The organism is Marinobacterium weihaiense (assembly GCF_019061305.1).
GTDB lineage: Bacteria > Pseudomonadota > Gammaproteobacteria > Pseudomonadales > Balneatricaceae > Marinobacterium > Marinobacterium weihaiense.
Genome location: NZ_JAHQZT010000006.1, coordinates 115,343 through 172,778 on the forward strand (window position 1 = coordinate 115,343; position 57,436 = coordinate 172,778).

Sequence of the window (57,436 nt, forward strand, 5' to 3'; positions counted from 1 at the left end):
GTTGAACTCGACTTCACCTTTATCGACGCCGACAAGCGCAATTACCTCAACTACTATGAGCGCGTCAAAGAGATGACACGCCCCGGAGGGCTGATCGTGCTGGACAACGTGCTCTGGTCCGGCAAGGTGGTACAGCCCGAATCGGATATCGACGACATTCTGGTTGAAACCAACCATCGCATCGCCAACGATCCGGATGTGGAAAACGTCTTTCTCACCGTGCGCGACGGCCTGAACGTGGTGCGCAAGCTCGGCTGAGGTTTATCCAGACGGGGAGCACCGGGAGGATTGCAGATGCGCAAGGGACTGATTGCTCTGCTGCTGACACCATTATTGGTACTGGGGCTGGCCTGGCTGGCCCTGCCCTGGGGGGCCGAATACCTGTTGCAGCGGTGGCTGCAGGAGCAGGGGTTCGAGCGCCCGGTGCTGACACTCCGCCACCCCTCATGGCAGCGCCTGCAGATTGACCACTTCAGTGTCCGTCAGAACCGGGACGGACTGCAGATGACACTGAGCGTCGACCATGTCGATATCCGTTTCCAACCGCTGGAGCTGTTGCAAGGCAGCCTGCAGGAACTGCGCGTCCAACAGGCCCGCCTGACCCTGAACGGCACGTCCACGGCCCCGACCGACTCCGGCAGCAGCGACCTTGCGCTGACGCCTCTGGATCCACAACAGCTGTTTCAGTACGCCCCCTCTCGCCGCCTGGTGATTGCTAGCCTGACTGTCAGCCGACAGCAGCCCGACCAGCCGACCTGGTCGGTACAGGGCAATCTCGACCTTGAACCCGAACTGCTGCAAAGCCGTCTGCACCTGACCCGCAACCAGTCGCCATTGGGCTATCTTGACCTGAGCCTGGACCCGGCTCTCAACCTGAGCTTGAGTCTGAGCCACCGAAATCGTTACCTGTTGCGCAGCTCGCATCAGCTGCAGCCCGCCGAGGATCACTGGCAGCTGCAATCCAACCTGCGCCTGAATGCCGATGCTCTGCAGGACTGGCAGACCCTGCTGCCGCCCGCGTGGCAACCGACGCTGGCGCGCCTGTCAGGCCACCTGCTGTTGAGCAACCGCCTTTATCTGCCCGCCATGCTGCCCATGCAGCCACCGGCATTGCTCAATGCACTCAAGGCCCATGCGAGCGTTCAAGGCACTGTTGAAATGGCGGATGGCCCCGGGGTTGAGTCCGTTCGGGCCAGCCTGAGCCTGCAAGCCGACTGGCAGCAAGGCCGTTTCAGTCTGAGAATCGACGACAGCAACCAAGCCCGCATCAGCGGTTTGGGCCGGGACACCGCATCGGGCCTGAAACAGGCCGACCTGGCGCTGAGCCATCCCTGGTCGGTAGAAGGCCACTGGCAACAGCCCGACCAATGGCGGCACGGCCCCCTGCAACTGACACTGGCCAGCCATGGCCTGCGGACACCGGCACCGGCGGCCATCACTCTGGCCCCAGTCAGTCTGACGCTGTCCGCCGGAGAGCTGCTGCGCGACACCTATGCCGTTCAGCTGCAACTGCCCCAAATACAGCTGCGCCCCGATGGCCTGGCACCACTGCAGCTGGCCATGAATACACACCTGAAACTGGCACCGGCAACCGGCAAGGTGCAGATTCAGGCATCCCTGAGCAGCCCCGACCTGCCCCTTAAACCCCGCATCCATGGCTGGCTGACACCGGACTTTAGCGGCCGCTTCGATCTGACGCTGCCGGCAGCCGCGCTTGACCGGCTCTACCCGGCACTGCGGCCCTGGCTGCCCGCCAAACTTGCACCGCTGCAGATCACCGCCGGGCAGCTCGGCATGACCGGACAGCTGCAACTGCAACAGGGCGCTTGGACGCTGAATGCCCGCCCTGATATTCAAGATACCAACCTGGTCTGGGATGAGCACACCCGGGTACACGACCTGAGCCTCGTCCCTCAGCTAACACTGAACCAGGATGGTGCCTTGCGCGTGCAGGGCTCGGCTGCAGTAGAGCATACCGACAGCGGCGTGCGCGTTTTCGGCCCCGAACTGGACTTCGATTTCCGCCGTTCCGCCACCGGACAAACCCGCCTGACCCTGTCTTCGTTCAGTCTGTCGGTGCTGGACGGCATCATTGCGGTACCGGCACTGGACTTTGACCCGCAACATCCGGCCATCAACACCCGTATCGCCGTTTCGGCGCTGGAACTGGAGCGCATGCTGGCCCTGTATCCGCAGCAGGGGCTCTATGGAAGTGGCGTTCTGGGGGGCGCCCTGCCCATTGAGCTGGAAGGCACCCGCCTGCATATCCGTGGAGGCCAGCTGATTAGCCAGGGAGAAGGCGGTGTCATTCGCTATCAGGCCTCGCCCGAGATCGCCCTGATGGGTCAGCAAAACCCGGGCATAGCCTTGGCACTGGGTGCCCTGACAGATTTTCGCTTCGACCTTCTGGACCTGACCCTGGACTACGCCCCCGATGGCACCACACGGGTACAGGCCCGCTTGAAGGGACAGAACCCTCAGTGGCAACAGGGCCGGCCCGTCGATCTGAACCTCAGCATCGAGGAAAACCTGCTCGATCTGCTGCGTACCCTGCGCCTCACCGATCGCGTCACCAACGCCATTGACCGCCGTTTTCGCCGCTGAAGCCTATTGGTTCGCGTTTTGTTAAGCTAAGCTGCGGCCCAATGGAACCCTGAGCCCTGACCCGCGTCTCACTAGCAAGGCCATGTGAATACAAAACCCAGGAAGGACACCCGATGCAACGCCACCCCTTGACTTCATCCCTCTGCGCGCTGGCGCTACTGCTGGCGGTCGGTTGCACGCCGACCGTTCAGGTCGCCGCGCCCTCCGAGCCGATTACCATCAACCTCAATGTCAAAATCAAGCACGAGATCCTGGTCAAGGTCGACAAGGAAATCGATGACATGCTGGATGAAAACAGCGAACTTTTCTGAGGTACCGATATGACTTTCAAACGTTATCGCATGCTGGCTGCAACACTGCTGGCGCTGATTATCAGCCTGCCGGCATATGCAATCTCACTGGACGACGCCAAGGCACGGGGCCTGGTGGGTGAACGTAGTACAGGCTACCTCGGCATTGTGGCACCAACCGCCGGTGCGGATGTCAAGCAACTGGTCCAGCAGATCAATGCCAAGCGCCGCGCGCTGTACCAGAAAAAGGCCGGCAAGGCCGGAGTGGCCTTGGATGTCATGGAACTGCGCACCGGTCAGCGCCTGCAGCAGATGACACCGTCCGGCCAGTACATTCAAGACGCCAACGGCCGTTGGGTTCGCAAGTGAAGTCCCGCCTTCGCATCGCCGCCGGCATCGCACTGGCATTCCTGCCCGCCGCGGTACAGGCCCAGGAAGTCGACAACAGCTGGACCGCCAACCTGTATTTTGAAAACGACCTGTTCGGCGAAACCGATCAGCAGTACACCAATGGTGTGCGTCTGTCGTGGGTCTCACCGGAACTGGACAGCTTCATTGACGACCCGGGCCTGCCCGACTGGCTGCGCCGCAGCAACCGGCTACTGAGCCCATTGGACCCGGAGCCGGTTCGGCTGGGCAATGATGTCAGCCGCCGCCTGATCGTTACCCTGGGCCAGCAGATCTACACCCCGGCCGATCGTGAACGCCGCACCCTGGACCCTGACGACCGTCCCTACGCGGGCTGGCTCTATGCCGGGTTCGGTTACCATACCCAGACCCGAACACGCATGAACTCACTCGAGGTCAATCTGGGCGTCGTCGGACCGGCATCGCTGGCTCAAGAGGCACAAGACTTCATTCATGACCTGCGCGGGTTCAAGAAATTCAACGGCTGGGACAACCAGCTCGAGAACGAACCCGGCCTGCAGCTGGTGTATGAGCACAAGTACCGCTGGCTGCGACAGGATCTGGGTAATTACTGGGAACAGGAAGCGATCCTGCATGGCGGCGGTAGCCTGGGCAACGTGGCGACCTATCTCAACGCCGGGATCGAGTACCGCATCGGCAAGCACCTGCCCCATGACTTCGGCACCTCGGCGCTGCGCCCAGGCGGCGACAACAGTGTTCCCGGACGCGGCGATCCGCGCTTTCGACATGACTGGGGTATCCACGGTTTCGTTTCGCTGGATGGCCGTTACATGGCTCGTGACATCTTCCTCGATGGCAACACCTGGCGCGACAGCCACAGTGTTGATCGCAAGCCCTGGGTTGCCGATGCCGCCTTTGGCATTGCCGCCACCTGGGAACGCTGGAAACTGTCCTATGCACGGGTCTACCGGACACCCCAATTTGAAAAGCAGACCGGCAGTCACAACTTCGGCTCCTTGGCGATGTCATATACGTTCTAGGGTTTTGTCCGAAAACGGCTGACGTAACCGATTCCGCTTGTTAGTATTTTATTTTTATACTGCGACGATAGTTGACCCACAATGACTCACGAACCGCTTAGCCTGCTGTTGGTCGATGACAGCCGTATTGCCCGCTTGAGCCTCAAGCGCCAGCTCGAGTCTCTTGGCCTGAGCCTTGAACTGCACGAAGCCGACTCGGCTGACAGTGCCGAAGAACAGCTCCAGCAACATCCGGTTCAAGTGGCATTGATCGACTTCAATATGCCCGGACGCGATGGTCTGGAACTGGCTGAAAGCCTGAAGCAGCAGTATCCACAGCTGCGCATGGCTCTGGTAACTGCCAATATTCAGGATGCGCTGGCCAAGCGAGCCCGGGAACTGGGCATGACTTTCCTGCCCAAGCCGACAACGGCCGAGCAATTACGTGCCTTCATCCAACAGGACCTCTGAATGGATCTTTTCAACGCTGATGAACACGACCTGATTGTCGAGTTGATGAACCTGGGGGTTGGCCGCGCCGCTAGCGCCCTGTCGCAGCTGGTCAGTGACGAGGTTTTGCTGTCGGTGCCCCGGCTTGAGTTTATCTCAGTGCCCGAGGCTCAACGTGCCTTCCATGACGACCTTCCGCCCTTCTTGGCTGGAGTGATGCAGAATTTCGAGGGTTTCATCAACGGCCGCGCCGCCCTGCTGTTCCCTGAGGCACGCAGCCTCGAGCTAGTCAACGCCATGATAGGTGAAGACTTGTCAGCCGACGAAATTTCCGAGCTTGAGCATGAAACCCTGGCCGAGCTGGGCAACATTCTGCTCAACCACTGCCTGGCCACGCTGGCCAACCAGCTCAAGCAGCAGGTACAAACCGATATTCCGCTGGCTTTCAACATCAGCGCCGACGAGCTTCCTGGCACGCTTAATCTGTACCAGGGTGATACCGAAAACACACTGGTCATGCTGGTGCAGATCGACTTCAGTCTGCGCAACAGCGCCTTGCGCGGCTACCTGGCCTTCATCATAGACCTGCACTCGGCCGACACCTTCGTGACCGCATTGAGAGCTTACCTTGCCGAACTCCTCTGAACTGTCAGGCGCCTGCCTGTCTGACATTCTTGACAATCTGGACTGTACCGACCTGCTACACAGCCTGGACGGCGGCGTGTTGCTGCTGGATGCCCGGTGCCGCATCATCTTCTGCAACCGCTGGTTCATACGTCATACCGGATTTAAGGAAGCCGCGCTGCTGGGGCGGACGCTGGCCGAACTGTACCCCAACCAGCTGCCGCTACCCTTGCAGGATGCAATCGAAACCGCCTGCCATCAGCGCATGGGACGCATCCTGTCCTATCAGCTGCACAAACGACTGCTGCCGCTGCAACGCCGTTCACCCAGCGGTGAACTGCGCCCGCTGCACCAGTCCATCCTGATCAAGCCGCTGAGCCAAAGCGACCTGACGCTGATCCAATGCCTGGACATCACCAATGCCGTCAAGCGCGAGCAGCACCTGCGCGCTGGCGAGCGGATTCTCAAGCTTGAACGCAAGGTACTGGAACTGATTGCCCAAGGTGATGCACTGGACAATGTGCTGAATGAGATCTGCGCGACTGTCGAGCAGCTGATTCCGGATGCCACCACAGCGATCATGCTGCTGGATGAAGAGCAAGAGCTGCTGAGCATCAAGAGTGCCCCCAGCCTGCCGCAGGCCCTACTGGACAGCGAGCGCGGCCTGGACCTCGGCAATTCCGCCACCACCTGTATTCGTGCCGTGCAGATGCGCGCGCTGGCCATTACCCCCGATGTGCATCGGGACGACGGCTGGCAGGACCGCCTGGCCCTGGCCACTCAGCTGAACATCGCTGCCTGCTGGGCACAGCCCATTGTCGCCGCTTTTGACGAAGTCGTGGGCGTATTCTCCTGCTACCCACAACGGGCCGGCTCCCCCAGCGAGCACGAACGCCAACTGCTGCAACGCATGGCTCACCTGGCCGCGATTGCACTGGAACGGCATCGCCGTGTTGAGCGCATTCGCTTCCTCGCCATGCATGATCCGCTGACCGGGTTGCCCAACCGCAGCCTGCTGAACGAGCATCTGGGACGCAACCTGCGCCGTGCCCACCGCGAAGGCAACCAATTTGCATTGATGTTCATCGACCTGGACGGCTTCAAGCAGATCAACGACTTCCACGGCCATGATGCCGGTGATGATCTGCTGTCGGTCCTGGCAGGCCGCATCACCGGCCAGCTGCGCGGCACCGATACCTGTGCCCGTATCGGCGGTGATGAGTTCGTGGTGATGCTGGAAACCGTCCACTCCGCCGATGCTGCGGAGCTGGTGGCCGACAAGCTGCTCACATGCCTGAGCACGCCGGTACAGCGGGGCCAGCAACAACTGAGAGTGTCCGCCTCCATCGGGATCGCCCTGTACCCCGATGACGGTAGCAGCGCCGACGCCCTGCTGACCCGGGCGGATGACGCCATGTATCAAGCCAAGGCCGAAGGCAAGAATCGCTGGTACCGCATCCGTTGATGCGGGACAGCCTTTCAGCGTGGTGCGGCCGTGATCAGCCCCGGTATATCTGCCAGCGCCACCTCACGTTCGACCGCGCCCAGCCGGAAGGCCTCCTTGGGCATGCCGTAGACCACGCAGCTGGCCTCGTTCTGCCCTAATGTCGCCGCGCCTGCCTGACGCATTTCCAATAGCCCGCGAGCACCGTCATCCCCCATTCCGGTCATGATGATCCCCAGTGCGTTGGGCCCCGCAGCACCCGCGACCGAGCGGAAGAGCACATCTACCGACGGCTTGTGCCGACTGACCACCGGGCCGTCTCGCACCTCAACCCGGTACTGAGCGCCGCTGCGCCGCAGCATCATGTGCAGTCCACCCGGCGCAACCAGCACCTGCCCCGGCATGACGCGATCGTTATTCTGCGCCTCGCGCACACTGACCTGGCAGACATGATTCAGCCGTTCGGCAAAAGCACGTGTAAACTGCGCCGGCATGTGCTGTACCACAATGATTCCCGGTGCATCCACCGGCAAGCGTGTCAGTACCTGCTCCAGCGCCTGGGTGCCACCGGTGGATGTACCGATGGCCACCACCCGGTCGGTGGTCTGAAACAGCTTGCCCGCCTGGGTTTTAGGCAACATGGAGTCGGCACTGAGCTTAGGCGACGCCTCGACAGCGACTGTTCGTGCCACGGAGCGACAGGCCGCAGGGCGCGACACCGCCGCCGCCTTGATAGCGGTAATCAGTTCCTGCCGGGACTGCTGTAAGAACTGCTTGAGCCCGGCCTTGGGCTTGGTAATGATCTCGACGGCTCCGGCCGCCATCGCCTGTAGCGTGGTATCGGCACCGCGCTCGGTCAGCGTGGAACAGATCACGACCGGCGTGGGGCGCTCGGCCATGAGTTGCTTGAGAAAGGTGATGCCGTCCATACGTGGCATTTCAATATCCAGAATGATCACGTCCGGCCACTGCTGCTGCATCTTGCGGCGGGCAAAAATGGGGTCGGACGCCGTCCCCATGACATGAATGCCACTGACACCGTCCAGCTGGGATACCAACACTTGGCGAACGACTGCCGAATCATCCACGATCAGCACATTAATCGGCATGTTTCTCCCCTGCCCTGTCCATGTGTTCAATCTTCAAAAAAGGTGACACTGCCGCCTTTCGCCTCAGTCTGCTCCTGCAGCCGGCGGTCGAGGTAGGTTGCCTCCTTGCGAGCAACATCACGGCGCTCGGCTCCCCCCAGCAATTTCACATACACCGCAAAATCACGCCCGTGAAAGCGTAACTGGCGACCATTGAAACCACCCAGATCGGATGCTACCAGTGGAATGCCTTCCTGCTCCAGGAAGTGACGAATAAAGCGCGTGTTCATGTCGCCCACGGCAAACCGGCCACCACTGTGATGCGATAGTACATTGGCGCCCCCGAACGCTTTGGCCTGCAGATGCCGCCGCTCGGCGCCCTGTTTGAGCATGGCATTGATCAGCAACTCCATGGCATGCACACCATAGCGACCGGCGGCTGATTCAAGCGCCGGCCGCGCCCGCGAACTCTGGCTGGCCAACAGAAAGTGGTTCATGCCAAACACGCCCGATACCGGGTCAAACAGACAAGCCGCCACACAGGACCCCAGCAGCGTAGTGATCACCAGTTCAGGATCGCGGCTGACCTGCACTCCGCCGGGCAACAGATTGACACGTTTTGCATCAAGCATCCGCAGCGCCGCACTTACGATAAATGGAGGGTTTGACCATGCGCAGCTCGGGAGAGATACCGTGCAGGGTTTCCGAATGACTGGTCAGAATATGCCCCCCCGGCTTGAGCTGGGCAATGACCCGTTTGACCACCTCATGCTTGGTGGGCTGGTCAAAGTAGATCATCACATTGCGAATGAACACCAGATCAAAGCGACCAATGGCCGGCAGACTGGCGGTCAGATTGATTTGGCGAAACTCGATGCCCCGCTTGAGGCGCCGGTCGATGGCAAAGTTGCCCGCTTGGGCACCAATGCCCTGCAGACAGTAGCGCTTGAGCAGGCGCTCGGGAATGGACCGGTTATCAACCTCGGGGTAGATGCCACGACGTGCCTGCTGCAGCATGCGACTGCTGATATCCGAGCCCAGCACTGACCAGCGGCCGGTCCCCAGCACATCATCCAACACCATGGCCAGGGTGTAGACCTCTTCACCGGACGAGGATGCCGCACACCAGACCCGACAATGTTCGGGATTTTGACGCCGTACCAGGTCCGCCAGAAAGGTGAAGTGGGCCGGCTCACGAAAGAAGTGGGTCTCGTTGGTCGTCAGGTGATCAATCATCACCTGCAGCTCGTCCGGGTGCTCAGTCCCCGTGACCAGCTTGTAGTACTGGCCGAAGCTGTGCAGCCCGTAATACTGGAGGCGACGATTGAGCCGGGTGGCCAGCATCACCTTCTTGCGCTCACTGAGATGAATGCCCGCGTGCGCGTACAACAGGCGGGCAAACTTGCCGAACTCGGCATCGTTGATCGCGGTCATTCAGCCGGCATCCGCTCCGAAGACCGGTCGTCATCGCCCAGGTGCACAGACAGCTCACTGACACTCAGCACCCGTGCCAGGTCCAGCAACACAATGAAACGACCATCCAGCTGCGCCATGTGGCGGATAAACGACTGCCGAATGCCGGCGCCGAACTCGGGGGCGGGCTGAAACTGGTCCGCTTGTATCTCGACGATTTCATTGACCTCCTGGGCCAGCATCCCCATCACCTGCCACTCGCCCTCGACCTCAATCTGCACCACCAAAATCACGGTACGCCGGTCCAGCTCGGTTGGAGTCTCGTGAAAGCGCTGCGCCAGGTCGATGACCGGCGCCACGTTGCCGCGCAGGTTCATCACCCCGCGCACGGCCGCCAACGCCATGGGCACACGCGTCATCTGTGTGACTTCGATGATCTCCTTGATATCGAGAATATTCACGGCGTACCGTTCGCCCAGCACCTGAAAAGTCAGGTACTGGTCGCTGCCGGTGGCCTCGGCGACCACCTGTTCCGTGTTAGCCATCGCCACCACCTCAGTAACGCTTGAACTCGCCGTCGCTGTAGTCGTCTTCATCGGCGGCACTGTCCTGCTGCGCCCGGTAACCGGACTGAGGCTTGTGCGCCGGTGCGCGGGAGCGCTTCTGCGAGCCACCATCCAGCTGGAAGAAGGCCACCGCATCCAGCAGAGCCTCCGCCTGGCTGCTCAGCTCTTCAGCCGTTGCCGCCAGCTCTTCAGAAGACGACGCATTCTGCTGCGTGACGCTGTCCAGCTGCGACATCGCACTGTTGATCTGGTCGATACCGGCGGCCTGCTCCTCGGAAGATGCCGTAATTTCCTGGACCAGGTCAGCGGTTTTCTGAATGCTCGGCACCATCTGCTGCAGCAGCTTGCCGGCATCTTCAGCGATGGACACGCTGTTGGTAGCCAGCTCATTGATTTCCTGGGCTGTCACACGGCTGTTCTCGGCCAGCTTACGCACTTCGGCAGCGACCACAGTGAACCCCTTGCCGTGCTCACCGGCACGGGCGGCTTCAATCGCAGCGTTCAGAGACAGCAGGTTGGTCTTGTAGGCGATGTCCTCAATCAGGCCGATCTTGTTGGCAATCTCCTTCATGGCCACCACTGTGCGCTGCACGGCTTCACCACCACGCTCGGCTTCACCGGAGGCCTGGGTGGCCATCTGGTCGGTAACACGGGCATTTTCGGTGTTTTGCTGAACCGATGCATGCAGCTGCTCGACGGAGGATGTAGTCTCCTCGACACTGGCGGCCTGCTCGGTGGCCGCCTGGCTGATGGACTGCGCCGAGGCGTTCAGCTCGTTGGAGGCACTGGCCAGGCTGTCGGCCCCACCGCGCACCTGCTCAATGGTGTTGGTCAGGTTGTCCACCATGTGGATCATGGCCCGGTACACGCCGGTTGCCTGATCACGATTCTTGAACTCGATCTGCAGGTCACCTTCGGCAATACGACTGGCGATGACTTCCATGTCGGCCGGCTCACCACCCAGCGGGCGCTTGATAATCCGTACCAGGAACCAGGACAGGAAGATGCCCACGACCACGGCGATTACGGAGATCCAGATGACCAACTGCACGGTACGGCTATTCTCGGCATCCAGACGCTGCCCCAGGGTACCCTGGTCAGCAATCACCGACAGCTTCACCTCTTCAGTGGCGTTGGCAATCACCGGGCCGATGCGGTGCATTTCATCCAGTGCGGTATCACGCTGCCGTGACGCCAGGTCCATACCATCCAGTGCCTCGGCATAAGCCTCCATGGCCACGCGGAAGTCGCGCAGCTCGGCACGCTGACGCGAATCCAGCGGCTGTCGTTCCAGGTCGCTCAGGTGCGAAGCAACGTTTTCGTCCAGCTCGCGGTGAGCACGCTCGGCTTCTACACGTTCACCGGTATTAATGAACTTGAGGGCCGATAGACGCGCCAGCAGCAGCGACTCCTGCACGCGACCGCCCAGGTAGACGGCGCGGGTATTGCCTTGCTGTTCAGCCTGCTCGATGAACTCGGTCATCAGCTGACGCATTTTCAAACCCTGTACATTGAACACCTCATCCAGCAGCTGGCCGCGCTTCTTCACGCTGCGCTCAACATCCTCGAAGGCTTCTTCGTAAGCATCGATTTCCTGCGCAATCAGGGTGATCTTGGCCGCGCGCTCAGGCTTCTGAATCTCGCGTCTGGCGTCTTCCGTCAGCTCCTTAAGCAGCGCAAAGCGTTCATCAAAGGTTTCCAGGGACTCTTCGGAAAAGTCTACCAGGTAACGATTGGCTTCCATCTCCACCATCAACATGTTGGCTTGCACCCGACCGGCCAAGTTGGCATCGCGGGCCAGATCACGGTACTCGCCAAAGCCGCCAACGGCACTGCTCAGCCCCAGATAGGCAGTGATGGAGACGATCAGCAGCAGCACCAGCACGGCGGCATAGCCAATGCTGATCTGCATGCTCAGTTTCAGTTTATTGAACATAGTCTTGCCCTGTTTCCTGAGGTTGTCTCAATGATTGGAGTGTGCCGCCTGAGGCACGCTGTCTGAAAGTTGCTCGGCGATGGCGCCGGCCTGCTCAATTTCGTGCTGCTCCAGTATTCGTGATACATCCAGCAGAATGATGAACAGCTGATCCACCTGTGCCATGGCCTGAATGAACCGAGTATCAGCCTGATCACCGAAAGAGGGCGGCGGCTTCACATGATCGTCCGTGATATCGATGATTTCACGCACTTCATCGACCAGAAGCCCCAGTATCTGCTGTACGTCATTCCGCTCGATGCTCACCAGCACCACACAGCTGCGCTTGGTCAAATCACTGAGGCCATTGCCCAGCTTGGCAGTCAAATCGATGACCGGCACGACACCGCCCCGCAGGTTGATGACGCCGCGAATGAAATCGGGGGTCTTGGGGACCCGCGTCAGCGCGCTGATCTCGATGATTTCGTTGACCTGCATGATGTCGACCGCAAACAGTTCATCCCCCGATACAAAGGTCAGAAACTGACCGCCATGAAGCGCATGTTGCACGGTTTTGTCTGTCATCCATTTTCCCCCGTCAGTGCAGCTGCATCTGTGCCGTGGCGGCTTGGATCAGCCCCTGCACGTCCAGAATCAACGCCACTTCACCGCTGCCCAGCACGGTTGAGCCACTGATGCCCCTGAAACCGCTGAAAATGCGCCCCAACGGCTTGATCACCGTTTGCAACTCGCCATGTAGGGTGTCCACCACAAAACCGGCCTTATGATGACCGATGCGCACGATCACCAGGCTTTCACGGCGGTGATCGTCATGGCAGTGCGGTATCTGCAGAAATTCCGCCAGACTCAGATAAGGCATCACCTCGCCGCGCAGGTTGACGTAGCGGCGATCTTCATCCACTTGCCAGGCCGTCGCTTCCATCTCCACACACTCTTCTACCATGGACAGCGGAATGATATAGCGCTCGCCCCGGGCGCTTACCATGAAGCCGTCGATAATCGCCAGCGTCAGTGGCAAATGAATGGTCACGGTGGTTCCTGTACCCGGTTCGCTGTCGATATCAATGATGCCGCGCAGCGCATCGATGTTGCGTCGCACCACATCCATGCCGACACCGCGGCCGGACAGGTTGCTGGCCTTGTCCTTGGTGCTCAGCCCCGGGGCAAAGATCAACTGGTAGATTTCCTTGTCCGTCAGTACCTGGTCCGGTTTCACCAGGCCGATGGCTTCGGCCTTGGCCCGAATCCGAGTGGCGTCCAGGCCCGCTCCGTCATCCCGAATCTGGATGACGATATGGCCCGAATCATGATAGGCGTTCAAGCTGAGGGTACCCTTGGCTGGCTTGCCTGCACGCAAGCGCTCCTGAGGCATCTCGATGCCATGGTCGAGCGAATTGCGCACCAGGTGCGTGAGCGGGTCGGTGATCTTTTCGACCACCGTTTTGTCCAGTTCTGTGTCCCCGCCGGTAATCACTAGCTCAATCTCTTTCTCCATATCCCGGCTAACATCTCGCACCACACGGCGAAAGCGGGAAAAGGTATCACCGATCTGCACCATGCGAAGCTGCAGTGCATTGTCCCGAATCTCTTCAACCAGATGTTCGCTAGCAGCCACCAGCTCGCTCAGCTCGCCCAGTCCCTGCTCTTCCACGCGCAGCTTGACCGCGGCATTGGAGATAACCAGCTCACCGACCAGATTGATCAAGCGCCCCAGTTTGGCCGAATCCACACGAATCAGGCTGGCTTCATGACTGGCCTTCTGCTTGGCCTTTTGCTGCTTGTCCAGCGCCTTATCGACCAGCTCGCGGCTGACTGCCTTCTGCTCGACCAGAATATGACCCACCGGCAGCACCGGTGCTTCGGCTTCTGCCGTCGCCTGCTCAGTTTGCTGCTGCAGAGACCCCGTCAGTTCATGTTCGGTAATGGCCCCAACTGCCAGCAGCATTTCGCCCAGGCGCTGGGTATGATCGTCCGGCAGTTCGTCCATCATCTGCTCAAAGGCACATTCGATCTCGGCCGGCGGCAGTATGCGAATGTCACAGTCGTCCTCGGCAAACTCGAACACTGCCTGGATCTCTTGCTTGCTGGCATCACTGTGGAAGATGATGTCAAAGCCCAGGTAGCAGGATTCGGGATCGAACGCGTCGCTGCCCGGCAGCTGGTCATGGTGCAGGATCAGATCAACCACGTCCCCCAGGTTGCCCAGGTAGCGGATGAATGACACCGGGTCGATTCCGTTACGCAGCGCATCGGGGTGGAACTTCAAGGTTATCAGCCAATGAGGCGGGCCGACCGGCTCCTGCTCCACCACGCCTTCCTGCGCTGCGTCAGCTGCTACAGCCGGCGCCTGCACCTGGCCTGTCAACTGCTCCAGCAGCGTATAGCCATCGGCCAACAGCGTCGCTTCAATCTCGCCGACACCGGTTATCTGCTCGACCAATGCTGCCGTGTGATCCTTACACTGCAGCAGCAGCCCGGCAAGCTCGTCATCCAACGCCCGGCCGCCGCTGCGCACCTGGTCCAGCACGGTTTCGACCGGGTGGGTGAAGTCAACGACAGGGTCAAATCCAAAAATACCGGCCGCGCCCTTGATAGTATGCATGGCACGAAACAGGCTGTTGATCTGCTCTTCGTCACCCGGCTCATCTTCCAGGGCCAGCAGCGCGTCTTCCATTTGCGTCAGCAGTTCTTCCGATTCCTGGATGAACGTCTGGGTCAGGTCATCCATCGGTTTCTGCCTCCTCGGCCGGCATCAGTACACTGCGCAGGCGCAACAGTTGCAGCAGGTCTTCCACACAGGGCGCCGGTGCCGTCAGCACGAAGCGATTATGCAACCGATCCGACGCCTGCTTGAGTGCCAGCAGCAGTTGAATGCCGGCGCTATCCATCTCGCTGACGGCGGACAGATTCATGTCGACGGCCTTGACCTGCGCCAGCAGCGGCTGCAGCTGCTCCCACTGCAAGGCGGCCGTGTAGATCGTCATTTCGTCCTGCACGTCGACAAACGCCGTGCCCTGCTCCTGCCTGATCTCAAGTCCCATACTCGCCTCGCCCCCCGTCATCATCAAGCTTACATGATCAATTTGGCGACCGCATCCAGCATCTGCGGCGGCTGGAACGGCTTCACGACCCATGCCTTGGCCCCGGCCGCCTTGCCTTCAGCCATTTTGTCCTTGCCGGCCTCGGTGGTCAGCATGATCACCGGGGTGAACTTGTAGCGCGGGTTCTGCTTGAGTTCCTTGACGAAGGTGATGCCATCCATGTTGGGCATGTTCACATCGCTGATCACCAGGTGAATCTTGTCCCCGGTCAGTTTGGCCAGGGCGTCACGGCCGTCACAGGCTTCGATCACCTTGTATCCGGCCCCTTTCAGGGCGATTGCAACCACTTGGCGAATGGAGGCTGAGTCGTCCACTACCATGATTGTTTTATCCATCTGTGTTCTACCTGGTCAACGGGGTTCAAAAAAAGCTGATGGAGCCGGCATCCGCCGTCTCTTCATTATCGGAATTCTGCTGTGTCGGCGCATGCTGGCGATGCTGCTCAACCGTGGTATAGCGGGTTTTCATGTCCTGCAGCAGCGCCTCAATGTTCATGGACAGTTCGCGCTCGCCACTGCGGTAACGGGACTCATCGGCTTCCAGCATATCGGTCAACTGTGACATGCTGCCGGACACCTGTTCCAGAATCTGGCTGACACGGTCCTGGAACTGCAGCTCTACCAGCACCTGTTCGATCTGACCGCTGACTTCCATATTGGTCGCCAACAGTTGTTCGCCTTCCGCAATCAGCTTGTCGGCACGCTCTTCAAGGTGCTGCACCACCTCGTTAATGAACTGCTCGCCCTCGTCCAGCGTCTGATCTTCCTGCTCGCGGGTATCGCCGGCACTGCTGGTAATCGCATGCATGGCCTCCTTGACCATGGCGATCTTCCCGGCGATGTGGCGTCCGGTTTCGCCCGACTGTGTCGACAGTTCACGCACTTCCTGGGCTACAACAGCAAAGCCACGGCCGGCATCTCCGGCACGAGCGGCTTCAATGGCCGCATTCAGCGCCAGCATGTTGGTCTGCTCGGCAATGGACGCAACAGAACCTGCCATCTGGTCAAGGTCGGCCGCGAAGCTTTCGAGCTGGCCAATACGGTCAAAGAGGAGGTCGGTGGTGGCGTCGAAACTCTTCATCTTATCGAACAGCTGCTGCAGGCGCGCCTTGTCCGTAGTCAGCGTATCCAGATGGCCGCTGTCACCCGCACTGTCCGACGAGGCGCGCGTCGCCGCAATCAGCTGTACCAGCTCGGCAAACCGGATGGAAAGCGCATTGATGGCTTCATTGCCCATGTCACGGCAGGAGTCGACATGACGCCCCCAAACCGGCACCACCTGCAGCCAGACCGACAGCAGCCGGTCCAGGTTGGTGTGGCAATGTTCGGCATACACGTGTTCACGTTCCAGGTGTGCCTGAAGCTCTTGATATTGAGCCTGCAATCGCCCCAGGCATCGCCATGCCAACCATGACAAGCCGCTGCCGAGCATCAACACTGGCAACAGTGCCCAATAGGGAACCGACGCCGACACCATGATCAGCAGCACAGCAGATAAAACCGCAACCCCGAGGGGAGACAGGGCAAGCCATTGGTCAGAACGGAGCATTGGTGCTCTCCATGCAGGTAAAGTTTACAGTGTCGGCTATTATTCTAGTGGCTGCAGACAGGCATTCAAACACAACACATGTATCATGTTTACTGACACAAACCAAAAAAGTGTATAAAAGTACCAATAACTCGGCTGTCTAAGCCAGCAGGTTGCCACCAATCGCTGATCCGCATGCCGAATCATCTCTGCTACCATGGCGATAATAACATGAACAACCGAGACCCTTCGCCATGAGTGAACAGACCCTGCCCCCTTTGCATGATCTGGAACAACAGGACGCCTTTATCAGCCGCCATATCGGCCCCTCCGCCGAAGAAACTGCCGCGATGCTGGCCGAGCTGGGTGTCGATAGCCTGAGCGCACTGATCAATGAAACCGTGCCGGGCAGCATTCGTGTCAGCCGGCCGATCCCGCTGGCCGCGCCCAAAACCGAGGCTCAGGCCCTGGCTGAACTGAAAGCCATTGCCCGGCAGAATCAGGTCAAGCGTTCACTCATCGGCATGGGCTACAGCGATACGCTGACACCCAACGTTATCCTGCGCAACGTGCTGGAAAACCCGGGCTGGTACACCGCCTACACGCCCTATCAGCCGGAAGTATCCCAGGGCCGTCTGGAAGCGATCCTCAACTATCAGCAGATGGTGCTCGACCTGACCGGTCTGGATCTCGCTAACGCCTCCCTGCTGGACGAGGCAACCGCCGCGGCCGAAGCCATGACGCTGTGCAAGCGCATGAGCAAGGCGAAGAAGGCCAACGCCTTCCTGGTGGACGAGCAGCTACACCCGCAGACCATTAATGTTATTCAGACCCGCGCCGAGCCACTGGGCTACGATGTCATCGTCGGTGATGTAGAAACGCTGCTGGACCAGCATGAAGCCTTCGGTGTCGTTGTACAGTACCCGGGCACCACTGGTGTACTGCGCGACTTTGGTCCGTTGATCGAGAAAGCCCACGCCCGGAAAGCACTGGTGTGTGCCGCCGCCGATCTGCTCAGCCTGGTGCTGCTCATATCGCCGGGTGAAATGGGGGCCGACGTGGTGTTCGGCTCCGCCCAGCGTTTTGGCGTGCCTATGGGGTATGGCGGCCCGCACGCGGCCTTCTTTGCAACCCGGGACGCTTACAAGCGCTCGGTACCGGGCCGTATTATCGGCGTCTCCGTCGATACCCGCGGCAACCCGGCGCTGCGCATGGCGATGCAGACCCGCGAGCAGCACATCCGCCGTGAAAAAGCGACCTCCAACATCTGTACCGCTCAGGTCCTGCTGGCCAACATGGCCGCCTTCTACGCCATCTACCACGGCCCCGAAGGCCTGAAAACCATCGCCGGTCGCATCCACCGCCTGACCGATCTGCTGGCCGCGGGCCTCAAACAGAAAGGGCTGGAGCTGGCCCAGGATACCTGGTTCGACACCCTCACCATTAAAGCCGGTGCCAACCGTGACGGTCTCTATCAGGCCGCTCAGGACGCCGGCTTCAACCTGCGCAAGCTGGGTGACGACGAACTGGGTATCAGCCTGGACGAACGATCCGACCGTGCCGAGATCGAAGCCCTGTGGACCGCCCTGCTCGGTGCCGATCACGGCCTCGACATTGCGGCACTGGACGCCGAGCTGATCGCTAGCGGCTCTTCCAGCATCCCGGCCGCGCTCAAGCGCACCTCCGACTTTCTGACCCATCCGGTATTCAACGAATATCACAGCGAAACCGAGATGCTGCGCTACCTCAAGCGCCTGGAAAACAAGGACCTGTCACTGGCTCACAGCATGATCGCGCTGGGTTCCTGCACCATGAAGCTCAACGCCACCGCCGAGATGATCCCGGTGACCTGGCCCGAGTTCGGTGCCCTGCATCCCTTCGCGCCGGTTGATCAGGCACAGGGCTACAAGGTGATGATCGACTCGCTGGAAGAGATGCTGAAAGCGATCACCGGCTTCGATGCCATCTGCATGCAACCCAACTCCGGTGCCCAGGGCGAATACGCCGGCCTGCTGGCGATCCGTCACTATCATCAATCTGAAGGTCAGGGCCATCGTAATATTTGCCTGATCCCGACCTCGGCCCATGGCACCAACCCGGCCTCGGCCGCACTGGCGGGGATGAAAGTAGTACTGGTCGGCTGTGATGATCAGGGCAACGTGGATATCGACGACCTGCGCAGCAAGGCAGAAGCCCACGCCGACGATCTGTCCTGCCTGATGATCACCTACCCGTCCACCCATGGCGTGTACGAGGAAGGCATCCGCGAGATCTGCGACATCGTGCACCAACACGGCGGCCAGGTGTACATGGACGGTGCCAACCTCAACGCTCAGGTGGCGCTGACCCGCCCGGCCGATATCGGTGCCGACGTGTCGCACATGAACCTGCACAAGACCTTCTGCATTCCGCACGGCGGCGGCGGCCCCGGCATGGGTCCGATCGGCGTCAAGGCGCACCTGGCTCCGTTCGTCGCCAACCACCCGGTGGTCGGTATCGACGGGCCCAGGGCGGGCAACGGCGCCGTATCGGCGGCGCCCTGGGGCAGCGCCAGCATCCTGCCGATCAGCTGGGTGTACATCGCCCTGATGGGCGGCGAAGGCCTGCGTCAGGCCACCGAACATGCCATCCTCAACGCCAACTATTTGGCGAAGAAACTGGGTGCGCACTACCCGGTGCTTTACTCTGGTCGTAATGGCCGCGTGGCTCACGAGTGCATCATCGATCTGCGCCCGTTGAAAGAAGCCTCCGGTATCTCCGAGGAAGACGTGGCCAAACGCCTGATGGACTTCGGTTTCCACGCCCCGACCATGTCCTTCCCGGTGCCGGGCACGCTGATGATCGAACCGACCGAATCCGAGTCCAAGGCCGAGCTGGACCGCTTCATCGAGGCGATGGTACGGATTCGTGAAGAGATCGCGCTGGTGGAAGCCGGTGAACTGGATGCGGACAACAACCCGTTGAAGAATGCACCGCACACCCAAGCCGACATCATCGACTCGGACTGGAACCGCCCCTACAGCCGGGAGCAGGCCGCCTTCCCGGCCAGCTGGCTGAAACAGTCCAAGCTGTGGCCGACGGTGAACCGTATCGACAACGTATATGGTGACCGCAACCTGATGTGCAGCTGCCTGCCGATCGAGGCGTACGCCGATCATTGAGGCCGGCAACGGGATGGGAGTCCGGCAGGGCTCCCATCATCGTTCAGGTTTCAGCTGTCGCTTTTATACACCCCGAAAGACTCTGTGCCGCCTCAACGCTTGATCACAAAGCAGCCCTGATTGTGCGCCTTCAGGCGCGCGCAGGCCGCACCGGCCGCATCTCGATCTGCAAATCCCATCAGCAGTACCTTATATGCCCCTCGCAACTTGCGAACAGTTACAGGGTGCCCCTCCAGAATGGCATGATGCCGTTGCGCCAAGCTGGCCGCCAGCATCTGTGCACCCTCGCGCTGTGACAGAGATGCCAGCTGAACCCGGAACGGGGCTTCAGGATCGATAACCGGCTCGGGTACCGGCTCTGAGCGACGCACAGAGGCGACCTCATCGGCCTGGACAACAGGCTCCACCGGTGACGACAACTCGGCCACCACGGACCGGTCACGCACGGGTACGGGCTTCTCGGCCGGGGCTTGAGGCTCAGGCTCAGGCTCAGGCTCAGGCTCAGGCTCAGGCTCAGGCTCAGGCTCAGGCTCAGGCTCAGGCTCAGGCTCAGGCTCAGGCTCAGGCTCAGGCAGTATGGTTTGTGCCGGTGTTGCAGATGCAACCACTTCGATCATATCGGATGCGGCCACTGGCGCTGCACTCGGCTCGGTCATTTCCCCCGAGGGCACTCTGGCTTCGGACTCTGCCGTGTCGAGGTCCGGCTGCAAGGGCATCGCATCGACAGGCTCACCTGCGGTGTCCTTCAGGATCGCCAGCGCCTGCACGGCTTGGGCATGACCACTGTTCGCCGCTCGCGTCAGCCACATCCGCGCCTGCCGCTCGTCGGGCTCTGCCTGCTTGAGAAAGAGAATGGCCAAGCGGTAACGGGCCTCCGCATGCCCCTGACGGGCTGCCTTGAGCCACCAATCACGGCTTTCATCACGATGACCTGCAAAGAAGCGCAGCGTGCCCAGACTGAACTGAGCCTCAGCCAGTCCAAGCTCTGCAGCCTGACGGTAGAAATGCTCGGCCTGCCCGGGATCCGGTGCCGCCAATGCACCGGAGCGAAAATGATGGCCCAGCTTCAACATGGCGCTGGCATCACCCTGGTCAGCCTGCTGCTGCCAGTGTGACAGTCGGTCAGCCAGGCGCTGATCGCCTGCCGTGTCTGCCCAGCCAAGAGGCGCCATTAACAGCCCCGCCGCAACGGCGAGGCTCTGTGCCCGTTTATATCCCCTGCCCAAGATCACCTCCATACCGCCAGCTCATGAAGCACGCCATCGCGCCCGGAGGCAACGATATAGCAACTCGGCACACTCAGGCAACGCCGACACCTGGCCTGCATCAAGGTTGGGCCTCACAGGTTGGGCCGCACAGATGAACTTGGAAAGCCTGGCCCGAGGAATCGGGCCAAGCCAGGACAGGTCAGGACAGGTCGGACACTTCCTGTTCGATTAGCCTGCGGATATGCTCCTCGTTGTCGATGAACTGCTCACTGTCTTCACGCAGGGACTTCACCAGGCCATACATCATGGCCAGCAGCACGAAGGTGAATGGCAAGGCACCGGCAATGGAAGCCGCCTGCAGGGACTTCAGCGCCAGATCGCCCCCCAGCAGCAGGATGATCAGGGTCACCGCGCCCAGCGCCATGCCCCAGAGGATGCGCTGCTGCACCGGCGGACGCTGCCCGAAGGCCAGCAATCGCCCCAACACCAGCGTACCGGAGTCCGCCGAGGTGACAAAGAAGATCACCACGACGACCAGCGCTGCCATCTTGGCCAATACGGCCAGGGTGCCCGGTGTCAGCACATCGAAGGAGTTGTACAGCGTACCGGCATAATCCCAGTCGTTGATGGCTGCGTTGTAGATGGTCATGTCCGCGCCATACAGAGATTGATGGATACCGGCAGAACCGATCACGCCAAACCAGACCAGCGCCACCACGGACGGAATCAGCATCACTCCGAGCACGAACTCGCGAATGGTGCGGCCCCGGGAAATGCGCGCAATGAACATGCCCACGAACGCCGACCAGGCCATCCACCAGCCCCAGTAGAAGATGGTCCAGCCACCCTGCCAGGTGCGCTCCTCGCCACTGCGGGCGGTCCACAGCGTCATGGAGATACCCTCGGTCAGGTAATCGCCCAGCGCGGTGATCGAACTGGCCACCAGATAGTTGGTATCGGTCACCAACATGAAGTACGCCAGGATAACCAGGCAGATCCAGGTATTCAGGGTCGACAGGCGCTTGATGCCACGGGCGACGCCACTGGTCGCGGACAGCGTTGCGATCACGGTAATCAACAAGATCGACACCACGGTCACGGTTTGAGTGGCTTTTTCCAGCACACCCAGCGAGACCAGACCAGCGCCGATTTGGTTAACCCCCAGACCCAGCGTTGTCGCAATACCGAAAATGGTGCCGAACACGGCCAGAATATCCACCGTATGGCCGATAGGACCATAGATGCGCTGACCGATCAGCGGATACAGGGCCGACCGAATCGACAGCGGCAAGCCCTTGCGAAACGCGAAGTAGGCCAGTGACAAACCGACTACGGCATACATGGACCAGGCAATCGTACCCCAGTGGAACACCGTCAGCTTAATGCCGCCGGCAGCCGCATCCGCGACCAGGTCATTCGGTACCGGGAACCCGGCATCACCGGGCATCAGCCCCTTGTCCAGCGCCGCCTGCTTAGCTGCAAAGAAGTCCGCAACCGCCGCCTTGACCTCACTGCTGAGGAAGGGGTTGCCACCGCTCCACTGGCTGGCAAAGTGGATCATCGGCTCCGACATGGAGAAAAACAGCATGCCGGCACCGGTGCCACAGCCAAACAGCATGGAAAACCAGGCAAAGTTACTGAACTCGGGGCGGTCCGTGTCACGTCCCAGACGAATCTTGCCCACCCGCGAACACATCAGATAGACACAGACCACAAAGGCCATGAACATGACCAGGATGTAGTACCAGCCCAGAGTGTTTTCGATCCAGGTCTTGATACCAATAAACTGCTCACTGGCGGTCTTGCCCAGCAGTACAGCATAGAGAATGAAGACAACGGTCATCACGATTGCCGTAATGCCCAGTGTCGAGTTGAGGCCTTTGAGAATGCCCCGCTTGGCGATCAGCGTATTGAGCTCTTCCTTGGGAAGCATGGTTTCCTCTGCTATTGAATGAACAAATTTCAATAGCAATGCATTATATATTCATTTTCCATGAAAGTGTGGGAAAGGCGACATTGTCCACCATTTGCAACATCTGACACGCCTGCTGATGACTGAACACCCAATGCTGATCAATCGGCATTCTTATACTAATGCTTGATTGCGTAGCATTACGAAGCAAGTATAAAAAATAATATGCGAGTGCCCCACATCAAGACAGCGCGGCACTGGAGGCAGGCGCCTCAAACGGCCAGCAGACTGGCCATACAAGGAAGAATCAGGCCTCGGGCCACAGGCGAAGCGGTTCCAGTATGACGCTGCTATCGGCATTGCTGACCCAGACCTGGCCATCCTCGATACTGCACTGCAGATGCATGCCACGCTCGGCCAATGCCGTCAGGTCGGCACTCTGGGCCGGTGAAACACGCAGCACTTCCAGGTTGTCGAAACGGTACAGCTGCCCGCGAACACCTTCCCACCAGGGGGTCACCGCCTGCTCGGAACCGTAGGCCAATATCACGACTTGTCGGGCACGATTACAGGCCTTGCGGATACGCTTATCACTGGGCAGTCCAACCTCGACCCACAATTCGATTTCGTCCGCGTAACTCTTGCACCAGAGGTCGGGCTCGTCATCGACACAGAGACCACGGGTAAACTCCAGCCGCTCATCCGCGCGCAGCATGAAGGCCAGCAACCGCATCATCAGGCGCTCTTCCGTTTCCGAAGGATGTTGTGCCAGCGTATGGCTGTAATCGGCGTAGTGGTGCCGATCCATATCGGCCAGCTGGAGGTGTACTTTGTGTACGGTTGCGCTTTGGGCCATTGGCAGGGTCCGTTCTGTTGATCAAGGTTAAAGGCCTGGCATCATCGCACCGGATGCATCATTCCACCAACCCGTATCAATCGCATGGTGACGTTTACTTTCCCGGCCCACACTTCAATACTAGCAACCCCTGCACGTTTTGCCCGACGACCGCCCGCACCCTGCCACCGGCCCGCCTCACGTCATGCATGCGGGGCACAGGGCATGCGGATCGCCATCCGCGTGCCCTCATTGCCGCTGTGTACATCAATATGACCGCCGCATTTGTCCAGCACCTCCTTGACCACAAACAACCCCAGCCCGAGCCCCGGCACGGACTCGCGCTCCGCCGCCCGGAAGTGGCGTTCGAAAATGCGGCTGCGCACATACTCGTTCATGCCGGCGCCATAATCACGCACAGTAAAATACCAGCCCTCAGGATCTACCCCCAGGCTCACATCCACCGGCTGCTCGTCCGGGCTGTACTTGAGTGCATTGTCAATCAGGTTGCGCATCAGCACTTCCAGAATCGACGCCGGCAGTCGCAAGCCGACACGCAGCTCGTCCGCTTCATGCCAGCGAATACGCTGTCGAGCCCTCGCATCAAAGGTCTCGATCACAGCCTGCAGCCGCTCGCCCAGGTCATACTCCTGCACCTCGACATCCGCGCCGGTCAGATCAGCACGGCCGCGCAGCAGACTCATCTGCAGCAACTGATCAATGCGCTGCACACTGTCGCGGATACGGGTGTAACGCTTGACGCGTTCATGGGATGAATCCGGCATCTGCTCCAACATGTCCAGCGATTGCGTGGAATTGTCGATAACGGCCAGCGGCGTACGCACCTCATGCGAGAACATGGCCATGAACATCTCATGCGACAGTCGCTGCTTGCGCTCCAAGGCCACCTCACGAGATGACAGCTCTGCGCGCCGTTGAGCGTCCCGTACCGTGCTTTCGGACTTGCGCACGGAAAACACTAGAATGAAGTGCAAACTCAGCTGAAACGACAGAATCATGATCGGCGCGATATACACCGTGCCCACTGTTACCGGCATTAGACCGATGGTATACAGACCATTCACCACCACGAAAACACCGAATACGAACAAACCACCGGCACGAAACCTCTGCTCGGAATCCATCCGTTTCCAGCTCAGCAACAACGGCACCGACACCAGAATTGGGAAAACCGATACATAGGTATTGATGAAAGCCATGGCTTCGGGGTAACGGCCATAGAACGCAAAGATTATGCCGACCATACTGTGCATGATACCGACGATAAACAGCCCGTTGACCCAGCGCTTGCCCCTGAAGGGAAAATCCAGCAGCCGCCAGAAGAACACGAACGCCAAAAAGCCCGAACACAGCACCCCCAACTGCATGATCAGGTTCTGCTGGTAGGCATCAATGTGCGGAAAAAGATCACGCACAAAACCGTTGCTCAACAGCACCGTTGCCAACATCGAGGCTTCATAGGCAACGAAATAAAAGAAAATGGGACGCCGCAGCCAAATACCGTTTAGCAGGTTGATCACCAGTATGACCACCAATATACCGATCAGAATGCCTTCGCCCAGCACGCGCCCCTCGATCAGTGCCTCATGCCTGCTCCAGGGCAGTATCTGGATCAGCAGAACCGAGGTACTGGTCGTTTCCAGCCTGACCAGCATCTCCATACCGCCCTCCGGCAAGCGGGTGCCGACGACAGCGATACGATGATGCAAGTCGTGCTCCGGGTCGTCCACCAAATCACCGGCCCGCAACCGGTCAAACAGCTGCCCGTCCTGCAGCAGAAAGTACTCAACCTTGTCCAAATAGGCCGGACTGCTGCTGAACGCCCACTTCTCGGCGGAACCGGGCAAGCGCTCGAGGCGCACATGCAGCCAGAAAGCCGATGTGCTGTAGCCCTGTCCCAGTGCAAACGGGATCGGCTTGAACCGCCCTGCACGCTGAGCCGCCAGCGCCTGCTGCCAATCCAGGGTACCCAAGGGGTCTTCCAGCACACTCAACTGTCCCTTATCCAGGGTCAACGCCCCTTGATTCAGCTGGACTGCCGGCGCATCCGCCCAAACCGGCGGCACCGAGGCAAACAGCAATAACAGGGTTGTCAGCAGCCTCCAAGGGCTGGCATACATGCGCAGGGTCAACATCGATTCTCGCTTTCGGTTATTCCAGGCCGGGCATACTATACCCGTGCATATCGGCAAGGCCGAAAACTTTATCTGGACAAGATCAGAACAAGGCTCAACAGCGGACGGCCGGAAAAATTTCCGTGGATAGTGGAAATTTCCGTGTAAGCTTATAACAGCCATACTTTTTCTCGATATCAGCAAGCAACAGGCGCGGCCCCATGAGTGAAGAGATCAGCCAACATATCGACCAGATGATCCGGCATGAAGAAGACGAAACATCCACGCCCCTGCCGGACAGTTTCGACGAACTGGAACCAGAACAGATCGCGCTGCTGCTGGAGTCTCTGCCGCAGGATGCCCGGCGCCATGCCTGGAGCCTGGTGCCCGTCGAACGTCACGCCGATGTACTGGTGGCCATGCGCAGCGAAGCCCGTGAAAGCCTGCTGCGCGAATTTGACAGCGCTGCGCTGGACCAGCTGACCTCCGACCTGGACGCGGAAACCCTGATCGAGCTGGCGGATTCACTGCCGGAAGAGGTGGTGGACATTGCGCTGGCGCGCATGGATGACAGCCAGCGGCATCATTACGAACAGAGCGCCGGGTATGACGAGGACCAGCTGGGCCGCTATGTCGATCATGAGCTGCTGATCCTGCCTCACAACAGCCGGGTCCGTGATGCCCTGCGCCTGCTGCGTCGTGCCATTCCCGAGTACAGCGAGCACCTCTGGCTGGTCGACCGCACCGGCCGCTACACCGGTGCCGTATCCATTCATCACCTGTTCGGCGCTGCGGCACACCAGCCGCTCACCGAACTGCTGGACGCGGAGCTGTCACCCCTTGCCGCCGAGCTGCCACTGAAGGAAGCCTGTGAACAATTCGAAGTAGCCGCAGTGGCGGCCCTGCCGGTCATCAATACCGAGGGCAAACTGCTGGGCCGCATGAGCCAGCGCCTGGCATTTGAAGTGGTACACGAAAACTACGAAGCCCAGCTGATGGCCAGCGCCGGTCTGGACGAAGACGAGGATCTGTTTGCGCCGGTACTGCGCAGCTCTCGACGACGTGCAACCTGGCTGGGCATCAACCTGCTGACCGCGTTTCTGGCGTCCTGGGCCATCGGCCTGTTCGAAGGCACCCTGCAACAGGTGGTGGCGCTGGCGGTGTTGATGCCGGTCGTGGCCTCCATGGGCGGGATCGCCGGCAGCCAAACGCTGACACTGATGATCCGTGGCCTTGCCCTGGGCCAGATCACCACCGCCAACGTGATGCCCCTGCTGAAAAAGGAGCTCAGCGTCGGCGGACTCAACGGGGTGCTCTGGGCCATCGTAATCGGGCTGGTGGCCTCCGTCTGGTTCAGCAGCGCCGCCATCGGGCTGGTGATCGGGCTGGCCATCGTGATCAACATCGCCGCTGCTGCCCTGTCCGGCGTACTGATTCCGGTGCTGCTGGAAAAACTGAAGATCGACCCGGCCCTGTCCGGCTCGGTCATTCTCACCACGGTCACCGACGTGGTCGGCTTTGTCGCCTTTCTGGGACTGGGAACGCTATTGCTGCTCTAGCATTAAAGCTCGCCCAGGCTGAACGTCTCACCGGCGCTGTCGACCACCAGCTCGGTGGTGCGGCCGTGCTGCACCATCCGCCCCAGTTCCACCAGCTGATAGAACAGGTTGCGCCCGATGCGCCCTTCCATGCCGAAGCGAATCATCAGGTAGGGCGAAGGCTCCTTGGTGCGAGGGTCCACCTCCACCCGAAGGGGGTGCTCGGCATCGGCCCTGACCCGATCCCCGGTTGCCGTGGTGAAGATCAGCTCCGGCCCCCGATCACCGATTTCGTGCTCCACGCCGATGACCTGAAAGGGCGCATCTTCAACCTGAATCCCCACCTTTTCCACCGGGGTCTTGAGAAAGTAGCGATCACCCTCCTTCCAGAGAATACGCGAGAACATTTTCACCATGGCCTCGCGGCCAATGGGTGAGCCTTCATAGTACCAGCGCCCGTCACGGGCAATCTTCATGTCGATATCGCCACAGAACTCGGGGTTCCAGCTTGCCAGCGGCGGAATTGTCGCTTCACCTTCCAGTTGTTGACTCACGGCCGCCGGATCAAAGGTTGTACTCATCACACGCTCCTTGGGTGTTGTGGCCTTGAATGTTTTTGCGCAGCCATGAACAGCCCTCACCATAGCTACAGAAGATTTCATCATGTCGCTTCAATAAATGAATATAATTCACTCATAACAAAACACCAACGTAAGGACGATGGATAACATCATGAGCGAATCCCTGCAGCAAAAATTTGCCGACCCTCATCGCAGCGTCTGCTTTGTCGGAACCACTCCGCCCAAGGCCAGCACCGATGACATGCAGATGCAGGAAATCGCTGATCGCCTGCTGGCGCGTCTGGATACCCTGGAATATGACGGCCTGATTGTCTACGACATTCAGGACGAGAGCAGCCGCATCGACACTCCGCGTCCTTTCCCGTACATGGAAACCCGTGATCCGCGCGAATATTCCAAGCTGCTGACCGCCAGCAGCCAGCGCCCGATCATTACCTACAAGAGCGTTGCCCAGCGCGACCGCACCGACTTCGAGCAGTGGTTAAGCGAAGCCTGGGATGACTACGGCATTCGCAACCTGGTGCTGGTGGGCAGTCCTTCGTCCGAAGGCGAGATCAAGTTGTCGCTGAATGACGCCTACGGCGCGCTCCAGTCACATGACAAGCCCTTTCACCTGGGCGGTGTCACCATTGCCGAGCGCCATGCCGTCAAAGGCAACGAGCACCAGCGCCTGATCAGCAAAGTGGAAAGCGGCTGCGAGTTTTTCGTGTCCCAAGCGGTCTACAACTCCCAGGCCACCATCGACCTGCTGACCTCCTATGCGCGCAGCTGCCGCGAACAGAGTATTGTCCCCAAGCGCGTCATCCTGACCTTTACCCCCTGCGGCAGCGCCAAGACTCTTGAGTTCATGCAGTGGCTGGGCATCTCCGTGCCCGAAGCGACACGCTACCGCATTCTGGACGCAGAGACACCGTTGGCCGAGTCCGTGCGCATCTGCCAGAACAACCTGGAGCAGATTCTGGATGCCTGCCTGCCACTGGGCCTGCCGATCGGACTGAACATCGAGAGCCTGACCAACCGCAAGGCCGAAATCGATGCCTCCATTCAACTGTATCAACTGCTGAAGGCAACCCTGGACCTGCGCCTGGCCGAGCGTCGGCTCAACCAAGCCGGCTGAATATAACACCAGGGACAATTCCAATTGATGGGAGCGCCTGCCAATTGACATGCCTCCCCGGCCTCAAGGTTTCGGTTTGCCACCGTTAGGCGGAATAGCCGAGGGCACACTGAGGACGGGGTAAGGAGCCTTTCGCGCGTCGTGGTAAACCAAGCAAACGCTTACTGTTGATTTTTTATTTCCTAGAATAGTTAAGTGAAAAATCGTATGTGCTACACAGACGGGCCAGCAGCTAGTGGATCATCGGCCACTGCCAGCAGGTCCTCCCCTTCAACCTGTTTCATCGTCGTCTCATCCTTGCCGTACTCGACCACAAAATCTTGTTCGTGCACATGGGTATTGCGGACCTTACTATCGACCTCCGCTTCACTGACACCTGGTTTTATCATACTGCGGTCGCGCCGGCTGCGCGGGTCGCTATAGTCCAAAATCGATTTAGTGCCCTGATGCCCCATTATGTATGCAGCCTCTTTCCTGCTGCGTCGCTTTGCCTGTACGTCAGAACGCAGATCCGCGCCCAGCTGATGTCGAAATGAATATAGGGTCGGCCTACCACGTTTGCGCCGCGGAAAAATCTTTGCCGTCATTCGGCTCCAGCGGGCCTGAATCGCTTCTATCAACTGCTTTGGATTTTTTCTGTAACCAGGCTCCGCTCTTATTATATCAATAGCGATCTTAATGGCTTCTCTACTCTTTTGCGAAACACATATATAGCGATCCAGCCCACGATCATCGTCCGACCAAAACTTTGACCCTGGGACAAATATCCTACCGTCATCCATCATATTTATACCATGCATTTCATTAGGCCTACAGCCCAACTCCTGTGCTAGAATAAATGCCGCATATAGCCCCTCTATACCGTGGTCATTTGGGTTATCTAGACGCTTATCGAGCTCAGTTTCAATTTTTTTCATATCAGACTCAGTGACCTTTTTCGGGCGACCGCTGGGTGGGCGATTAGGCAGGTTACGCGGCCACTGGGTGTCCTGTATACGTTTTACAGCATCGCTGTGCCCGAGTGATTTCTGATGCCAAGTCACCGCGGACCTGATCGCCATCCACGAATTTTTGCGATAATCTAACGTTGCAGCGCTCATTGCTTCAGCCAATCCTTTCGGTGTTGGGGGTGTATCGCCCAGGTATCGACCGTAAAACGCGACTGCTGTTCTGGTATACCGTGCTGCCGTTGTCTCATTGACCATGTTATATCACTCCGTTGTATCATGGCTCTCTATTCCACATGACTACCATGTCTTGCTTGGTACTACTGCTACGCTATAGCCTACGCGATCCTTCCTAAAACGCCACTTCTATAGAAGCTGAAACCAATCTCAGAACAAGCATACTTAGTCTGATGGTACATATGCGTCAGACTAAGTAATTCATTTAAGTTCAATGGACTTTGTCTGATGCAAATAAACATGGTTATAAACCGGTCTTCAACGCTATACAGCCTTTTCCCTGAGTTATGAAAAATAGCACAAAGCGCCAAAGACGTATTGGTTACGCCATGAGGGCAATGCAACCCAGAGTTAAGATGAGAAGCCTTTGCACTAACCCGTCAACATAGTGTTAGATAGCGTTTTAAATCAGCTTGAATCAAAATTTCAAATTAAACACGATGAGGCAAAATCGAAAGACTTTAAGTAATACTTTTCAGATGAAATTAGGATTTAGCTATTCTAAAACAGGTTTTTCTAGTTAAAAAACACCATCCTGTATGAAAATTAGCGAAAATCTTAGCTAAAAACACTTCTTTAAATAACAACCCACAAAAACTTTCATAATGCTTGAAAAACTCGAAACACATACTGACTACTGAGAATAACGCATAGTGAATATTATAAATAAATATCAAGATATCTTTCAGTCTCAGATAAAGCGAGCCGAGACCGTTAACCCGCACTTGCTCTATTCATGCGGATAATGACTGCATAATCAATAAGCCAATGATGCACCAAGAATTCCCGAGTTCGACAGTTAGCTTTATAACTTATTGATTCGTATAGATAGCACTGCAAAATGCTCCACTACACGATCAGGTTATCGGTGCCAACGCTGGGGTTTTCGATACTGAGGGCCTTGAAGATATCCAGCTGCTCACGGCTCATACTGGACACACCTGTCACGGTGCTGCCACCGAGGGTGGCCTGGTGATATTGGATACTCCGCAACTGCTCCAGTGCCCGCATGGGTGAGTGTTCAGAGCCTGCTGCCTTTAAGCGCATCCGCATCACGCGGTGCAGAACCAAAGCAATAAAGCAGATCATGGCATGGGCTCTGATCCGCTCTGGCAGCCGGTGGTACACTGGGCCGATTTCGATATCCGATTTCAGCGCCTTGAAGCCTCGCTCGATGTCTGCCAGTGATTTGTAGTGTTTGACCACCTCTGTTGGCGACAAGTCCTGGACGTTAGTGACCAGCAGCAGCTTGCCATCCATCAGTCGCGCACGCTTCAGGGCTTTTTCGTCAATATCGTAGCTGAACAACTCACTTTTCAGGTCAATACGCACGATTTTTGCCAACGAAGATTCACTGACCTCTTTGTATAAACGGGCTGTTGCACCACCATCAGACAGCTTGCGACCGCGTGTGGTCTTGCCTTCATCCTGCCGGATAAGCTTCTCGGTCAGGCGCTGTGCTTCCTCTTCGATCGCGTTGATTCTGGCATCACGGGCCGCGGTTTCATCGGCGGCACGTACGGGATCGTGGGCTACGATCAGGCGCTGCTCCTGCCACTGAGTCTCTGTGATCACTTCCGCGTCGGCGGAGTCAAAAACCGTGCGCTGCAACGGCTCCAGGATCGGTTCGAAGTCACTATAACGACGCCCGGGAACCGCCAGAATAAACTCAACCGGTTGACCGTTCAGCAGCGTCATCTGCTTCAGCTCATCCAGGTTGTCGACCGACAGTAACCCACGGTCTGCAACCACGACAATGCGCTTAACCGGGAAGCGCTCAATGATCGTTTTCAGGGTGGGCTGAAGGGTTTTGACTTCTGCGGTGTTGCCTTCAAACACCTCGTGGTACAGCGGCAGTCCTTCGGCCGTCTGAACCATACCCAGCATGACCTGTCGACGGATGCCACCGTCCTTGGAGCGCCCGTACTGCCTGAGTTCTTCGTCCTGTTCGGTCAGGCCTTCAGCGCGAATGGTCGTCATATCGTAGAAGACGACTGACAGCTCCTGATCGATCAACGGACGCAGCAGTTCAGTGACTTTGTCATTGACGGCATCACGTTGGGTATTGAGCGCATCCATTGCCCGCAACAGATGCTGATGGTCAACTTTTTTGATACTACCAACGCCGGGAACACATACAGTCTCCAGCCAGCGCAGCACGCCCAGCTTGGAGTCGGGCGAGGTCAGGCGATTCATGACCATAATGCGGATCAAGGCTTCGATCTGGATGCTGTGACGCGTGCCGCGGAAGGCCTTGCGCAGCTGTTCAAAGCCGAGAGCATTCCAGAGCTGAGTCAGTGCCCAGACATCACCCAAGGCACGAGATGACTCAAAGCTGACTGCGGGCTTATCCGGCAGCGATCGCCCGGTAATCCGGCACAGACCTTCGACCACGGACTCCAGCTCATCACCGAGCTTGTCGAGACGGCCGAGGGTCGCAATTGTGCGTTGTTTTGGGCGGCCGTTCTCGTCTCGATAGGCTTCAACGAGCTGCACATACTTGCGAGGGCCGGACTTGGTGACTTTGACGTACATGCCATGACTTTATCACCTATTGGATACCTTTAAAACGGAAAAGATATCCACAGGCATGCCACTACAGGGTTTTAGGCTACCAAAAAGCGGAAACCCGCATGAATACTGGGCTGGGGTGTGCAAAACAGACGATTTTCAGTGGATAACTGTCGAACTCGGGAGAATTGGGTGCCGGATTCACCAACCGGCCCTAGTATTAATCAGCTAACCCGTTTGTAGTGGTCATGCCATTTAGGCCACCGCCTTTTGGCATTCAAATAATTATGCTTTGCAAAATATTTTATTGTAGCCCACCATTCTTCTTATGGAGAATCAATTTAATGTAATAGACGATCATGTAATTTGTAACTGGCCGCTTTGCCGAGGTAAAGCATGTATGGGCACCCGCTCGGTTTTTAAACTTATGAAAAAACGCTCCATTGGAGCATTCCCCCAGCAATTTCCTCGTCAATTCAGGCTCTGTTTCATCTATTAACCAGGTGGTAATTTACATCTGATATAGTGCTTGCATGAATACAGACGCACGTAAGCTCAGCACAGAGCAACAAGAACTTCTCAGGCAGAAAGCGATTCGACTCCGCGAGAAGGGCAAAACCTTCCGCCAGATTGGTCAGCTTCTTGACGTCCACCCCGACACCGTTGGGCGCTGGTACAAGCGCTATCAAGCGGGTGGTGCCAAGGCCATCGCGGTTCAAAAGCGCGACCCCAAAAACAAGCCTCGGCGGTTGACCGAAAAGCAGGAGCAACGTGTCATCGAGGCGATGCGTGACCAGATGCCCGACCATCACAAGCTTGGCTTTGCGCTTTGGACACGGCGCGCGATTACTCAGTTGATCAAGCAGTTCTGGGGCATTGATATCCCGGTCCGCACGATGGGCGATTACCTCAAGCGCTGGGGTTTCACGCCCCAGAAGCCATTGAAGAAAGCGCGGGAGCAGAACCCGTCCCGCGTTGAAGCCTGGCTGAAGGAGGAATACCCGCAGATTCAGGCCCGTGCCAAAGCAGAGAACGCCCAGATTTTCTGGGGTGACGAGACGGGTATCAAAAACAATACCCAGCACGGTCGCAGCTATGCCCCGAAGGGGCAGACCCCGGTGCAACCTTTGCCGGCCAAGCGTGTATCGCTCAACATGATCTCGGCGATCACCAACCAGGGCACTGTACGATTCATGCTCTACGAGTCGACCATGACCGCCAAGGTCCTGAAGAAATTTCTGCGCGCGCTGATCGAATCGACGCCTGGTAAGGTCTTTCTGATCCTGGATAACTTGCGGGTACACCACGCCAAGGTCGTGAAACGCTGGCTGGAGCGCAAGACAGTCAAACGCTATCTGGAAGTATTCTTCCTGCCAGCCTACTCCCCGGAGTTGAATCCGGATGAATACCTTAACTGTGACCTGAAAGGCATGGTGCATAGTGGGCCTGCTGCTCGCTCTGTTGACGATCTGAAGAAGCGCACGCGATCATGCATGCTGACGCTTCAACGCCGTCCTGAACGAGTGAAAAAATACTTTGATGCTGAGCATATCGCCTATGCCGCATAAAAGACCTAAATTGCCGCCGGGTTAATAATATCGCCAAAGTAACTGCCTGAACCCTAGGCTTGTATATTTGCAGCCCTGATCCGAGTGGCACAGTACACCAGGGTGAGAGCGTGAACATTTTTTAAGCATGTATCACTTTCTCAAGATAGCCAACGTCCATTGCAGCCAGTCGTTGTTTGCGACGGATGCCGGCTTTCCTAGTCGTTTCCCGGCGCAACTGATTGAGGGCGACATGGCGTAGCGTGGCCAGATTGTTGGCACCGTGGCCCCGACTGATTTTGCAGGCACCCTCACGCAACGCGACATCCAGGACCCAGTGCAGACGATTTTCAATATCCCAGTGACTGCGCACGCTATGGGCGAACGCCTCTTCGCTCAGCACGGCTGAACTGATGTAGTAACGGTATTGCAGCTCTTCCTTGCCTGCCTTGTTGCGGCTGTAGCGCAAGGCCACGCCGACCGTTTTAAGGCCGGGCCAGTGCGGAAGTCCGGCGATCTCACCCGCATCGAGAACATGATGCTCACGGTATTCCTGGCGGCCGTGACCACTCTCAATCTGGCGATGCCTAGGCTCGTCAGCTGAGCCGAAAGCGGAGCGGATAGCCTGGTACAGCGTCTTTTGGTTGCCCTTAACGGCCTGCAGGTAGTCACCCTTTTTGTCGAGTATGGTCTGTGCGATCGTCCGCTGGCAGCCCATCGCGTCCAGCGTCACCAGGCTGTCTTGGAGGTCAAGCAATGACAACAGTTCAGGAATAGCATTGATTTCATTGGATTTTTCCTCGGTCTTCCATTGCCCCATCACCACACCATTGGCCGTCGCGAAAGCACTGACGATATGGATGGTCGATTGCCGATCTCCGGGGCGATAGGAGCTGCGCAGGGTTTTGCCATCCACGGCAATGACCTGCCGCTCCGTGTTGGCTTCGGTGTCTTTCATCCATTGGATTAAGCTGCTTTGCAGCGCCTCGGGCTCAATCCGGCTCAGCACCCGGGCGATGGTGTCATGAATCGGGATACCGTTCTCATAGCCGCCATAGCGCTTCAGCCAGTCGAGCCGAGCATGACCAAAGTCTTCGATTTCCTCCCAGCCTTCACAGCCCGCGATGACGGCGGTGATCGTCATAAAGAGGATATCGAACAGCGGATAGGTGATTTTGGCGGCTTGGCGCGTATCGGTGATGCCAGCCAGGTGTTGGGCAAGAACAGTGAGGCTCATGGTCTGGTTCGCAAAAGCGCCCATCAGACCACATCGGGTCAACCGAAGGAAAGTGTCAGCGCTGATCTGGTTGTTTTTTCACGCTCTCGCCCTGCACAGTACACCTTGTGGCTTACTACGGAATTAATAGGCGATTGTCAGAACCTGCTTCACCAGCGCAGTATTTGGTGACAGAAACACGGCCCAGCTAACAGGTTTACAGAAAAAAGTTCACTGCAGTGATGTATTCCATAGCGTTACGGATTATGAAGAGGGACGCGAGGACGCTTCGGCCAGCAGTTCCTTTTTGGCTTGTGCCAGCTCGCGATATCGATCGGCGTGCCAGATCACGACCTTGCGCTGCATGTCGATCTCGTATTTCAATCGGCCCAGAATATCCATACCCAACAGGCCATCATAGCCGGGGTTGGTCGAGGGCTCGATCACCATCACTTCTGATTTTCCCTGATCCACCGGCCCGAAGCTGATGCCATCAACCGGCAGCAGCCGGGTCGGAATGCGTGCGCCACCCACGACCTGGGCATAGCCGCCTGGCTTGGACAATCCACCAAGACGACTGATGGCCGACTGGTGCACAACGGTACGGCTGGCACCGGTATCCACGATCAAGTTGACAGTTTGCGTGTTACCCAAATGACGCAAGGTTACCGGTATCTTGACACTGTTGCCCCGCACATCCGCACGCTGCTCCAGGCTGGCCATTTCCCGCTCAATGGCGGCCAGCCGGCCCTGGGTACCCTTCTGAGCGGCCAGACGGCTGAGTGTTTGCTGACGACGCTCACGCTCGGCTCGGCTGAGCGTTTCGGATTCCTCCTTGCGTGCCTGGGTTTGTTCGCGAAAACGGGGGGGAATCTGACTTTGGCGGTCCACATAAACCTTCCGTCCACGATCATCCGTGTAGTGATAGATTTCAGCAACGGCAGACGCCACCCACACCGATTGCACGACACACAAGGCACCGGCTGCAAGACACTTCAGTTTCATCCCTGTCCACTCCCTTTATTCTATTGGCAGGCTTATCCTCCGGCGAGCTTGACCTGGTAACCGGCCGCCTCCAGCTCAGCCTTGAGCACCTCGCGGTGATCACCTTGAATCTCGATGATACCGTTCTTCACGGCACCACCGGTGCCACACCGCTGCTTCAGCTTTTTAGCGAGTTGTTTCAACTCTTTCTCGACCAAGGGAATACCACTGACCGTGGTCACACCCTTGCCCTTGCGGCCACTGGTTTCACGGCGAATGCGCACCACCCCATCCAGTGATGCCACGCGCTCGGCTTCAGCCTGATCATCACACCGACAGGCCTCCAGCGCTTCGCCACAGTCCGGACAGTGACGCCCGGTTTCCGTTGAGTACACCAGACCACCCAACTGATCACGTAAACTTGCCATACTGCTACAACTCTTTTCCTGCGTTAAATCATGATTGCGGATGATAGCAGCTCACGCCCGCTGCTGCGCAGCACCAGAATCACAGTCCGACGCCTGCGATCTGCCGGGCCAGATAAGAGGCATAGTTATCGGTCATGCCAGAGATGAAATCCAGCACCCGGCGGTAACCGTGATAGAGGCCATCTTTCGGATCAGGCGCATGAATCCCCATCAGCCGCAACACCCGTGATGCACGATACCCCACCCCCTCGCGCCCCTTGCGATGCTGCTCATACACCGCATCAATGAAAGCCTCCAGCAGCACCCCCAGCGTGGTATAGGCGCCGACTTCCAACTCAGCCTTGCGGGTATCCGGAAACACCCGCTCTCGCGCCACCCGCTTGGCGGTCAGAATACCATCTCTGACCATTGGGTCACCGGCCAGGAGCAACTCGCCCTGCCAGGTGCCCGCCAGGATCTCGTCATGAGCCGCCATGAAAGCACCAACGGCCGCATTGACCATGTTCTCCATCGCCTTGCCGCGCAAGGCCGAAATTTTGCGCCGTGCCGAGGCTTCGGTGGCAAAGATGGCATCATCAAATTCAAGATCGCCGCAGAGCTGCAACAGAATGGACTTCACGTCCTCGAAACCGAGAATATGCAGCTCGATGGCATCTTCCAGGTCGAGGATGGCATAACAGATGTCGTCTGCCGCTTCCAGAAGATACGCCAACGGGTGACGACACCAACGGCCGATCCCAGCCGCTTTCAGCCCCAGATCGCGCCCCAGGGCGTTGAGAATATCCTGTTCGGTCAAAAAGGCGCTGAACTTGCCGCCCGTGCCGGCGTACTCCACCCCCCAGGGGTACTTGAGCAGCGCCCCCAGCGTGGGGAAGGTCAGCCGCAGGCCGCCATCGAACAGGTGATTTTCAATCCGGGTGACCACACGAAAGCCCTGGGCGTTGCCTTCAAAAACCTGCAGGTCCAAACGCTCCAGATCGGACAGCTCGGCCAGTGCCGGGCAGCTGGCATGGCGCGCGAACCAATCCCGCATGGCGTACTCGCCCGCATGCCCAAAAGGGGGGTTGCCGATATCATGCGCCAGACAGGCCGACTGCACGATCATGCCCAGGTCATGGGGGGTGACCCAGGGCGGCAACTGGTCGGCCACCAGCTCACCCACCCGAATCCCCAGGCTACGCCCCACGCTGCCCACCTCCATGGAGTGAGTCAGGCGGGTATGGATGTGATCATTGAGCGCAAACGGATGTACCTGGGTCTTGCGCCCCAGGCGACGAAAGGCGCTGGAAAAGATGATGCGATCATGGTCCTTGTGGAAGTGCGAACGCCCGACCTCGTCGGGCATCAGCGCTTCATGACCGTAGCGGTGGGTGGTCAGCAGCGGGTGCCAGTGCATGCTCAAACTCCTGCCGGTGTGAACGACTTAACCAAACTCTAGCATGCGATCCGGCTTGCGCTGCAACCATCAGCGCCCCCAGCAGTCGTCCTTGTCACCGCTGGTACTACCCTTGAGCCCCTGATGGCTCAGTGTAAGGGTGCCACAGCGATCACCAGCCATGGCTCCCATTGGCGCTGCGTTCAATTGGTAGGCACCGCTACTGAGATTGCTGAGGCTCAGGGTGTAAAACTTGCTGCCTCCTTCCTTGGGCGACTGCGTATACGGTAATGCCGGCGCATCGCTGCCGCCGGCAGACGTGACATAGCGCCCATTGGCAGCGTGGTAGCGTTCCATGAACTGCGCCAACTCAAGCAGATTAGAGCGTGCTTCCGAACGCCTGGACTCGTTGACGTATTCCACATACGACGGATACGCGATTGACGCGAGGATACCGATGATCACAACCACGATCATCACTTCAATCAGCGTAAAGCCCCGGTTTTTCTGGCACGTATATACAGGCATCATCGCATCCGTCGCAGTAGATAATCCAGTTCCGTGCTCTTGGGCGATAACGTCTCGAACACGACTTCATCCCCCACCTCAAACACCGGCCTTTCATCCCAGAAAGCCTCGGACAGATCACTCAGGGTCTCGCCCTTGCGGGTCTTCAGCGTTGTACGGTAAAGCGTATTATCGATATGCACTACGCTCCCCTGCACACTGGTAATAACACCAATGCGCTCCTCGGCACGCTCTTCAGCCTGGACCGGTAGCCAGGCTACCGCACACAGGCCACCCAGCAGGGCTGTTCGTAACAATGTTCGCATTTCACATCTCCTCACAAGAGTTCACGCCAGCTGATGCGCCCTTCAAGGTGGGGCCCCGGGTTTTCGACAATGATGGTACTTTCATCCAGTACCTTTATTTCCTTTTCAGGATCCACCGGTACGATGGATGGATGCGGTTTTTCACCGTCCATTTGCACACCTGAAGGGGGCTTCTTGCCGCCTTCATTGCCGCCGCCATTGCCAGGATCAATCCAATCATTTTCATCAAAATCAAGGTCCCCATCCAGGTCAAAGCTGGCATATTCCAGTGCGCCCCCGGTAACGGCATCCATCTCCATCAGCCAGGTGACAGCATCGCTTTTGCACATATCCGAATCATCGGTCAACGGCGTAAAGGTGGTGAAAATAATCTTGCCGTTTCGCAGCGTTGCACCGGCGACCACTCGCTCTGATGATGATTTGTTCAAGTCCAGATACCAGCCTTTGTGCACGGTCCAGTCCGGTTGATTCTGGCTGGTCAGGCGCAGGTTATAGTCCTCACCGTCAAACGTGGCGCGGCCCTCGTAAGTAATGGTCTGCTCCAGCAGATCGGCTCGGCTAACAGCCCCACGGGAATTGTTGCCACCGCCCTTGTTACCGCCACCTTTATTGCCACCTTTATTGCCACCGCCATTTTTAGACGGCTGATCCCAGATACCATACAAGCTCTGCAACGTGCCATTATCCGACTTGTCGGTGGTTTCCAGGTACTTGCCGGTGCCAAAGTACACCATCACTCCCCCCATCGGATGGCGTCCCACCGTAGGTGCAGAGGTGATCGGCTGAGTATTATTGGCGCTACAGCTATCGCTCCGACAGGCCTTGAAAATCGGCGTGTTACCGGCAACCTTCCAGGACGAAGCACTATTGCCGGCCACATCGAATTTCCACAGGTTGCCGAACAGGTCACCGGCGTAGATGGTATCCGTCATGCCATTACCGTCTGTATCAACCGGTTTGGCCGTTCCCAGCCCGTTGGGACGCTCCTGGCCGGTCGGATCTTCGGCATACCCTACGCCAGTATTGATTTTCTGCAGTAGCGTACCGTCGGCCAGGTCCACCACAAAGAGCACGGCATCACCACCACTGCTGACGGCAGCATCAAACCGCTCATCCGTACTGTTATACCCGTTGCCGAACACAGCGACCCATTGACCGTTCTCAAGCTGCACAACTGCCGGGCGGCTATAGCTGTAGCCCAGATCCGGGTCCGAGAACTCCCACATGAACGTATTACGTGCCGCCCCTTCAGTAAAGCGGGAAGGGTCTGTCACATCCAGTGCATAGATGGATTGGCCACCACGCCCAAGGCCACCCACCAGAACCGTACGCCAACGGCTGTCCACCTGTGCATCGACCACCGTTGGCGTGCCGTCAACATAGAACCGATGACTGTAATCCTTGTCCGCCAAGGCGTGCAGGTGGCCGTTCAAGCTGCCCGGCACATAGGCCAGCAGCTCTTCACCGGTACTGGCCTTGAAGCCATGCAGCATGCCGTCATTGGCTCCCACGTAAATAACCGGCTCACGATCGGCATAATCACTCTTGAAGCGCTGGTACTCGGTATCCTCATAGCGAAAGGCGGGTGCCCCCACATACTGTGGCGAAGAATAAACGATGTCACCCAACAGCTTGGCACGCTCCCGGTACGCGGTCCCTTCATCAGACTGGTTGCCTCGCAGGTATTGCAACAGGCTCTGCTTGCCCTGGAAGAAGTCACGCTGCTGCTGACCCGAGAAACTCCCCCAGCGGAAGGGCACCCCTCGACCATTTAGGTTGGTGATGATGCGACGGTTATTCCAGCCGGTCTGCTTGATTCTGTCCGCGGCACTGCCCCACTCAGGCACCAGCTGCAGATAGGTACTGCTGGCTGGGTCACTGTCAAAGCGGTAGGCACTCAAGTCTCCGGTCCAATTCCCGCTGTTGTACTTCGGGAATACCGTCAGTGTTCCCGCATTCAGTGGCCCCTGGCTCACCGCCGCTGACGACACACTGAGCACCTTGTCCGAAATATCGGACAAGGCACTGCGTAATGCAGCTGCCAGCTGCTCCGCGTTATTAGCCGTGTAATACTGCCCCTTACCCAACTTGGCCGTTGATTTCAGCAGCTCGTGATCAAGTGCAAAACCAACCGTATAGGTATTCATGTTTTGCTGCTTGAACTCAGGGTCATCAAAGCTTTTGCCTTCCTTGTCCAGTCCCGATGTCCGCATATCCAGCTCGCGGGCAAACTGGGCGATATCGTCCAGATAATATTTCTCGCCATCACCATTCCAGTCCGGCAGACGGTTGCTTTTGCCCTCAATGGTATCGGACTTGTGCAGCTCCTTATCATCGAAGTCATCCTCGAATGGCTCACCATCCGTAATCAGGATGGAAAAGTTGCGCTGGCAACGGTATTCGATGGGTGATGTAAAAGTCACATCATCCGTCCACATGGACGACATGCCACGGAAATACCGAGTGACCTCGTAGTAGGTTTCACTGATGGGCGTATTGGTGCGGGCCGTGATACTGTCGAGGGCACTCATCACATCCTGCTTGTTGCCAATGTAATCACGACACTCGTTAATCACCTTGCCGCCTTGGCTGCTGTAGAAGATGGTGACGCCATAACGGATATTTTCAACACTGTTAACAACCGACTTGGCCACATCACGAGCCACCTGCATGCGGTATTCAATCGGAATCTTGCTGCCGTCACGCAGATCGGTACCACTGGGAAACGTCTCGAACAGATAGTTCAAATAGTTGCCGGTATAGCGCGTATTTTCGTTACCGAACGGATCCGGCAGCGCAAGACATTTTCGATCGGTCACGTCTTCTTTGCGCACAGCTTCGTAGAAGCCGTCACCAAACTCATCGTCACAGTTGTCATGACGCAAGTCCTCAAGGTCCACGTTGCCGGAATTCTTCTTCCAAGAGCTGCCTTCATAGCCATAACTGCCGCCACGCTTCAAAAGATCATCCCAGCGCGGGTATTCCACATCCGGGTCGTAACCGTCTGCCCAGATCATGTTGCGCATGCTGCCCGAATTATCCATCACCAGCATGACATTGGGCTGTACCCGGGACGAGAGCACCGACAGCGGCTCATTGGGCAAGGACAGGTTGGTAACCGCCAGTGCCGACGAACAGTAGGCTCCGGCCAGAACACAGGTTGTAAACTGACTGAATTTAATCATGATCCATCCCTAGTTGAACCGCTTGGCATACAGAGTTTCAAGCACAGACTCCGCTTGCTCGCTCTGGCCAAACCCCTTGGCTTCAATACGGTATACATCGCGCCCTGTTTGCGGCTTGAACCCCATATCAAGGCTGTCGGCAATGAAGTATTTCTTTTCCACCTGCGACTCGGGATCACCCGATACCGCAGACAGATCGGTCGCGGCGCCATCACCATACGGGCTGGCGCCTTCAGCCAGTTCCGGCAATTCAAGCGCCTCTTTCAACATGGCCTCCTGTTCGCGCAATGCGGCCTCGGCGGCCTGAAACGACACCTCCTTGTCACGCAGGTTGCCGGTCATGCGTTCCTGCACGGTTGTTGTCTGCATGGCACTGAACCCGACAATAGTGATCAGCACCAGCATAATCATGGCAACCAGCAGAGTGGCACCGCTCTGGCGCTTGCTGCACGGACGCTTGGATAGGTGTTTATATCGACTCATGGCAAACGATTCCTTATGGCAACAGTCGTAGTGAATAGGCTGCGCAAGCGCCCGTCAGGCGTAAACTCGACTTCGTCGGGCGAACCATCACCGTTGACATCAAACGGCCAGGTCAGCGTCTGCTCCACATCATTCAGTCCGCCGGCCGGGCTGGTGGTCAACAATGCGATCCGCACCGATACCACCTCATCCCAGTCCGACACCTTGTCAGCCGTAACATAGGCATCCAGCTCGGCGTTGGCACTGCCGCTGCCATCGGTATCCAGACCATACAGCAGACGCATGTCTTCCACGCCACTGACCAGTTCCACCGATTGCCCCAGGCCACCACCGGCATTCGGCATCACACGATATGCCTTGAGTGCAGGCTGGCCATTGCTGCCGGTGCCGATGTAATACAGCACACTGGTGAAGTACAGAATTTGCAAATCACCATCGTATTGATGACTCCATGCAGCCTTATTGAGGTTGCCCGGTGTACCACCCGCACCACGGTTCAACGAAGACGCATTTTCATTGTTGCCGCTTTGAAACAGGTCACATCCATAGGCATCCGCAATCATGATGATCGAGCCCTTCTTGATCCCATGCCCCTTTTCCACCGCGATTGCGCTGGCCTGTACCGGGTTATTGCCCTTGGCCACAGCCCCGGTCGCATTGGCGGCATGCTTGATCAGCAGCGCATCGCCGCGCACATAATCCGGTGCCAGGTTCGTCAGCGGCCCGGTGCCGCCCTGCCAGCCCAGTACAGCATTATTCAGATCAAACAGCTCTTCTTTATAAGCACCGCTATTGGTATCCAGAAGATTATTGATCTCCCCCGGACAGGCATACTTGAACCCTGCCTGACGAACTTCACGGGTCATCAGATAGGTGGCAAAACGGCCGCTCTCTTGCACCCGTGCCAGCGCCTCACTGGCGGCTTGAGAGCGGGTGCTGCTGACATACACCATCACCACTCCCAGCAAAATGAACAACCCGATCGTCAGGCCGATCATCAACTCGATCAAACTGAAGCCCGCTTGTCTGCGGTAGACAGTATCCATGTCAGATCTCCGTACTCAATGTCAGCGTACCGCCACTGGCATCCGTCGAGGCATTACCCTCGGCATCCACCACAGCACCGCGTGAATCATCCCAGGTGATGGTCAACGTGAAGAGGCGGTCCTGGCGGGTCAACTCGGCACCCGCATCTGCACCCAGCAGATCGCTCAGCCGCCCTTGCCAATAAGCACGGTCTCCGGGGCTGCCATCATCAAACTTGCCCTGCAGGGCAGCCGTGCGATTGGCGCGCATCAGATCAAACAGTTCATACGCGTGAAGCGTTGCCATTGAACTGAGCTGGGCACTTTGCCCGGCCTTGATGGTGTATAACTGCAGGGACAGCACACCCAGCAGGCCAAAAGCCACGACCACCATGGAAATCAGCGCTTCCAACAGGGTCGCACCCTGCTGCTGATGCAGATCTTTCAAACCTGGCTGAATCATTACTGACACCCTCCCTTGGTCAGACTGCCGGTGACGGCAATGCAGTAACTGCCCAGCACTTTTGCCGTAGCGGACGCTTGATCAACCACATCCACCGTCTGCGGTGCGAGCAGTTGCTGGCCACTGCCATTCACCGCCAAACCCAGTGCCGCAAATCGCAATTCAACGCTGCTGTTACCCGCTGACTGGTAGGCGATGTTCTTCTCGACATCCCATACGCGCACAAGCTCGGACGTACCGTTATCGGTCTCAGCCTCAACCCGGATTTCGCGACTGCCAGCACCGCAGGCCTCCATTACGCAAACCCGTGTGAAGGTATTGCGCGTCAATGCTTCCGAGCGCGCCAGACTGACGGCCGTCACAAAGCTGCTGGTGGCCGATCGCTCACGCGCCGATTCAAACAAGCTGTTGAAGCCCGGAATACCGATAAACAGGATAATAGAGAGGATGGTAACCGTGATCATCACCTCCAGGAGGGTAAAGCCTGACACGGCTTGACGGGTAATGCCGTTACGAACAAAACATGGGGGCGTACGTCTCACTTCTGTTCTCCCGAATCGATCACGCGGACGGAGACATGAAAAGCATGGGAAGTGAGGAGCAGGCGCATTGGAACATGCGCGGATCGGTACTACAGGATCAGACTACTCCATCAGTCTACTCATGCGCTTAGAATCATATATGAATTCCCGTTCATATAACGGTCATATTATCGAAAACCCCAGACGCGTGCCATATCTACAAACGAAAAGACCCCGATCAGGAACTGACCGGGATCAAGCGAACGTGTGTAGAAGGTTTTCAAATCCTATCAGTTGTCGACTTCTTCCAACCAATCGAAGACATACAAACGGCCGAAGGTTCCATTGTATCCAGCGCCTTCTCCGGTGCCATCACCGCTCACGTCAGGACAGCTGCTCGGTGCCGGAAAGCTGACTCCACTGGGCAAGCTGTTGGCCGCATCGATCATATTCTGACAACCATAGTTGTACAATGCGTTACCGCCGCCACTCACGTCCCAGTTTATCGTTGGATCGTCGGCATCATAGTCCCAACGTGACTCCCAATCATCATCCGTAAAATCTCTCTCATCGTCCTTATGATCATTCCAAGGACCAGGTTTGTAAGGGTCATCATCACCAAAGTCGATATTGGATACGATCAATGTACCGTCCAGGCCGTTAGCGGCACCACCGCCCCCGATATCAACATGCCCCCCCAGCACCATGATGATGCCATCCCAATGAGGGGTGCCGCCGAAGTTAGCTTCTCCGGTTACTACCAGAATCCCGGCACCGGAAAGCCCACCAGTAATATTCAAGTTGCCGTAAATAATGGTTGTCTTCATGGAGGAGGGGTCGCCCGGCGTGCCCAAGTCCTTGGGCAGGTCCTGTTTCACAACCACCATATTCTTATTGGGATTGGAATCCGGCTCACCGAACACCTTGCGATCACTCGGCGTGTAGGCATCCAAAGCAGCAAAGAACTTTTCCTGCCCTCCGGGGCTGGTAAAGTCAGGCTCGGGGTTATTGACAACCACCCCCCCCTTCAGCTGCCCTTCGCCATCATCAGCATTTCTGATTTGATCGGCACACGCCTTGGTATTGGTTGAAATGGCCGGCCCCCCGCGGCCATCATACAGATATGAATTAGATGGCCCAAAGTCAAAGTCGCAGTCAGGGTCATCCGGATCATCGTTAACAAAAACAGCTGGCCAGCTCACATCGCCACCGCCACTGCTTTGCCCAAGGTTGAAGTGAATTTTACGCTCTGCGTTGGACTGCTTGCCTTCACTGATAAGACTCAGTGTTTCAAGCGCCCCTTCCAGCTCACCGTTTTTCGGCTCACAGCGCCCCAGACTAACGGAAAACGTGCTTTTAAGCGCGGGATTGTCCGAGTCAGCGTTAGCAAAAACCTCATCCTGATACAGGTAAACCGTATCATTTTCACCAATTACAGTACCCTCGGGTGTTACCAGCGCGTAGGTACGATCTGATACGTTACTTGCACTGCAGTCGTCGACACACCGACATGCGTAATAGAACCACTCAGGCGGATTAATCGCTTCATCCATTTTATTTTCGTCAGGGTCACAATAGTTTTGCCCCCCGCCATATCCGTTTTCGTCGACATATTCAGTACAGAGCTCCGTGATAGCGGCCTTGCTTCCCGCTTCCGCTGCCAAGAAGGCATCGCTTGAGCGCTTGCTGTTACCGGACAGCCTTTCATCCTGAGTAGCCCCCGTCATCAGGGACACACCAATGACTGTTAGCACCAACAAAAAGATCATCCCGACCAACAGAACCATACCCCGTTGTCGAATGCAGAGCGGCTCATGTACTGGGCGGCGGACACCATGTTTCAACATTTAATTTTCTCCTGCACAGTCCGTGTGTCGCATTATCTTCACCAGCAGACATCATTGTTGCCGGATGTTTTGGCACCCGTTTCTTTCAGGGTAAGCGTACCGCACTCGGTGTCTGCAAATTGGGGTGTAGCCGTTACCGTATAGGTATTGGCATCATTGACCAGCGTAATATTATAACGCTCGGTCTCAGTCATACCGGTGGCAAAGCTGCAGTTAGTATCGTTATAACTGTTATAGCGTGTAAAACAGCGCTCAAGTTGCTGAGTAACAGTGGCAATGCCAGCACGCCCCTCGGCACGATTCCCTTTGATCACGTAGTTTTGATAGGCTGGCCAGGCAATCGCCATCAAGATGCCGATAATGACGACCACGATCATCAACTCGATCATGGTAAAACCGGCTTCGCGCCCTGTTTTCAAATTCATGTTCTGCATGAGGGTATCCCGTGAATCTGTGTTTGACCGCTGCAATACTGTCAACTTATTGGCTATCAATCAGGCTTGACACACGATTGCGCATTGCAACCACTGAACTGATCTCTTTATCACCGACTCCCTGACCTCCCCAGGGCGCTGCATCCGTAAAGGTGACCGTCGTTTCAACCGCGGTAACCTTATCCCAAGTGCAGTCAGCGGGTTCACCGCTGTACTCGCTGTACTCGCTGTACTCATAGTCGGGCTCACTTTCGTAGCAAGCATATTCAAAGTTGAAATGGGAAATCGCACTAACCAAAGGCTCAAAGTTGCCTTTTGCGGGTAAATTATCATAGTCGAATTCCTCCAAGCCGGATTTGCGATCGTCTCCAGCCCTTCTACGGTATACGACTTCTTCATCACCGTTCAGCGAATACTCAACTTCGACAAATGCCTCTTCCGTGTCACCGTCATTATCAGTGTCCGCAAACCCCACATAGCGTACGACCAGCGTACCGTCATCCTCTTCAATCGGCGCATAAAGATCTCCATCAGAGTCTGTTGGCCAAGTTTCACCACCATAGCCTCGCCCTCCCATACGCAAATCGCGCGCCATGAAGTCAAACAGAAAACGGGCATTATCGGTAATCGTCGAGATGCTCTGTCGAGTAGCACTGGCTTCTTTACTGGCCAGCATGGTCTGCATGATCCCGCCCAACAGCACCAAACCAATGACCATGCCGATCATCAATTCAATCAAGGAAAGGCCCTGTTGACGATATGCCGGGCATGCACATGAATACTTGAGAGTCCTGCGCTCCATGCTCACTTCCTCACCCTGTAGTCAAAGGTCACATTTTCAAATGCTTGGTCCCCCGTATCGCCATCCAGACCTCGCTCGCTCCACGTGAGACGAACGACGTAATCGGAACCATCTTCAGTGACAGAAGCCGATACAAGCTGCCCACCGAACAGGGCTGACGTATTAGCGCACCAAGTAATGAGGTCCTCCGGTGCACGCAATGTCCCTGCAGGCGCAGGGCATGATGTAAGTTTATAGTCACCTTCGCCACTTGCCTTTGGATTCGCACGTATGCGCTCTTCCAGGTCGTTCACCTGAATTGTCGCGAGCGTACGAAAATAAGCGCTATGACTCATGCTCATCATCTGGGTATACATCTTGGCCAGCCCCAGCAACGCTACCGAAAAGATCACCAGTGCAATCAACGCTTCCAGTAATGTGAAACCACCCGCCTTGGCATGTTGATAGGATTTCAGATCCATTTGTCGTTCGACCTCCTGTTCAGTCAACGCTTCATCCATGATCATTGACATGCATCCACATCAACAAATCCGCCACTGAGGTACAGCTTGCGCCTTTCTGTGATATCGCCATCGACCAGGGTGAAACAGCCTGAATCAGGTGTTTCGCCACGACCGTTGAACGCTATGCTCAAGGGGCAATCCGCACACTGCACACCCGCCTTCAAACCATCAAAGCGTCGCAGTTCTGAATCATCACTTGCGTACACCGACCAGCCATCTTCGTAACTGGCTCCAGCTTTGATACTGACAGTGTCATTACGTTGAATGGCCTCGCTGCGGGCATAGCGAACGGTTGTTTCGATGTCGGTCACGGCAGCTTCAATGCGAGCACGGTCAAGCATCGACATGAATGAAGGCATCGCAATGCTGGCAATAATGGCCAATATGGCCAGAACCATCAAAAGCTCGATCAGCGTAAAACCGCGATGATGACATGTTGAAGTGTTCAATTCAGGCATCCTTGCTAGGCTCCTGTTAAGAATTGGGCCCCACTATTCTAGCCTACTTGTACACGCTAGTTTCATCATTGGAAACGAAAGACTGGAATTCTACATTGAGTTAGATCAGGCTTTGCAGACAACACTTATTGCAAACATGCGTATTCTGCTAAACAATGAGCGTTAAGCTAATATTCATACTCAAGTACAACTTGATGCGACGACGGTGATACGGTGCCCATTTGATATGGTATGTGATGCATGGACAGCTGATGCATCAGTAATCGAGTCAGCGGTACGACTCCTCCGGCTACATTCATCGTTATGCTGGCAAGCAACTGTAAAAATGGAGAACAGTCATGCCACACCTGCCTACACCCCGTAAACGACAAGACGGCGCCGTCCTATTGATCGGTATGATCCTTATGCTAATCCTGATGGTCGGCGCTGTCAGCCTAATGAACGGCACTACACTGGACGAGCGCCTGGCAGGCAACAGCAAGGCCAGTGCAGAAGCATTTTATGCTGCCGAGGCAGGCCAACTGGAAGCCTGGCAGTACTTGACCGAAGATAAAAGCGAGGGTTACAAAAACTGGCTGGGACTACATAAAAAGGTCAGCAACCTGCCGGACGAAGGCAATGAAAACTCTGTTCTCGTACCTGTTTCCAGGACTGATGAAAGCATCCAGTTTCGGGTAGTTGCACAGAAAATATATGATAGCGACGGCAACCCTGTAGACGACCGCTTTCGGCTCAAGAGCTTTGGTCAGTCAGGCAAAGCAACACGTGTCATCGTGATGGACCTTGATGGCTCACCGATTCCCCCCGGGGTGAAAAACCCGCTTGCACCAGCCGCTATAAGCTGCTTTGGTGCACGCTGCACCCTATCCCCAGGTTCTGCCAAGAAAAAGTCAGTTGTTGACGGGCGCAACCATAAGATCCCTAAAGACAGGGATTGTACAGGGAGCGGCTGCTGGCAGGACCCTGATGGGTGGGACGATGCCAAACGTGAATATAAAGACCCATCCGATGCTGTGAGTGTTCCTGCCGTTTATCTTGGTGGCAACGAAAATTATTCAGATGCACAAGATGTCAGGAATGCAAGCGACTTGCAGACCAGCGGGCAAAACAATACACCCTACATTGGTCAAAGCCACAGACACTCTTCAGATGAAGAGGGCGACAACCCACAGTCCAGCATCGCATTCGGTGGTAACAGCCAAGCAGCGTCAGTGTGGACTGATGATAATTTTCCTGACGATGACAATGGGGACTCAACCGCACCGAAATACGAAGATTACTTTGGCGAGTCACCAAGCGAGATGATGGCTGACATCTATGACACAGCGAAAAAAGAGCTGGACGCAGGCACAGCAACCCAACTCGGATCTGTCAGTGAGCCAAAGGTTACCGTCTTGGATGCAGCCGATACCCGACACAAACTTGGCGTAAACAGTGCCGGTGTATTAATTGTTAACGGTGATGGCCAACCCAGAACCCAAGGCAAGAAAAAGATTTATGAGTCTGTATCATTCTCAGGCACAGGCTTTTATGCAGGTCTTGTAATACTGCGAAATTGTAGTCAGATCAACCTTGGCGGCAATGTGACTATTTACGGCGCCATTATGGTGGATGCAAGAGACTCGAACGGTGATGATTGTGGCGACGAATACAATCCTTTTGCTGGTAATGGCCAGCCTGACGTTAAGTACAGTACTGACGCGCTTAACAACACAGGCTTTGGGGCGGGTAATGGTACTGGCTCAAATAGTGGCATTAGTGAAAAAAGAGATTGGTATGAAATTTTGCACCAATAATATCTGATTCTTTAAACACCAAACCAGTGCCACTAAAGGTCTTAAAAGTGGCGCTGGTTTTATTTACACCTTAGCCATGCTTGCTCTATATAAAACAGCTTCTCTTGGAGTTACAGGTACTACCATGCCAGCAAATGGTGGATGAGATCAACGTCGATACCTACTTGCAGCTATTGATCGTTCCACCCGCTGAGTTTTTGTGTAAATCCATCCGCACAAAACGGCCGCGACGGCTCAGCGTTACCGGGCAGCCTCCGCAGGCCACACCTGTTAAGATCACACATCCTGACGGACAACAAGAAGGAATTCACGGACCGCCTGCTCCGCTCAAAGCTCCATGACCCCAGTGGCTATCACCAGTTCGTTCATCTCGGCGCGGTTTTTTGGGGGTTGAGCATCGTCTAACCAACCACAAATCACCACAGACAAACGGCATAATGAAGCGCGTCAACGGACGCATCTCCGATGTGCTCAAAACGCATCACTTCGATAACCGTGAAGACCTGGAGCAAACGCTGCTACGCTACGCACATCAATACAATCACCGGGGGCACAATCAGCATTGAGATCCAGTCCCCATATAATGGCAATAAGGGAGTGGTGCAAAGACCATCCAGAGCTTATTACAAGCGCCTTTGTAACCATGCGGACGTGACATATATGCTTTACTCAATCCTGCTCGATTCCGGGGACTTTTGAGCTCTGCGGTTCAGGAGATGCTAAGTGAACACCACTAGCAAAGATTGTTACTCAATTGGTAATGCTGGCATCCACAACACAAACGGTACTGGCATCCAGGTCACAGAGCACCCCTGATTTTCCTGGTGAAACAGGGAAAGCCGTCATACTTTTTCGGTCAGCCGCAACTGTGATGCGTTCACATGCATTTTTCTTAAGTATCGGGATGGACTGCCTTTGACTGATTGCATCCATAACAGATGCAACTTGGCCTCGTACTTCAGAGAGACATGCCTTATTGGCGCTGCGCACGGCATATTGGCTATAGGCTGGCAGGGCGATAGAGGCTAGCACCCCGATGACCGCGGTGACGATCATTATCTCGATCAGAGTAAATCCTTTATGCTTTTGCATGACACACCCCGAATATTTTTCAGTAAGGCTTATATTCAAATACTAATATAAAAACCACAAAAAAAAAATTTAATTTTTTTGCTACGGGGTGAAAAATATCAAAATAAAACATCAAAAATAGAAAATTGGCTAAAGATATCTCCGTTAAACTTAATGACCGTACAAAAAAAGCCTCGAAAATGCGAGGCTTCTTCTAAACTAGGGGATGTTACTCTGACCCCAATCTCCTGGGGGATGTTACTCTGACCCCAATCTCCCTGGCGTCCAGGTCGCAGACAACCCCTTTGTCACCCGGCTTGACCGGAAAGGCGGTAAGGCTTTTACGATCGGCAGCAACGGTAATGCGCGCGCAGGAGGAAAGCTTGAAGGTCGGCGTGGGGTCATTTTGGCTGATGGCATCCATGACAGCTGCAACCTGGCCCCGCGCTTCTGAAAGACACGCACCATTGGCGCTACGAATTGAGTAGCGACTGTAGGCAGGCAGAGCGATAGATAACAATATGCCGATGATCGCGATAACGATCATGATCTCGATCAGGGTAAATCCTTTATGCCTTTGCATGACACCACCCCCGAATGCTGTTGAGTTAAGCTTGTATTCAGATACTAATATAAAAGCCATGAAAACAAAATGTACTTTTATTAATACAGGGTGAAAAATGTCAAAAAAACATTATCCATACACAGCAGGAAAACAGCCATCGAAAATTGAAGATCGGTTAAAACAATCTCGGGAAACACCACTCCGACCCCGATTACCAATCAATTTTACTCTGACCCCTTTTTCTTCAAAGTGTGTATGCAAAAAAGAAGCCCCATAACAGGGGCTTCACTTGCATACACTACAAATTTTGAAGCAGTGTATTTAACAACGTACCAACTTATTTATCTGTTTTACCTGTGCAGCCAGTCGGCGCATATTTGTCAAGCGCTGAAGTTTCGCATGTCCAAGTACCCGTGTCAGCACGAGAAAGAGTAATGGTTTCAGTTTCAACAGCAGGGTTACCAGCCATAGTACATTGAAGTGATGCCACGCCGGTTTTAGCAACGCTTACATTAAGAGCAGTACAACGCTCAGAGGTAGCGAGGCCAAGCAAAGAGGCATCGGTAACAGCGGTATCGCCAACACCTTCGTTAATCAGCACTTCAGCCTGCGTCTTCCCCGGTGTGATTTCAGCAAGTGCTGAAGTGACCTGCGATTTGGCAACGTAATCCTGATATGCCGGCAGTGCAATTGCAGCCAGAATACCGATGATCGCAACTACGATCATGAGTTCGATCAGGGTGAAACCCTGCTGTTTGTGTTTCATCATTTCAGTTTTCATAGGTTATCTCTCCAGCGAGTTAACAATCCATATTGATTAGCTGCATCCGACATCCTGTGGCTGCCAGCTGGTGACCATATTAGACAGCCCTGCCCGTGGCTGTCCAGCCTGAATACAAACTGAACACCAAATTCGCTTGAGCTTAGTCAATAAACGGGCACTTTGGGGCGTTCCGTTTACACTTTGGCTGTGTCTGTGGTTTGATTGCAGTACTATTTGTATCGTTTTTATCACCCTTTCGTTACAACTGCCTGATGGCAACAGGAGCAACGGTGTCTCAAGGATCGCAGCCCCTTACTGGCCTGGCCAAACGGCTGGTCAATGACGGCGTGTTTTCGGCTGAAGTCGCTCAGGATGCGGTGGCACAGGCCCGCAGCGCCAATCAGCCTTTCATTCATTATATTATCAGTCATCGCCTGGTCAGCGCTCACCGTGCAGCTACGGCTGCATCCGAAGAGTTTGGCTTGCCGCTGTTTGATCTGGACATGCTGGCTGACGATGTCATCCCACGTGAAGTGATCGCTGAAAGCTTGATCACCAAACACAAGGCCCTGCCCCTGAAAATTCGGGACAACCGGCTCTATATTGCTCTGGCAGATCCGACCAATATCCAGGCACTGGACGAAATCAAGTTCAGTACCGGCAAAACGACCGAAGCCGTTATCGTTGAAGAGGACAAGTTGGTACGGCGGCTGGAGCACTTCCTGGACAGTGCCAATGATGCCATGGATGAGCTGAACACCGAAGACCTCGAGCTGGAGGCCGGGGATAGCACCCAGGAAGAAAAGGATGAAGCTGAAGATGCCGCCAACGAAACCCCCATCGTCCGCTTTGTCAACAAGGTACTGCTGGATGCGATCCGTAAGGGCGCTTCGGACATTCACTTCGAGCCCTATGAAAAAGCCTACCGGGTACGCTGCCGAATCGATGGCATGCTGCAGGAAGTGCACCGCCCGCCTCTCAACCTGGCCAACCGCCTCACGGCGCGCTTGAAGGTCATGTCGCGCATGGACATTTCCGAACGCCGCGTGCCCCAGGATGGGCGTATCAAACTGAAGGTTTCCAACCGCCGCACCATCGATTTTCGTGTCAACACGCTCCCCACCCTCTGGGGCGAAAAAATCGTATTGCGTATTCTGGACCCTGGCAGTGCCAAGATGGGGGTGGAAGCCCTGGGCTTTGAACCGGACCAGAAAGAGGCTTATCTGACTACGCTGGAACAGCCCCAGGGCATGATTTTGGTGACGGGGCCGACCGGTTCCGGTAAGACTGTCTCCCTGTACACTGGCCTGAACATTCTGAATACAGAAGAGCGCAACATTTCCACCGCCGAAGACCCGGTCGAGATCAATCTGGAAGGCATTAACCAGGTCCACGTCAACCCCAAAGTGGGCCTGACCTTTGCGGAGGCGCTGCGCGCCTTTCTGCGCCAAGACCCGGACGTGGTGATGGTGGGTGAGATTCGAGACCTGGAAACCGCCGAAATCTCCATCAAGGCGGCACAAACCGGTCATATGGTATTGTCAACGCTGCATACCAACAGCGCCCCTGAAACCCTGACCCGTCTGCGCAATATGGGTGTGCCTGCCTTCAATATCGCCACCTCTGTCAGCCTGATTATCGCCCAGCGACTGGGCCGCCGCCTTTGCGGGAACTGCAAGCAACCCATAACCCTGCCGGAAGCAGCCCTTTTGGAAGAAGGTTTTACGCCAGAACAGGTTGCCAATCTGGAGCTACATGAAGCTAATGCAGAGGGCTGCTCCAAGTGCAACCGCGGCTATAAGGGCCGAGTGGGTATTTATGAAATGATGAAAATGTCACCCGAAATCGCCGAGTGCATCATGCAAAACGGCAACTCACTGGATATTTTACGTGTCGCCCAAGAACAGGGCTTTCGCACGCTGCGTCAGTCCGGGTTGATGAAGGTCGCCGCCGGCCTCACCAGCCTCGAAGAGCTGAACCGCGTTATCAAGGTTTAACAGGGATAGAATATGGCAACGGCAATCAAGAAAACCGTGAAGCTGACCACGTTCGAGTGGCAAGGCAAGGATAAAAGTGGCAACACCAGCAAAGGCAAGATTGATGCCGAAAATCTGGCGGCGGCCAAGGCTCTCTTGCGCAAGCAGGGCATCAAACCCGGCAAGGTAATCAAGGAACGAGGTTCTTTATTAAGCAGCAAAAACAAAGCCATCAAGCCTGTGGATATCGGTTACTTTATCCGTCAATTGGCTACAATGATGAAATCCGGTGTGCCGCTGTTGCAAGCGATGGAGATCGTTGCCAACGGCTCGGAAAAGGATAAACTCAAAAAGCTCGTTTATACTATCCGAGATGATGTTAATGGGGGCGCAGACTTATCGACAGCATTGGAACGCCACCCCGAACATTTCGATGATCTAGTATGCTCACTCGTACATGCTGGTGAACAATCCGGCGCGCTTGAAACGATTCTTGACCGTATTGCGACGTATAAGGAAAAAGTTGAATCTCTCAAGAAAAAAATCAAGAAGGCTCTGACTTACCCAATTGCCGTTATCATCGTAGGCATCATTGTATCGGCTATTCTTCTGGTAAAGGTCGTCCCCCAGTTTGAAACCGTCTTCCAGGGATTTGGAGCTGACTTGCCCGCCTTTACGAAGTGGGTCATTGAGTTATCAGAATGGATGCAGGAGTGGTGGTTTGTTGGACTTATAGGTATGGCAGCAATAGGATTCGGCTTCACCAAGGCCCGCGCCAAATCCAAGGGCTTTTCGGACTTCGTTGACCGAACCGTACTCAAGCTGCCCATTTTCGGCCCCATCCTCAACAAGGCGGCCATCGCCCGCTTTACGCGTACGCTGTCCACCACCTTTGCCGCCGGTGTACCCCTGGTTGAAGCACTGAACTCGGCAGCTGGCGCCTCAGGCAATATCGTCTACGAGAACGCCATCCTGCAGATCCGCAACGGCGTTTCGACCGGTCAGTCCTTGCAGAATGCTCTTAATATGACCGGCGTGTTCCCGGCCATGGCGGTACAGATGATTTCCATTGGTGAAGAAGCCGGTTCATTGGACATGATGCTGGACAAGGTGGCCAGCTTTTATGAAGAGGAAGTCGATAACGCGGTTGACAACCTGTCCAGCCTGATCGAGCCGATGATCATGGCCATTCTGGGTGTGCTGGTTGGTGGCCTCGTGATCGCCATGTACCTGCCGATCTTCCAGCTGGGTAACGTGGTTTAAGATGCTAGCGATGTTGCAAAACGAGCCGCTGCTCGCGGCCCTGAGTGTCGGTGCGCTGTCACTACTGATCGGCAGCTTCATGAATGTGGTGATCCTGCGCCTGCCGGTGATGATGCAGCGTGAATGGGACGCCATGCTCAAAATGGAAGCCGGTGAGCAGCCTGAGTCACGGGACAGGTTCAACCTGATGACGCCGCGCTCTCGCTGTGGCCAGTGCGGCCATCAGATTCGCTGGTACGAGAATATCCCGGTGCTCAGCTGGCTGGCCCTGCGGGGGCGTTGCAGTGGCTGCGGCACCGGTATCGGCATCCGTTACCCGCTGGTCGAGCTGCTGACCGGCGTGGCCTCCGCCTGGATCATCTGGGAAGTGGGCTTCAACCTGCAGGGCGGCGCACTGGTGCTGCTGACCTGGGCGTTGATCACGCTGACATTCATCGATATCGACCATCACCTGCTGCCCGATTCCATCACCCTGCCCCTGCTGTGGCTGGGGCTGCTGATCAATACCCAGGCGGTGTTTGTGCCGCTGGACAGCGCAGTGCTCGGTGCGGCAGCCGGTTATCTGTTGTTGTGGAGCGTATACTGGGGCTTCAAGCTGCTGACCGGCAAGGAAGGCATGGGCTATGGCGACTTCAAGCTGCTGGCGGCCATCGGCGCCTGGGGCGGTATCAAGATTCTGCCGCTAGTGGTGTTGCTGTCGTCGGTGGTCGGTGTGCTGCTGGCGGTGCTGCTGATTGCATTTCGTCGACACCAGGCGCAAAATCCCCTGCCGTTCGGCCCTTATCTGGCCATTGCCGGCTGGATTGCAATACTTTGGGGTGAACCGATCATTTCCGCCTATCTTGGGAGTTTCTGATGCTGGTAGCAGGCCTTACAGGCGGCATCGGCAGTGGCAAAAGCGCTGCCTCCGCGTGTTTTACCGCATTGGGTGTACCGGTCATTGATGCCGATCTGGTCGCCCGTCAGGTTGTAGAGCCGGGCAGCGATGCGCTGCAGAAGATCGCGGCCCATTTCGGTCAGGACGTTATTCGCGCCGACGGCCAGCTGGACCGCCCGGCGCTGCGCCGAATCGTGTTTGACAAAGAGCGCGAGCGCAACTGGCTGGAGGCCCTGCTGCATCCGCTGATTCGTGAATCGATTCTGGATACGCTGGAAGCACTCGACGCCGACGGCCACCCCTATGCCGTGCTGGCCTCGCCGCTGCTGCTGGAAACCGACCAGCATCTGCTGATCAACCAGGTCATCGTGGTCGACGTGCCCGAACAGGTGCAGGTTGAACGCACTA

Annotated in this window: 54 protein-coding genes and 2 pseudogenes (2 of these 56 cut by a window edge); 18 read left to right on the forward strand and 38 right to left on the reverse strand. The window is 56.6% G+C overall.

Annotated features, from left to right (window positions below; genetic code table 11):
* From KTN04_RS06340 to KTN04_RS06375, 8 genes are all read left to right on the forward strand, one after another.
* On the forward strand, positions 1-258 hold the 3' portion of the coding sequence (locus tag KTN04_RS06340) for an O-methyltransferase (RefSeq protein ID WP_217334380.1). 384 nt of this gene lie to the left of the window's left edge; the window shows 258 of its 642 coding nt (coding positions 385-642); its start codon lies off the left edge, out of view; its stop codon occupies positions 256-258.
* Positions 259-294: 36 nt separating this feature from the next.
* Complete coding sequence (locus KTN04_RS06345) at positions 295-2,604, forward strand: intermembrane phospholipid transport protein YdbH family protein (RefSeq protein ID WP_217334381.1); 2,310 nt, start codon at positions 295-297, stop codon at positions 2,602-2,604.
* A 113-nt stretch (positions 2,605-2,717) separates the two neighbouring features.
* Positions 2,718-2,915 carry a YnbE family lipoprotein gene (locus KTN04_RS06350; protein WP_217334382.1) on the forward strand — a complete coding sequence of 66 codons (198 nt, stop codon included), beginning with the start codon at positions 2,718-2,720 and terminating at the stop codon, positions 2,913-2,915.
* Between the two features lie 9 nt (positions 2,916-2,924).
* Positions 2,925-3,263 carry a YdbL family protein gene (locus KTN04_RS06355; RefSeq protein ID WP_217334383.1) on the forward strand — a complete coding sequence of 113 codons (339 nt, stop codon included), beginning with the start codon at positions 2,925-2,927 and terminating at the stop codon, positions 3,261-3,263.
* Complete coding sequence (locus KTN04_RS06360) at positions 3,260-4,303, forward strand: lipid A deacylase LpxR family protein (protein ID WP_328515964.1); 1,044 nt, start codon at positions 3,260-3,262, stop codon at positions 4,301-4,303. The genes KTN04_RS06355 and KTN04_RS06360 overlap by 4 nt, the downstream gene beginning before the upstream one ends.
* 81 nt (positions 4,304-4,384) lie before the next feature.
* Positions 4,385-4,753 carry a response regulator transcription factor gene (locus KTN04_RS06365; RefSeq protein ID WP_217334384.1) on the forward strand — a complete coding sequence of 123 codons (369 nt, stop codon included), beginning with the start codon at positions 4,385-4,387 and terminating at the stop codon, positions 4,751-4,753.
* Complete coding sequence (locus KTN04_RS06370; protein ID WP_217334385.1) at positions 4,754-5,377, forward strand: chemotaxis protein CheC; 624 nt, start codon at positions 4,754-4,756, stop codon at positions 5,375-5,377. It begins immediately after the preceding gene.
* Positions 5,361-6,821 carry a diguanylate cyclase domain-containing protein gene (locus tag KTN04_RS06375; RefSeq protein ID WP_217334386.1) on the forward strand — a complete coding sequence of 487 codons (1,461 nt, stop codon included), beginning with the start codon at positions 5,361-5,363 and terminating at the stop codon, positions 6,819-6,821. The genes KTN04_RS06370 and KTN04_RS06375 overlap by 17 nt, the downstream gene beginning before the upstream one ends.
* 14 nt (positions 6,822-6,835) lie before the next feature.
* On the opposite strand, the gene KTN04_RS06380 is transcribed toward KTN04_RS06375, so the two are convergent.
* The 10 genes from KTN04_RS06380 to KTN04_RS17185 are packed head-to-tail and all read right to left on the reverse strand — an operon-like array spanning position 6,836 to position 16,452.
* Complete coding sequence (locus KTN04_RS06380; protein ID WP_217334387.1) at positions 6,836-7,909, reverse strand: protein-glutamate methylesterase/protein-glutamine glutaminase; 1,074 nt, start codon at positions 7,907-7,909, stop codon at positions 6,836-6,838.
* 26 nt (positions 7,910-7,935) lie between these two features.
* Complete coding sequence (locus KTN04_RS06385; RefSeq protein WP_217334388.1) at positions 7,936-8,520, reverse strand: chemotaxis protein CheD; 585 nt, start codon at positions 8,518-8,520, stop codon at positions 7,936-7,938.
* On the reverse strand, positions 8,513-9,322 hold the full coding sequence (locus KTN04_RS06390) for a CheR family methyltransferase (RefSeq protein WP_217334389.1): 810 nt from the start codon (positions 9,320-9,322) through the stop codon (positions 8,513-8,515). The genes KTN04_RS06385 and KTN04_RS06390 overlap by 8 nt, the downstream gene beginning before the upstream one ends.
* On the reverse strand, positions 9,319-9,846 hold the full coding sequence (locus KTN04_RS06395) for a chemotaxis protein CheW (protein WP_217334390.1): 528 nt from the start codon (positions 9,844-9,846) through the stop codon (positions 9,319-9,321). Before KTN04_RS06395 ends, KTN04_RS06390 begins: the two co-directional genes overlap by 4 nt.
* A 10-nt stretch (positions 9,847-9,856) precedes the next feature.
* Positions 9,857-11,803 carry a methyl-accepting chemotaxis protein gene (locus KTN04_RS16800; RefSeq protein ID WP_254262404.1) on the reverse strand — a complete coding sequence of 649 codons (1,947 nt, stop codon included), beginning with the start codon at positions 11,801-11,803 and terminating at the stop codon, positions 9,857-9,859.
* Between the two features lie 27 nt (positions 11,804-11,830).
* Positions 11,831-12,367 (reverse strand): chemotaxis protein CheW, encoded by a 537-nt coding sequence (locus tag KTN04_RS06405; RefSeq protein ID WP_217334391.1) that lies wholly within the window; start codon positions 12,365-12,367, stop codon positions 11,831-11,833.
* A 13-nt stretch (positions 12,368-12,380) separates the two neighbouring features.
* The gene (locus tag KTN04_RS06410) at positions 12,381-14,531 is read right to left on the reverse strand and encodes a chemotaxis protein CheA (protein WP_217334392.1); all 2,151 of its coding nucleotides are present in this window, start codon (positions 14,529-14,531) and stop codon (positions 12,381-12,383) included.
* Complete coding sequence (locus KTN04_RS06415; protein WP_217334393.1) at positions 14,524-14,844, reverse strand: STAS domain-containing protein; 321 nt, start codon at positions 14,842-14,844, stop codon at positions 14,524-14,526. The genes KTN04_RS06410 and KTN04_RS06415 overlap by 8 nt, the downstream gene beginning before the upstream one ends.
* A 29-nt stretch (positions 14,845-14,873) precedes the next feature.
* Positions 14,874-15,239 carry a response regulator gene (locus tag KTN04_RS06420; RefSeq protein ID WP_217334394.1) on the reverse strand — a complete coding sequence of 122 codons (366 nt, stop codon included), beginning with the start codon at positions 15,237-15,239 and terminating at the stop codon, positions 14,874-14,876.
* A 25-nt stretch (positions 15,240-15,264) separates the two neighbouring features.
* A complete protein-coding gene (locus KTN04_RS17185; RefSeq protein ID WP_217334395.1) occupies positions 15,265-16,452 on the reverse strand; it encodes a methyl-accepting chemotaxis protein in 1,188 nt (395 codons plus the stop codon).
* Positions 16,453-16,685: 233 nt separating this feature from the next.
* On the opposite strand from KTN04_RS17185, the gene gcvP reads away from it, so the two are divergent.
* A complete protein-coding gene (gene gcvP, locus KTN04_RS06430) occupies positions 16,686-19,592 on the forward strand; it encodes an aminomethyl-transferring glycine dehydrogenase (protein ID WP_217334396.1) in 2,907 nt (968 codons plus the stop codon).
* A gap of 92 nt (positions 19,593-19,684) precedes the next feature.
* Here gcvP and KTN04_RS06435 read toward each other — a convergent pair whose 3' ends face one another.
* The 4 genes from KTN04_RS06435 to KTN04_RS06450 all read right to left on the reverse strand — a co-directional run bounded on the left by KTN04_RS06435 (position 19,685) and on the right by KTN04_RS06450 (position 25,703).
* Positions 19,685-20,764: an SPOR domain-containing protein gene (locus KTN04_RS06435; RefSeq protein WP_217334397.1), complete on the reverse strand. Its 1,080-nt coding sequence runs from the start codon at positions 20,762-20,764 to the stop codon at positions 19,685-19,687.
* Between the two features lie 235 nt (positions 20,765-20,999).
* Complete coding sequence (locus KTN04_RS06440; RefSeq protein WP_217334398.1) at positions 21,000-22,733, reverse strand: BCCT family transporter; 1,734 nt, start codon at positions 22,731-22,733, stop codon at positions 21,000-21,002.
* 286 nt (positions 22,734-23,019) lie between these two features.
* Complete coding sequence (locus tag KTN04_RS06445; RefSeq protein ID WP_217334399.1) at positions 23,020-23,568, reverse strand: YaeQ family protein; 549 nt, start codon at positions 23,566-23,568, stop codon at positions 23,020-23,022.
* A gap of 182 nt (positions 23,569-23,750) precedes the next feature.
* Entirely contained in the window at positions 23,751-25,703 is a 1,953-nt protein-coding gene (locus KTN04_RS06450) for a sensor histidine kinase (RefSeq protein ID WP_217334400.1), read from the reverse strand.
* 200 nt (positions 25,704-25,903) lie between these two features.
* Here KTN04_RS06450 and KTN04_RS06455 point away from each other — a divergent pair, with 200 nt between their 5' ends.
* Complete coding sequence (locus tag KTN04_RS06455; RefSeq protein WP_217334401.1) at positions 25,904-27,241, forward strand: magnesium transporter; 1,338 nt, start codon at positions 25,904-25,906, stop codon at positions 27,239-27,241.
* Between the two features lie 2 nt (positions 27,242-27,243).
* On the opposite strand, the gene KTN04_RS06460 is transcribed toward KTN04_RS06455, so the two are convergent.
* Positions 27,244-27,801 carry a DUF1285 domain-containing protein gene (locus tag KTN04_RS06460; RefSeq protein WP_217334402.1) on the reverse strand — a complete coding sequence of 186 codons (558 nt, stop codon included), beginning with the start codon at positions 27,799-27,801 and terminating at the stop codon, positions 27,244-27,246.
* A 151-nt stretch (positions 27,802-27,952) separates the two neighbouring features.
* Here KTN04_RS06460 and KTN04_RS06465 point away from each other — a divergent pair, with 151 nt between their 5' ends.
* Positions 27,953-28,918, forward strand: a complete 966-nt coding sequence (locus KTN04_RS06465; RefSeq protein WP_217334403.1) for a methylenetetrahydrofolate reductase — start codon at positions 27,953-27,955, stop codon at positions 28,916-28,918.
* 212 nt (positions 28,919-29,130) lie between these two features.
* On the opposite strand, the gene KTN04_RS06470 is transcribed toward KTN04_RS06465, so the two are convergent.
* The 3 genes and pseudogenes from KTN04_RS06470 to KTN04_RS16810 form a co-directional block, all read right to left on the reverse strand.
* Positions 29,131-30,018, reverse strand: a complete 888-nt coding sequence (locus KTN04_RS06470; RefSeq protein WP_217334404.1) for a hypothetical protein — start codon at positions 30,016-30,018, stop codon at positions 29,131-29,133.
* A gap of 933 nt (positions 30,019-30,951) precedes the next feature.
* Entirely contained in the window at positions 30,952-32,637 is a 1,686-nt protein-coding gene (locus KTN04_RS06475) for an IS1634 family transposase (protein WP_217334405.1), read from the reverse strand.
* Between the two features lie 280 nt (positions 32,638-32,917).
* Positions 32,918-33,084: pseudogene (locus KTN04_RS16810) on the reverse strand (IS3 family transposase); the annotation flags it as partial.
* Positions 33,085-33,146: 62 nt separating this feature from the next.
* Here KTN04_RS16810 and KTN04_RS06480 point away from each other — a divergent pair.
* Positions 33,147-34,181 carry an IS630 family transposase gene (locus tag KTN04_RS06480; protein ID WP_217334406.1) on the forward strand — a complete coding sequence of 345 codons (1,035 nt, stop codon included), beginning with the start codon at positions 33,147-33,149 and terminating at the stop codon, positions 34,179-34,181.
* Between the two features lie 121 nt (positions 34,182-34,302).
* Here the strand turns inward: KTN04_RS06480 and KTN04_RS06485 are convergent, their stop codons facing one another.
* The 16 genes from KTN04_RS06485 to KTN04_RS06560 all read right to left on the reverse strand — a co-directional run bounded on the left by KTN04_RS06485 (position 34,303) and on the right by KTN04_RS06560 (position 48,717).
* Positions 34,303-35,397 carry an ISAs1 family transposase gene (locus KTN04_RS06485; RefSeq protein WP_217334407.1) on the reverse strand — a complete coding sequence of 365 codons (1,095 nt, stop codon included), beginning with the start codon at positions 35,395-35,397 and terminating at the stop codon, positions 34,303-34,305.
* Between the two features lie 243 nt (positions 35,398-35,640).
* Positions 35,641-36,381 carry a retropepsin-like aspartic protease gene (locus KTN04_RS06490; protein ID WP_217334408.1) on the reverse strand — a complete coding sequence of 247 codons (741 nt, stop codon included), beginning with the start codon at positions 36,379-36,381 and terminating at the stop codon, positions 35,641-35,643.
* Between the two features lie 32 nt (positions 36,382-36,413).
* Positions 36,414-36,788, reverse strand: coding sequence for a translation initiation factor Sui1 (locus KTN04_RS06495; protein ID WP_217334409.1), 375 nt, complete (start codon positions 36,786-36,788; stop codon positions 36,414-36,416).
* 79 nt (positions 36,789-36,867) lie between these two features.
* A complete protein-coding gene (locus tag KTN04_RS06500) occupies positions 36,868-38,184 on the reverse strand; it encodes a deoxyguanosinetriphosphate triphosphohydrolase (protein ID WP_217334410.1) in 1,317 nt (438 codons plus the stop codon).
* 69 nt (positions 38,185-38,253) lie between these two features.
* Positions 38,254-38,691, reverse strand: a complete 438-nt coding sequence (locus KTN04_RS06505) for a type IV pilin protein (RefSeq protein ID WP_217334411.1) — start codon at positions 38,689-38,691, stop codon at positions 38,254-38,256.
* Entirely contained in the window at positions 38,691-38,996 is a 306-nt protein-coding gene (locus tag KTN04_RS06510) for a hypothetical protein (RefSeq protein WP_217334412.1), read from the reverse strand. The genes KTN04_RS06505 and KTN04_RS06510 overlap by 1 nt, the downstream gene beginning before the upstream one ends.
* A gap of 11 nt (positions 38,997-39,007) precedes the next feature.
* Positions 39,008-42,181, reverse strand: a complete 3,174-nt coding sequence (locus tag KTN04_RS06515) for a pilus assembly protein (protein ID WP_217334413.1) — start codon at positions 42,179-42,181, stop codon at positions 39,008-39,010.
* Between the two features lie 9 nt (positions 42,182-42,190).
* The gene (locus tag KTN04_RS06520) at positions 42,191-42,664 is read right to left on the reverse strand and encodes a pilus assembly PilX family protein (protein WP_217334414.1); all 474 of its coding nucleotides are present in this window, start codon (positions 42,662-42,664) and stop codon (positions 42,191-42,193) included.
* Positions 42,661-43,710, reverse strand: coding sequence for a PilW family protein (locus KTN04_RS06525; protein WP_217334457.1), 1,050 nt, complete (start codon positions 43,708-43,710; stop codon positions 42,661-42,663). Before KTN04_RS06525 ends, KTN04_RS06520 begins: the two co-directional genes overlap by 4 nt.
* Before the next feature lies 1 nt (position 43,711).
* The gene (gene pilV / locus KTN04_RS06530) at positions 43,712-44,152 is read right to left on the reverse strand and encodes a type IV pilus modification protein PilV (RefSeq protein WP_217334415.1); all 441 of its coding nucleotides are present in this window, start codon (positions 44,150-44,152) and stop codon (positions 43,712-43,714) included.
* Complete coding sequence (locus KTN04_RS06535) at positions 44,152-44,694, reverse strand: GspH/FimT family pseudopilin (protein WP_217334416.1); 543 nt, start codon at positions 44,692-44,694, stop codon at positions 44,152-44,154. The genes pilV (KTN04_RS06530) and KTN04_RS06535 overlap by 1 nt, the downstream gene beginning before the upstream one ends.
* A gap of 269 nt (positions 44,695-44,963) precedes the next feature.
* On the reverse strand, positions 44,964-46,520 hold the full coding sequence (locus tag KTN04_RS06540) for a pilus assembly PilX family protein (protein ID WP_217334417.1): 1,557 nt from the start codon (positions 46,518-46,520) through the stop codon (positions 44,964-44,966).
* Between the two features lie 38 nt (positions 46,521-46,558).
* Positions 46,559-46,954 carry a type IV pilin protein gene (locus KTN04_RS16820; RefSeq protein WP_305799386.1) on the reverse strand — a complete coding sequence of 132 codons (396 nt, stop codon included), beginning with the start codon at positions 46,952-46,954 and terminating at the stop codon, positions 46,559-46,561.
* A gap of 46 nt (positions 46,955-47,000) precedes the next feature.
* The gene (locus KTN04_RS06550) at positions 47,001-47,756 is read right to left on the reverse strand and encodes a PilW family protein (protein WP_217334418.1); all 756 of its coding nucleotides are present in this window, start codon (positions 47,754-47,756) and stop codon (positions 47,001-47,003) included.
* A 2-nt stretch (positions 47,757-47,758) separates the two neighbouring features.
* Entirely contained in the window at positions 47,759-48,262 is a 504-nt protein-coding gene (pilV, locus tag KTN04_RS06555; RefSeq protein WP_217334419.1) for a type IV pilus modification protein PilV, read from the reverse strand.
* A complete protein-coding gene (locus KTN04_RS06560; protein ID WP_217334459.1) occupies positions 48,259-48,717 on the reverse strand; it encodes a GspH/FimT family pseudopilin in 459 nt (152 codons plus the stop codon). The genes pilV (KTN04_RS06555) and KTN04_RS06560 overlap by 4 nt, the downstream gene beginning before the upstream one ends.
* A gap of 338 nt (positions 48,718-49,055) precedes the next feature.
* Between KTN04_RS06560 and KTN04_RS06565 the strand changes: the two genes are divergently transcribed.
* Together KTN04_RS06565 and KTN04_RS06570 are read left to right on the forward strand one after the other, a co-directional pair.
* A complete protein-coding gene (locus KTN04_RS06565) occupies positions 49,056-50,513 on the forward strand; it encodes a pilus assembly PilX family protein (RefSeq protein ID WP_217334420.1) in 1,458 nt (485 codons plus the stop codon).
* Between the two features lie 383 nt (positions 50,514-50,896).
* Positions 50,897-51,079 carry an integrase core domain-containing protein gene (locus KTN04_RS06570; RefSeq protein ID WP_217334421.1) on the forward strand — a complete coding sequence of 61 codons (183 nt, stop codon included), beginning with the start codon at positions 50,897-50,899 and terminating at the stop codon, positions 51,077-51,079.
* A gap of 184 nt (positions 51,080-51,263) precedes the next feature.
* Here the strand turns inward: KTN04_RS06570 and KTN04_RS17380 are convergent, their stop codons facing one another.
* From KTN04_RS17380 to KTN04_RS17395, 4 genes and pseudogenes are all read right to left on the reverse strand, one after another.
* The gene (locus tag KTN04_RS17380) at positions 51,264-51,605 is read right to left on the reverse strand and encodes a pilin (protein ID WP_407659246.1); all 342 of its coding nucleotides are present in this window, start codon (positions 51,603-51,605) and stop codon (positions 51,264-51,266) included.
* Between the two features lie 208 nt (positions 51,606-51,813).
* Positions 51,814-52,167, reverse strand: a complete 354-nt coding sequence (locus tag KTN04_RS17385) for a prepilin-type N-terminal cleavage/methylation domain-containing protein (RefSeq protein WP_305799387.1) — start codon at positions 52,165-52,167, stop codon at positions 51,814-51,816.
* Positions 52,168-52,486: 319 nt separating this feature from the next.
* A complete protein-coding gene (locus KTN04_RS17390) occupies positions 52,487-52,750 on the reverse strand; it encodes a pilin (protein ID WP_407659249.1) in 264 nt (87 codons plus the stop codon).
* 41 nt (positions 52,751-52,791) lie between these two features.
* A pseudogene (locus tag KTN04_RS17395) lies at positions 52,792-52,915 on the reverse strand (pilin); the annotation flags it as partial.
* 287 nt (positions 52,916-53,202) lie between these two features.
* Between KTN04_RS17395 and pilB the strand changes: the two are divergent.
* The 4 genes in view from pilB to coaE are tightly spaced (at most 12 nt apart) and all read left to right on the forward strand, a layout consistent with a single transcriptional unit that may run on beyond the window.
* Positions 53,203-54,909 carry a type IV-A pilus assembly ATPase PilB gene (gene pilB / locus KTN04_RS06590; RefSeq protein ID WP_328515966.1) on the forward strand — a complete coding sequence of 569 codons (1,707 nt, stop codon included), beginning with the start codon at positions 53,203-53,205 and terminating at the stop codon, positions 54,907-54,909.
* A 12-nt stretch (positions 54,910-54,921) separates the two neighbouring features.
* Complete coding sequence (locus tag KTN04_RS06595; RefSeq protein ID WP_217334423.1) at positions 54,922-56,151, forward strand: type II secretion system F family protein; 1,230 nt, start codon at positions 54,922-54,924, stop codon at positions 56,149-56,151.
* Positions 56,152-56,161: 10 nt separating this feature from the next.
* Complete coding sequence (locus KTN04_RS06600) at positions 56,162-57,007, forward strand: prepilin peptidase (protein WP_328515967.1); 846 nt, start codon at positions 56,162-56,164, stop codon at positions 57,005-57,007.
* Positions 57,007-57,436: the 5' portion of a dephospho-CoA kinase gene (coaE, locus tag KTN04_RS06605; RefSeq protein ID WP_217334425.1), read on the forward strand. Its footprint extends 194 nt past the window's final position; the window shows 430 of its 624 coding nt (coding positions 1-430); its start codon is at positions 57,007-57,009; the stop codon falls past the right edge of the window. The genes KTN04_RS06600 and coaE overlap by 1 nt, the downstream gene beginning before the upstream one ends.

What these genes read in the sequence shown, in the direction of transcription:
- gcvP (WP_217334396.1), top strand. Translation starts at nt 16,686, where the DNA reads ATGAGTGAACAGACCCTGCCCCCTTTGCATGATCTGGAACAACAGGAC.
- KTN04_RS06385 (WP_217334388.1), bottom strand. Translation starts at nt 8,520, where the DNA reads ATGCTTGATGCAAAACGTGTCAATCTGTTGCCCGGCGGAGTGCAGGTC.
- KTN04_RS06355 (WP_217334383.1), top strand. Translation starts at nt 2,925, where the DNA reads ATGACTTTCAAACGTTATCGCATGCTGGCTGCAACACTGCTGGCGCTG.
- KTN04_RS17380 (WP_407659246.1), bottom strand. Translation starts at nt 51,605, where the DNA reads ATGCAAAAGCATAAAGGATTTACTCTGATCGAGATAATGATCGTCACC.
- KTN04_RS06505 (WP_217334411.1), bottom strand. Translation starts at nt 38,691, where the DNA reads ATGCCTGTATATACGTGCCAGAAAAACCGGGGCTTTACGCTGATTGAA.
- KTN04_RS16820 (WP_305799386.1), bottom strand. Translation starts at nt 46,954, where the DNA reads ATGCAGAACATGAATTTGAAAACAGGGCGCGAAGCCGGTTTTACCATG.
- pilV (WP_217334419.1), bottom strand. Translation starts at nt 48,262, where the DNA reads ATGATCATGGATGAAGCGTTGACTGAACAGGAGGTCGAACGACAAATG.
- KTN04_RS17385 (WP_305799387.1), bottom strand. Translation starts at nt 52,167, where the DNA reads ATGCAAAGGCATAAAGGATTTACCCTGATCGAGATCATGATCGTTATC.
- KTN04_RS06475 (WP_217334405.1), bottom strand. Translation starts at nt 32,637, where the DNA reads ATGTACGTCAAAGTCACCAAGTCCGGCCCTCGCAAGTATGTGCAGCTC.
- KTN04_RS06550 (WP_217334418.1), bottom strand. Translation starts at nt 47,756, where the DNA reads ATGGAGCGCAGGACTCTCAAGTATTCATGTGCATGCCCGGCATATCGT.
- KTN04_RS06520 (WP_217334414.1), bottom strand. Translation starts at nt 42,664, where the DNA reads ATGAGTCGATATAAACACCTATCCAAGCGTCCGTGCAGCAAGCGCCAG.
- KTN04_RS06445 (WP_217334399.1), bottom strand. Translation starts at nt 23,568, where the DNA reads ATGGCCCAAAGCGCAACCGTACACAAAGTACACCTCCAGCTGGCCGAT.
- KTN04_RS06495 (WP_217334409.1), bottom strand. Translation starts at nt 36,788, where the DNA reads ATGGCAAGTTTACGTGATCAGTTGGGTGGTCTGGTGTACTCAACGGAA.
- KTN04_RS17185 (WP_217334395.1), bottom strand. Translation starts at nt 16,452, where the DNA reads ATGCTCCGTTCTGACCAATGGCTTGCCCTGTCTCCCCTCGGGGTTGCG.
- KTN04_RS06565 (WP_217334420.1), top strand. Translation starts at nt 49,056, where the DNA reads ATGCCACACCTGCCTACACCCCGTAAACGACAAGACGGCGCCGTCCTA.
- KTN04_RS06465 (WP_217334403.1), top strand. Translation starts at nt 27,953, where the DNA reads ATGAGCGAATCCCTGCAGCAAAAATTTGCCGACCCTCATCGCAGCGTC.
- KTN04_RS06455 (WP_217334401.1), top strand. Translation starts at nt 25,904, where the DNA reads ATGAGTGAAGAGATCAGCCAACATATCGACCAGATGATCCGGCATGAA.
- KTN04_RS06415 (WP_217334393.1), bottom strand. Translation starts at nt 14,844, where the DNA reads ATGGGACTTGAGATCAGGCAGGAGCAGGGCACGGCGTTTGTCGACGTG.
- KTN04_RS06390 (WP_217334389.1), bottom strand. Translation starts at nt 9,322, where the DNA reads ATGACCGCGATCAACGATGCCGAGTTCGGCAAGTTTGCCCGCCTGTTG.
- KTN04_RS06485 (WP_217334407.1), bottom strand. Translation starts at nt 35,397, where the DNA reads ATGAGCCTCACTGTTCTTGCCCAACACCTGGCTGGCATCACCGATACG.
- KTN04_RS06490 (WP_217334408.1), bottom strand. Translation starts at nt 36,381, where the DNA reads ATGAAACTGAAGTGTCTTGCAGCCGGTGCCTTGTGTGTCGTGCAATCG.
- KTN04_RS06470 (WP_217334404.1), bottom strand. Translation starts at nt 30,018, where the DNA reads ATGAGCGCTGCAACGTTAGATTATCGCAAAAATTCGTGGATGGCGATC.
- KTN04_RS16800 (WP_254262404.1), bottom strand. Translation starts at nt 11,803, where the DNA reads ATGTTCAATAAACTGAAACTGAGCATGCAGATCAGCATTGGCTATGCC.
- KTN04_RS06480 (WP_217334406.1), top strand. Translation starts at nt 33,147, where the DNA reads ATGAATACAGACGCACGTAAGCTCAGCACAGAGCAACAAGAACTTCTC.
- KTN04_RS06540 (WP_217334417.1), bottom strand. Translation starts at nt 46,520, where the DNA reads ATGTTGAAACATGGTGTCCGCCGCCCAGTACATGAGCCGCTCTGCATT.
- KTN04_RS06595 (WP_217334423.1), top strand. Translation starts at nt 54,922, where the DNA reads ATGGCAACGGCAATCAAGAAAACCGTGAAGCTGACCACGTTCGAGTGG.
- KTN04_RS06405 (WP_217334391.1), bottom strand. Translation starts at nt 12,367, where the DNA reads ATGACAGACAAAACCGTGCAACATGCGCTTCATGGCGGTCAGTTTCTG.
- KTN04_RS06350 (WP_217334382.1), top strand. Translation starts at nt 2,718, where the DNA reads ATGCAACGCCACCCCTTGACTTCATCCCTCTGCGCGCTGGCGCTACTG.
- KTN04_RS06440 (WP_217334398.1), bottom strand. Translation starts at nt 22,733, where the DNA reads ATGCTTCCCAAGGAAGAGCTCAATACGCTGATCGCCAAGCGGGGCATT.
- KTN04_RS06410 (WP_217334392.1), bottom strand. Translation starts at nt 14,531, where the DNA reads ATGGATGACCTGACCCAGACGTTCATCCAGGAATCGGAAGAACTGCTG.
- KTN04_RS06420 (WP_217334394.1), bottom strand. Translation starts at nt 15,239, where the DNA reads ATGGATAAAACAATCATGGTAGTGGACGACTCAGCCTCCATTCGCCAA.
- KTN04_RS06365 (WP_217334384.1), top strand. Translation starts at nt 4,385, where the DNA reads ATGACTCACGAACCGCTTAGCCTGCTGTTGGTCGATGACAGCCGTATT.
- KTN04_RS06600 (WP_328515967.1), top strand. Translation starts at nt 56,162, where the DNA reads ATGTTGCAAAACGAGCCGCTGCTCGCGGCCCTGAGTGTCGGTGCGCTG.
- pilV (WP_217334415.1), bottom strand. Translation starts at nt 44,152, where the DNA reads ATGATTCAGCCAGGTTTGAAAGATCTGCATCAGCAGCAGGGTGCGACC.
- KTN04_RS06460 (WP_217334402.1), bottom strand. Translation starts at nt 27,801, where the DNA reads ATGAGTACAACCTTTGATCCGGCGGCCGTGAGTCAACAACTGGAAGGT.
- KTN04_RS06435 (WP_217334397.1), bottom strand. Translation starts at nt 20,764, where the DNA reads ATGGCGCCTCTTGGCTGGGCAGACACGGCAGGCGATCAGCGCCTGGCT.
- KTN04_RS06510 (WP_217334412.1), bottom strand. Translation starts at nt 38,996, where the DNA reads ATGCGAACATTGTTACGAACAGCCCTGCTGGGTGGCCTGTGTGCGGTA.
- KTN04_RS06450 (WP_217334400.1), bottom strand. Translation starts at nt 25,703, where the DNA reads ATGTTGACCCTGCGCATGTATGCCAGCCCTTGGAGGCTGCTGACAACC.
- KTN04_RS06380 (WP_217334387.1), bottom strand. Translation starts at nt 7,909, where the DNA reads ATGCCGATTAATGTGCTGATCGTGGATGATTCGGCAGTCGTTCGCCAA.
- KTN04_RS06370 (WP_217334385.1), top strand. Translation starts at nt 4,754, where the DNA reads ATGGATCTTTTCAACGCTGATGAACACGACCTGATTGTCGAGTTGATG.
- KTN04_RS06525 (WP_217334457.1), bottom strand. Translation starts at nt 43,710, where the DNA reads ATGGATACTGTCTACCGCAGACAAGCGGGCTTCAGTTTGATCGAGTTG.
- KTN04_RS06345 (WP_217334381.1), top strand. Translation starts at nt 295, where the DNA reads ATGCGCAAGGGACTGATTGCTCTGCTGCTGACACCATTATTGGTACTG.
- KTN04_RS06395 (WP_217334390.1), bottom strand. Translation starts at nt 9,846, where the DNA reads ATGGCTAACACGGAACAGGTGGTCGCCGAGGCCACCGGCAGCGACCAG.
- KTN04_RS06515 (WP_217334413.1), bottom strand. Translation starts at nt 42,181, where the DNA reads ATGATTAAATTCAGTCAGTTTACAACCTGTGTTCTGGCCGGAGCCTAC.
- KTN04_RS06560 (WP_217334459.1), bottom strand. Translation starts at nt 48,717, where the DNA reads ATGCCTGAATTGAACACTTCAACATGTCATCATCGCGGTTTTACGCTG.
- KTN04_RS06500 (WP_217334410.1), bottom strand. Translation starts at nt 38,184, where the DNA reads ATGCACTGGCACCCGCTGCTGACCACCCACCGCTACGGTCATGAAGCG.